Here is a 57,671-nt window from a genome sequence, read left to right as displayed (position 1 = left end):
ATAAATACGAAAGCTGTATCAGTTAACACTTGGGATAAATTCAATACTGTTTCTGAGAGTTCCATTCCAAATCCGTCCACCAACAGTCCTCGGAGCCCCATCAGTAAACCTGTTGCAATTAAGACAGGAATGACAGGAATGAAGATACTGGCAAATGTCTTAGTCAGTTGTTGAATCGTTGTTTTATTGGATTCTCCATTATCTTCTTTTCCTTCTTCCTCTGAACTCTCTGCCACTCCTGCTTTAATTACTTCGTCATATACTTTATTAACAAAACCTGTCCCCAGAATAATCTGATGCTGGCCACTTTTATAAAAATAGCCGCTTATCCCTTCAACGGAGTCCAAAAGCTCCTGATTAAACTTTTGATCGTCATAAAGTTCAACACGCAGTCTCGTTGCACAATGTGACACTTTTCGGATGTTTTCCTTTCCACCTAAGGATTCAATTATGGCGGTTGTCACTTTTTTAGCATCTTTAGCCATTTTAATACCTCCCAAAAATGATGACAATTAAAAACGGAAACGTTTCCATAATTAAGAAAAAAATTTTTATAATACCAATTGGTTCATTAGTCAACAAAGTGGAAACGTTTCCTCTTTGTTGTAAAAAAATAAAACGCCTCTAGAAAACGCTTTATTTTTCATAATACTAACTCTTTTTTTTAACGATGTCAACCCTGCTTTTCTGATCTCGTACTGTTTCCTTCGAAAAAAGTGACCGGCAAGACAATTTTTTGTTCAGTTTCCTTGCCTTTAATTATTTTTATTAGCGCTTGGACCGCCTGTGCAGCCATGTCAGGAACCGGTTGTTTAATAGTGGAAAATGTTAACTCCTCATCCTTACTCGATGTTATCCCGTCATAACCAATTACCTGCACATCTTGAGGTACGTTCTTTCCTAATTCTTTTAGGGTTCGAATAATAATTTTCGCCCACTTATCGTTCATGGCAAATATACCGTCTACTTTCGGATGGTCTTCCAGAAATCTCAAAACAGTCTTATATATATCTTTAACAGGCTCCTCAACGACGAGTGTATGATAGTTACACCTATGAAGTTCCGCTTCTTTTTTAAAACCGGCTACTCGTTTAACAGATTCGTTTTTTATCGCTGACACACTTCCTAAATAAGCCAGCTCACAGCTGCCCCTTTTAACAAGCTCTTTTACGGCTACTTTCCCTCCTGTTTCATTATCGCTCGTCACATAGACTACATCTTGGGTAAAATGCCGGTCAATGCTGACAATAGGGAGATGGCTTGATATATACTGGTCCAGATCGTGAGTATACGTAATCGTAATTAATCCGTCAATTTTATTTTTTTCAAGCATAGAAATATAATTAATTTCCTTCTCTGCCTCGTTCTGTGAATTGCACACAATCAACTTATAGCCGTTGGCGGCCAATTCTTTTTCCGTATGGTAGGCAAATTTTGAGAAAAAAGGATGCCATAAAGTAGGAATAATTAGTGCCACCGAATGAGTCTGCTGCATTTTAAAACTTCGGGCTACTTCATTTGGTTTATAGTTCAAAGCTTTTATTGCCTTTTCAACTTTCACACGGGTAGAATCCTTCACCGGCCCACTCTTATTAATAACCCTCGACACAGTACCTAGTCCTACACCCGCTTCCTTGGCAACATCCTTAATACTGACCATTGTCTCACCTGCTTTTTCATTCATATTCATACTGTTATTTCTACTTCACCACGTTGTTATTATTATACTATAAATAATTTGGTTTAGGTGCCTCCCTCCTATGCTTTAATCATTACCTTAGTAACTTTCGCTATTCCCAGCTCAGGGGAGCAGGTTCCTGAGAGTTTAACAGCGGCTCCCGTCCAGCTGTTTCTATTAATCATAAAACAGTATTCATTTCACTGCCAAAAATTAAAGGATTTTTCGACAAGTAACACGTACTTCAAATTAACGATTATGTGAACATTCCTGTCCCGTGCCGTTCCCCTCCCCTCCCGCTTCTTATAATCCTATAGCATTTAAACTATAATAAAAGTAGACAGTAAGTTGCGCATCATTTTTCTGAGGAGGCTGGCAGCGGTGATTATAATTAGAGATGTAACTAAAACATATACAAATGGCGACGTAACTACAGATGCTTTGAAAAATATTAATCTGACGATTGAAGACGGGGAATTTATCGTTATATTAGGCCCATCCGGGAGCGGCAAAAGCACCCTGCTAAATGTGATCAGCGGCCTGGATACGGTGACATCCGGTGAGATCACGTTTAACAGCACCGCCCTCACCTCCCTGTCCGAGTCTGAAATGACCGCTTTCAGAAGGGAGCATCTCGGCTTTATTTTTCAGCAGTATAATCTTCTGCAAAATCTTAATGTGCTTGATAATATTCAGATCGGTGCGGATATTGGCAAAGATCCGCTGGATGGTCAGGAGCTGCTCAAAGCGGTCGGGCTTCAAGAGGCCGGAAACAAGTATCCCCATCAGCTTTCCGGGGGCGAGCAGCAGCGCGTATCCATCGCCAGAAGCCTGGCCAAAAACCCGGATATCATCTTCTGTGATGAACCGACAGGCTCCCTTGATGAACATAATTCCAAAAACGTGCTGGCCATGCTTCAGGAACTGAATAATAACTACCATAAAACGATCGTACTGATTACCCACAACGCGGGAATCGCAGAAATGGCCGACAAAGTTATCAAGATGAATTCAGGAGAGATTACTGAATTTATTATGAACAAGGAGAAAAAATCTGCCCGGGAGATCAGCTGGGGCTAGGGGGTGGAGACTATGCTTTTCAAAAATGTCCTAAAAACACTCGGGAAAAAGTGGCTCCAGCTTATAGCGATCGGGATTATTATTATTCTCAGCTCGATGATCTTTACGATGATGTTTTACGGGGTGAGCGGCATCGAAGGTCCGACTGAAGATTATCTTGATGACTACAGACAGGAAGATTTTTCAGTCGATATGGTTCAGGTAATCAGCCCGGACGAAGACCTTCCGGCCGGCATCTCTGAACTTGCGGCTGAAGGAATCTATACACTTTCCGGCATTAAAGAAGAAAGCCCCGAACTCTTTGACGAACTTTTAGACACTCGGGCTGCCGCCATACAGGACGCCTTTCCAAGGGCAGAGCTTGAACTCCGGCCAACGAAAACAGCGGAAGAAACAATTGCCGGCGAACTACGGAAAACGTTGGTTTTGAAAGATGCGGGCGCCATTAATCAGACGTATGTGGAAGAAGGCCGGATGCCCGAGTTAGATGATGAGATTGGTATCGCCAGGATATATGCCGAAAAAAACGGCCTTCAACTGGGCGACCGCCTGACTGTCCAAGGGAAAGACTATACAATCACTGGGTTTGTCTTATTTCCGGATTATACGCTGTTAATGTTTGAAAACATGTTAAATATAGATCCGGGCCTGCAGACGACTGTGCTTATGACTGATTCGGCCTACGAATCTTTCAGCGCCCAGGAAACGTTCCGGTACGCCGGGGCCGTGGAAGGCGGTGACACAATTGACACCACATTTGACCGCGAGAACCTTCCTTTTGTGACGCAAGTTCTGGATACCGCCAACAACATGAGGAGCGGCGGGATATACCTAGAGCTGTCCTCAAGTAAAACGACCGCCTTAGGATTAAGCATTTTTATCGCTGCGATTGCAGTTATTATCGTTTCGATTATGATTTATAACATTTTGCAGGCAGAACGGGGCCAAATCGGCATTTTAAAAGCACTCGGCTACAGCAGACGCCAAATTGCTTCACCTTACCTTCTTTCTATTATGGTGATGGCCTTTATCATGCTTGCCGCCGGGTATGTCTTCGGCCTGTTTCTGGCAGAACCTCTTAGAGACTTGTACCTTGAATTTTATCTGCTTCCGTCTGTGGAAATCAGCCAGCAGTTGATCGTGTTCGCCATTGCGATTGTCGTTCCGTTTGCCTTTTTCACGGCAGTGTCCGGCCTGATTATTTCCAAAATACTCAGCGACGGGCCGCTTGTATTGCTGCACCCGCCGCAAAATTCGTCAGTCAACAGACTCACAAGACTAGTGGGAAGGCTATTAAAAAATGCCAATGCGCAGACGAAGTTTAAATACCTGCAGGCAGTCAAAAGCACCGGCAGCTTTCTGATTTTTTTTACAGGCATCATGTTCTCCACGATCCTGATTATTTTCGCTCTTATGATGAGCGGGATGGTAGACAGGTTAACGGTTGATGTATACGAACAATCCGACTTCCAGTACCAGGCGTTCATCAACCCGGAGGATGAGCCGACAGAGCTGCGGGATGAGGACGACATCTTCCTGCAGTATCCTTACGCCCAGCTTGGAGGTGAAGCGGTCACGTTACACGGGATTGAAACAGATAACCGTCTGTATCATCTTTTCGACGCCTCCGGCATTGAACTCACCAGTCTTCTCGATGAGGGCGCTGTCATCACCAGGTCTCTTAGCATTAAGCAGAATATCAGCGCCGGCGACCGGATTTCTGTCCAACTGATCCAGGATGATATTGAACTCACCGTCCAAGCCGTTGCAGATGAATACGCGAGTGATACGATTTATGTTGATATCGAAAAATTAAGTCTGCTTCTGACTGATGGTGAAAGGGCGGATCTGTACACGGGGATTTATGCCTTGGAGGAGCCGGATGACGAGGCCTATGCCGCTGTTATCAGTAAACAGAGCATGATAGACACGGCCCAGTCCATTGATGGTTTTATTTCGCTCGTGACCACTATTATGATTGTGGGAGCCGGTGTTATCTCAGGGAGCATCCTCTTCGTCCTGACGTCTTTTACCGTTGAGAAAAACTATTATACCATTTCGCTTCTTAAAGTGATGGGCTACAGCCGCCGCGAGGTTAATTCAATGGTTCTGAACAGCTATTTTGTCTACGCCGTCCTCTCTTATCTTGTCAGCCTGCCGATCGCCATCCTGTCTATGGACGTTATGATGACTTTCTTTGCAGAAGAATACGGGGTAATTATCCCGCTTGATTTCCAGCTATCCTATGTCATCTGGAGTTTCCTGATGATTATCATCTTCTTCTTTGCAAGCACCTGGATTTCCCGGCGAAAAATCGCGAAAGTCCCTCTGCAGGAAGTGTTGAAAACGTATCAGGAGTAGGCGTTTCCTGACTTCATTAGGATTTACAAGCTTAGCCACAATAATTGGTCAAAAACGCAGCCAATAAGGTAATTAGAGGTTCATACAAAAGCCTCCCGCATCACTGCGGGAGGCTTTTTAAGATCACTTATTCAGAAGTCCCTGGACATCTTCCTCCATCTTTTTTGGGGAGGTCTGGGGCGAGTAGCGCTTGACCACGTTTCCTTCCTTGTCCACAAGAAACTTTGTGAAATTCCACTTAATTTCGGAGCTGAGGACCCCCTTTTGGGAGGCTTTAAGATGTTTGTAAAGCGGATGGGCATCCTCACCGTTCACCTTTATTTTTGCAAACAGTGGAAAAGTTACCCCGAAATTCCGTTCGCATGCAGCCGTCATGTCGTCATCAGACAGCGGCTCCTGGTTCATAAACTGGTTGCATGGAAAACCAAGAACAGCAAGCCCTTCATCTTTATATGTCTGATGAAGCCGCTCAAGATCTTTAAACTGTCCTGAAAGCCCGCACTTAGTGGCGGTATTTACAATGACTATCGGCTGGCCCTTATAATTTTCGAGAGAGACTTCCGTCCCGTCCGGCTTTTTAACTGAGAAATCATGTACCGTTGCAGTCATTCAGATCTCCTCCTTGGATTTATGATTTCTTTTATCATAATCCCCGAACGGCGCGGTTAAAAGAAATTTGCTCAAGCCCTTACGAAATTCAAAACTTCGTCAGGAGAGTTTCTGGATATTTATGATAAAGTGGAATAGTAGTTAAATACATAATCTATTAGGTAATATTACCACCGGGAAAATACTGAATTGTGGGGAGGACAGAAGATGGAAAACCAATTTTTTGTTGGCTGGGGCACCCTTGCACTGATTAATGCCGGACTTGCACAAGGGAAGAATCGAACAGGGTTAAACTGGTTTATACTGTCACTTTTACTGGGCCCATTGGCCACACTCATTTTGTTATTTGCTGAAAAAAGGAAAATGCAGTAAAGATATTATAAGCAAGAGGTTCAGTAGCCTGCCTGGTTCAGGTTTATGTCCATTTTAGTGGCGGGGTGGCGTTTTTAGCAGTTATAGCAGTCAAAACAGTTAAAAGTAAGTATCCGCCCGTAAAACGGGCGGTTTTAATTTCGCCCTATAAGGGCACTCTACCAACTTAGCCTCTAAAGAGGCCTCTTAATTGACCGCCAACCGTTTATCTCTCTCTATTTTTTGAATGGATCTACATATTCTCGCTTACTCATGTTGTCTCGCAAACGGTCTTTTGCTTCTTGCTCTCGAATGTACTTTGCCACCGTTTTTTGATTCAGACCTACTGTACTTACGTAATATCCTTTTGCCCAAAACGTTCTGTTTCCATGATTGTATTTCAGGTTGGCATGCCTATCATGGATCATTAACGAGCTTTTTCCTTTTAAGTAACCCATAAAATACGATACAGACATCTTGGGTGGAATTCTTACTAACATGTGAATGTGATCCGGCATTGCATGAGCTTCTATTATTTCGACGTCCTTCATCTTACATAATCGTCTTAATATCGCACCTACATCTCTTCTTAATTTCCCGTATATTATTTTCCTTCTAAATTTTGGGATAAACACAATATGATGATACTTACAATTCCATCTGGTGTGTGATAGACTATTGTCGCTCGGCATGACGAGCATCTCTCCTCTCATTATTAGAAGTTGGTTTGGCGGCCATCTTCTATTATAACGAGAGGAGTTTTTTCTGTTACCACCCTTAAAGGTTAATTTTCACACAGGCAGAGCCTGTGGTTTAAAAAGACGTAATCATTAAAAGCCCGAGGATTTGTTCCCCGGGCTCTTTCTGTACCCCAAACCTAACCTGTCAGTTGAGGCTGATACGCTTTTTATGACGACGGCATGCCGTGGACGGATTTGATCTCGAGGTATTCCTCGATCCCGAAGTCGCCCCACTCCCGGCCGATGCCGGATTGCTTGAAACCGCCAAACGGTCCGTTGAAATCAGTTTTTTCACCATTGACTTTAATGCGGCCGGCCCGGATGTTCGATGCCACATACTTGATTGTTTCCGGATCTTTTCCGATTACATATCCTGCCAATCCGTATACGGTATCGTTTGCCATTTCAATCGCTTCATCCACACCATCGTAAGTTATAATGGTCGTGACCGGACCGAAGATTTCCTCCTGGGCAATCACCGAATCGTTAGACACATCAGTAAAAATCGTCGGCTTCGCGTAATAACCTGTTTCCAGTCCTTCCGGCTTCCCGGGTCCCCCAGTGAGAAGGGTAGCTTCTTTTTCACCTTTTTTAATATAAGACTGAACGGTCTCCCATTGGTCCTCTGAGACAAGCGGCCCCACAGCAATGCCTTCTTTCCGCGGATCGCCAACAGGAAAGTTTGAAAGCTGGTCAAGGAGACTTTCTTCAAATGAATGTTTCATTGACTGAGGAATAAACACCCTCGTTCCTGCAGAGCACACCTGGCCCGTGTTATTCATAATATTGGATAGCGCTGTTTTGGCTGCCTCTTCGACGTCTGCATCATCCAGGACAATGATAGGCGATTTCCCGCCCAGTTCCAGTGCCACTTTCTTAATTGTTTCCGCAGCGTTTTTCATTATTTTTTCACCAACAGTTCCTGAACCCGTAAAGGAGACGAAATCAATTCCAGGGTGGGAACTGATTCCATTTCCTATCACTGATCCCGAGCCGTTCACGAGGTTGAACGCCCCTTTAGGCACACCTGCTTCATCAATGATCTCAGCCAAAATCATCGCCGCAAAAGGGGTCTTAGAGGCCGGTTTCAGGATAATCGGACTTCCTGCCGCTATCGCACTGGCTATTTTAGTTGAAGCCTGGTTGGTCGGGAAATTCCACGGTGTAATCAGGCCGCTCACTCCGATCGATTCTTTTAGAAGCGTATGGCCGCCCCTGTCTTCTGAAAACGAAAAGTCAGCGAGCGAATCAGCCGCCTGCTGAAAGTGCCCCAGCCCCATCGGATAATGTACTTCCTCCGACACGGTAAGCGGCGCACCGAGTTCATCTGTCATGACGCTGATCAGCTCATCTTTCCTTTTCTCATAACCTTCCGCGATATTTTTGAGCAATTGGATCCGTTCTTCTTTCGTCGATCGGGAGAAAGAAGGGAACGCGGCACGTGCAGCCTTAACGGCTTTATCCAAATCTTCTACTGTCCCTGAACTGATCTTCCCCATCACTTCTTCGGTGGCCGGATTAATAACGTCAATCGTCTCAGAACCGTTCGACTCCACCCATTCACCATTAATGTAATGTTTCGTCTCGTTTCGCACAGGACATCTCTCCTTTTCATTTATGGTGTCATTCTCTTATTTTTCCAAAAAATGTGTGTACAGCACTCCTTTTCCCGGCGAACCTCAGGGTGAAACCATTTGAGAGGTGTGAAGATGTATGGCGCATGTCATTTAATTGACCGTGTTTGACCGAACTCAATTTTCTTCCCTACCCTGACCTTTCGTTTTACTTGAGTAAAATGCGCCACTTACTAAAAATATACCACTTAAATAAAATACTGAATAAATTCCCCCGATGGTTCCTGCTAATCCAAATAAAACGGGAGCAAACACCTGAGAAGCCCGATTAACAGAAAGACGTAATCCGAGAACCTCTGCTTTTCTTGCTTCCGGAGCGGCATTATAAGCAATACTCATCGACAAGGGCTGACCACAGCCTAAGCCAGCTCCCATCATCACTGCCAGTAAAATAAACAAATAGAAATGACCAAGGATCGGGTATAACGCGAAAGATGCTCCTCCCATTAATAATGAGAAAACGATTATCCTGTCCCGTCCTAATTTATCTAACAAAAATGGCAGCGAAAACCTGACTAATACCAAGGCTAATCCTTTTATTGATATAATCCATCCTATCTCCGAAGTGGAATACCCTTGGCCTGAGGCAAATATAGGAAAATAAGCTATAAAAATATCTCTTGAATATAACACCAGAGCACTTGTGATCAAGGCTCGCCTTACTTTCTTCTCAGTTAATAAATTAAACGTGCCTTCTTTTTTATTATCAGTTTTTGGTTTCCCTTTATTTTGGCTGAATCCTTTAGGCAAAAACATCCCAATAATCAAGGCCAGGACACCAAAGAATAATGTATAAGTGTATATAACCTGAAATTGATAGAATTCACCTAAATAGCCTCCAGTCACAGGACCTATAAACCAGCCTAATGAGACTCCTGTACTTAAATAACTAAAATGTTTATCTCGTGTAGCTGGAGTAGAATGAGAGCCCACAAGATTCTGTAAGCCGACGTTTATAAATATTTGAGAGACCCCTACGATTGTTTGGGAGATAAATAAAGCCCATATAGAAGGAATAAAAGCCGGAACAGCTATTCCAATAGTCAAACCTATTATCCCAAACACAACTGGAAGGTTACTTCTAATTTTGTCTACCATCTTCCCAATATGAATTGCCAGTATCATAGGAAAAAAAGCAAACGCAGATATCAGTAATCCAACGGTTAATTCTGAAGCCCCTAACTCAGTAGCATAGAGCGGAAGCATTGGGCGTGTAATGGTGAGAACCAGCTGATAAGTCAGTGCTGTCAAAAAAACGATAACTATAGTCAATTTTTACATCCCTTTACTTAGTTACTTAGTACATTCACTTAGGTCCTCGCCATTGTAAGAATTAATATGTATATCCAAGCTTATCATTACAGTTTTACCATACTTTTATTTTCAAGGGATTAAAAAAGGATTTTTGTAATTTAATCTTTAGGTAAAGGAAAAATTCCGTAGATTATAATTATTCAAATTCGCTGATTGGATGGGTGAAATCGCTGATAGAAATGAATTTTCGCCGATAGAACCTCGTTTTTCGCTGATTGAATTTGATTTCCGCTGATAGAGTAAAAATATCCGCTAATTGAAGTGACTTTATAATAAAAATAACTAATTATAACGTAGGATCCAAACCAATTTACTCCTTTAGAGCTTCCGTTAGTGAAAAGTTTCAAAGTAATATGCCCCATATAACAGCCACCCAATAAAAGAAGCTCATACATAAGAAAACAAATGCAAATGTTGTGAGTGCTTTAGGTAATTTCCCATAAAAATAAATCAGGGAGAGTCCAATTATGATATGAATAGCCGCAACCACTATTAGGTCCATTAATTTCACCTCAAATGTTTCAATAGGTTTGAATGGAAATTACTTTTTCACTAATGCTGTCTATAAATTTAATAAAGTCTATTAGAATAACTTTCTTCGAGCTTTTTCTGAATAGAGTCGACACTGGTACCAGGAAGTTTAGCATGTTCAAATAACATCTTTGAAGCAGATGGCAGTAAGGTTTTCTCAGTCCAAGTGTCAGGATCCCAAAATCCTGAACGTATAAAAGCTTTTGCACAATGAATAAAGCACTCTTCAACCTCTACCCCAATACCTAAAAGTGGCTTTTTTCCTTTAATCGCCATCTTATTAAGTAAATCATCATCAGTGACTAATGCTGCTTTCCCGTTTACTCTTAATGTCTCACCCAATCCTGGTATAAAAAAGAGAAGACCTATTTTTGGATTTGATAATATATTTCGCAATGAATCTATCCTTCTATTCCCTGGTCTTTCAGGGATTATTAAATGTTTTTCATTTATCACTTGGACAAATCCTGCGTGATCACCTCTTGGAGAGACATCACAAAATCCAAATTTATCAGCAGTTGACATAACCAAAAAAGGGGAGTTAGAAATAAATTCTATACAATTGTGGTCAAGGTATGAAATGACTTTTTTATTTACTAACTCACTTGGAACCCCAATAAGCTGGCGTAATTGTTCCTCTGTTTCAATTTTGTTTTTAAATTCTCTCATAATGCCCCCTCTAAAATTCATTTATTACCTCATATAATATCACTTCTGCTCCCATTAACCTCCCCATTACTGGAAAAGAGGAGCGACATCTTCTTGAGCTATCCCGTGCCCTTCACTTAACATAATTCTCCTATTGTAGACAACTAAAAAAAGCTGCAAATGCAGCTTTCTGGATTTTCAACTATCGTCACTATGTAAGTTGTTTAGAGTGGTTAAAAGGTTAGAGAAGAGTGAAATGGAATGACCGCCGCTAACATAATAAGCGTTCCTATAATTCGATAATTTTCCTGAAGTTTATTTAATCCAATGAACAGTAACATAACCCCTAGAAAAAATGACATATACGGCAACATATTCACTGCTGCATTAAAAGATAGAAGGTACAAGATGACAACAATTGAAGCTGAAATTTTTTCCCCAATCTTAAAGATTTTAATACCATTCTCCCCCTCCTGCTTATATTAAAAATAATAAATGAGTTATCCTTTTCGCAGTTGAATTACCGTTCCCCGGTGGAAAGATGGCAAGCTCAGTGATAAACTTCCCATGACTCTTTACTTTTCAATCCGCTGTTTCCCTTTTTCAGTGACGGCAATTTTTCTTGTCATTTTCTTAATTTGATCTACTGGTTTAAAACGTAATGCTGACCAATCGTCATCGATAGCCACTTGGCGAACTGGCTCATAGTCCTCATCAGATAATAAAGCAGCCACCGTCTCACGGCTGCAATCTGACCCTTTATACTTCTTCGATGATTTTTTAGGATAACACAGCCATAATAATCCACCTTCTTCAAAACACGCCAAGGCTTGCTTCGCGCAGGTTTGGATTTCTTTATTAGACGCTCCGAATACTTGGACAAATGGATACGAGGCTAATTTGATCTCTTTATGTACGTCGGCTTCAAAAGCTTCTATCACTTCTCCGTATTCTTTAGGCGCATTTAGAATCAATATTGGCTGGCTCTCATCTTTTAACTGCAGCTTCTTTATTATAGGATGTTGCTCTGACACTAGTTACCCCTCCCTTATCTCACTCCCGCAATATATTTATTTTAACAGAAATTTGTAAATTAATTTTATATTTGTCCTCTTAGCAGAAGAATCTGATGTATCCTGCTCATAAATAGTCCCTTATTCAAGGAAACTTAATATATTACTTCCACGAAGGAACTGCTGGTTCTCCTCTCCACCCAGCCATACTACAGTTTATCAAGCTCCTTGACGGTCTCCCAGAGGTAGACCTTTAACTGAAAAAAAAGATTTCATTAACAAATTCTATTTCATGATATGATTAAAAAAATGATATAAGCGAGGGTGTACTATGACTAAACATCGGATCTATACAATGAGTTTCGGAAGTGTCTATCCCCATTATATTAACAAAGCGGAGAGAAAAGGATGTACGAAAACAGAAGTCGATGAAATTATCCGCTGGCTGACAGGGTATAGCCAGGAAGAGTTAGAAGAGCAACTGGAAAAGCAGACAGACTTTGAGACCTTCTTTGCTGAAGCACCCCGTCTGAATCCTTCGAGGGCTTTGATAAAAGGTGTGATTTGCGGTGTCAGAGTGGAAGACATTGAAGAACAAACGATGCAGGAAATCCGCTATTTGGATAAGCTGATCGATGAGTTAGCAAAGGGAAAAGCGATGGAGAAGATTTTGCGGAAATAGTGATTAAATCGACTATATATTTAGTCTGTCCATAAGGGGATGTGGCCCAGCTCAATCCACTTCCCCGGCAAATTAGATGGTCGGGAGTATGCTGAGCCATTCGCCTGTCTGCATTATCGAATCGTCGTGATTGTACCTGTCAGCACGTTCCTTTAAATATTTTAAACCACCTGACACCGTAAATTAGGATTATTTAATTTTTCCAACCTTAATTAATCGGGCTTTTATTGAGCCGTTTGTTCTTTTGTGCAGCTCTGCCAGTTCATTAATGTTTTTACCGTTATCAAAAGCATCTACCAGCAACGCTTCCTCTTGTTCATCCCATCCTTTACCTGCATTTTCAGGCAGCCTTTTCTGCCGTTTGTCACTTTTATCTAGTTTCTCTAAGGCTTCCAACGCTAAAAATAGGGCTCTGACCGTATGTGGGTCTTGGAATGTGGTATATGCAGAAATTATTTCTCCTGTCTGCGGGTCAATACCCTCTGATAAAAGAGTGATAATGTCGATTGCTTTTTTAATTTCCATTCATACTTACTTCCCTTCTCATCAAAAAGTCACGTCCGAGAGGTTCCCTATCCTTATCTCATTTACGCAGAATCCAGCGGCACTCTTTGTGTTAAAAGGCTAGTGTACCGGTTTTACTGAGACGAGTGCCGTTATATATTTAAATGAGCCAGTATTTTTATAAAAGTTAAATGATTCCTTTTAGTGGATCCTGGACATGATGTTTTTATTAAAAAAAGTCGCGGGAGATCAGGAGACCAAGTTCATATTGATTATAGACAAGTTAAGAGGCTATGGAGCAATTGTGTTAAAGAAGTAGTAATTAAAGTGGGTAATGTGGAGGCAGTTTTACCAAGAGCATTGATACATTAAATAGTGGGTTTCAAAATTGAAGTTTTTCAGAAGATACTCTAATAATGATTTCGTTTCTTCGATCTCCATATAATAGAAGTCATCATACTCGCAGGAGCCAAAGAAACTTCCAAATCTTGTTGGTAATAAGTCTTGTGGGTTTTTCTTGTTTGATAAAACGATTAAACACAAGTTCAAAAGGTCTTCCAGGTTTTGCTTTGTAACAAGCTCAGTAAAACAAGGGTCATCTTTTCCGTTACGGAGGTTTTCAACAAACCAATGGTGAATCTGATTGGCCTTTCGCCAATAGGCTACAACTTCCATCAGGCTGATCGATGACATGCCAAATTTTTCAGAGTGGATAATGTGTGATTTTACTTTTAGGAACAGCTCATTTTGCTTTTCTTCTAATTCTCTTAAATGAACGTTCGCTGAATGGACGTCCTCATAATCCATACCTTCAATTTTTGGCATTGAAATTAAATACATATCTAATCCCATTCGCACCTCTCCTCTATCTCTTTATTTGCTATTAACAAGCAAAATTATTCTACCATAGCTAATTCCCCCCTCATCATCTGAATTGTTACAAATATAAGAATGTTTCAACCAGGGGAGTTCTTTCTGTCGCCCCCTAGTACATCTTTCTATACAATTTAGTTTTAAAAAACATACCTTGTCAGAAAGAAAATGTTCTCCTCTTTTCTAAAAGAAACGTCCCTGTAGTTAAGGCCACAACCTTTCTTTCCCATCCCGTTCCTGTACTCCTATATCTTACGCGTATGTGATTCCGGTCTTCACTGGCCTGCCAGAATTCAACCTCTTCCGGCTTCAGCGTGTACAATGTCCAAGAGGCAGACACCTTTTCAGGATCATCATTTATGACTCGTGATGACAATTCAAAAGCTTGCTGAAATTCCTCTTTATTTTCCATTACGTCGCTTTGTTTATCCATTAATGCAATGACCCGGGCTGCTTTACCGCGATTTAAAAAATCGTCTGCGCTCAGTTTTTCATCACTGGCTTCAACGCTCCCCCTTACTCTGATCTGTCTGCCGATTTCCGACCAGTAAAACGTTAATGCTGCATGGTTATTATCATAAAGCTGTCGGCCTTTCCGGCTGTTAGAACTGGATGCAAAATACCAGTGCCTCTCATCAATATCCTTTAATATAAGGACTCGTCCATCCGGTAACCTGTCACGGTCACACGTGGATAACGTCATGGCATGAGGCTCATGAACCTTATAGTCCAGGGCAATACTAAACCATTCAAGAAAAAGCGTGTGGGGATGGTCCGGCACCTCTGTAGTATTAAACGGTGGAAATGGACCTGACAATGTGCGGCTTCCCCTGATTTTTTCACGGATCTCTTCATTCATATTACCCTCTCCTTTTAACTATTTACCTAAAAATAGTTTTATTATTTATGTATTATACATAATAAAGTGAACTTTTCAATTAAAAACAGTTTACTTTAAGCAAATCACATTATATGATTAACCTATCGAAGACAGAAAGGATGATCACAATGATCATTAACTTCAATACAGACCAGTCAGTGAATCTCCAAATCGCCGGAGGAAAAGGATTGAACCTGGTCCAGATGACACAGGCCGGCCTTACAGTGCCGGACGGCTATATCGTCACCACGGAATTATACGATACGTTTATTGATGAAAATCAACTGGCAGAGCACATTTCATCCCAGCTTGATGGGCTGTCAGCTTCCGATATGACGGCGTTGGGACACGCCTCCCGGTCCATTCAACAGAGGATACAGAATGCGTCTCTACCTGAAGCCATAAGTTCGCAAATTGTAAAGGCTTACAAGCAGCTAAACACGCTTTACGTGGCTGTGAGATCCTCAGCTACAGCCGAAGACCTGCCTGACATGTCTTTTGCCGGACAGCATGACAGCTATTTGAATGTCAAAGGTGAAACGGAGCTCATCCAGGCTGTTAAAGACTGCTGGGCCTCACTTTGGAACGCCCGCGCTATTTCATACAGATTAAGACACCATATCCCCCAGGATTTCAAAACGTTATCCCTGGCTGTAGTGGTTCAGACAATGGCAGAGAGTGACACATCCGGTGTGATGTTTACCGTGAATCCGTTAAATAACCGTCGCGACGAGATTTTTATTAATGCATCCTGGGGGATGGGAGAAGCTGTGGTGTCAGGGATCGTCTCTCCCGACCAGTTCATCCTGAATAAAGAGACAGGCAAAACGGTCTCGTCAACGATTGCCACTAAAGACGTGCAAATCATTCGGACTGAGGAAGGCAATCAGCAGACAGCTGTTCCTGATCACATAAAAACAAAGCCGAGTCTTTCACCCGATCAATTAAAGCAGTTATATAATCTTGCTCTTGCCGTTGACCGCTACTATAACCAGCCAATGGATACAGAATGGGTACTCGGGGACGGAATGGTTTACATCGTACAGGCCCGCCCGGTGACAGGGCTCCATCCGATGCCTGAGGTGAATGATCCGCCTCAAGAGCACGGCCTCCGCCTATATTTATCATTCACCCGTGTCTCACAGGGCATCAGCGTGCCCTTCACCCCTCTTGGCATTGACGTTCAGCGTCTGGAAATGTGGGGTGCCCTTAAGGCTTTAGGAATTCAATCAGACAAGTCCCCGAAATGGTTCAAAACAGCAGCCGGCCGGATTTACTGGGACTTTACTGAATTGATGCGAAACCCTAAACGTGTGAAAAAAATGGCCGACAGCTTTGCCCTGAAGGACCCTGTAGCAGGAAAAGTGTTAATGGAGTTTATGGAACGTAATAAAGAAGAGCTTACATCGAAAAAAAGCAAATTAAAATATCCACCTAAACTTTTTGCACTGGGCGGTCGAATAGGTATGAGAGTTATAGGAGCCATTGCAAACCCTGGTAAAGCAGAAACCCGTTCAAAAGCCATTGCCCAAAAGAATTTAAACCATATGAAGAGAAAAGCCCGGAAAGCCGGAACGATTGAGGAAAAAATCGACGCAGTGGATACGATTATGGAAAATGGCATGCGTGTGATTTTACATCAGTGTGCCTATATGGTGCCGGGCTTAATGGCTGAGAACCGGGCAAGAAGACGGCTGACCAAATGGCTTGGTGATGACAGCCTGTTAAACCCTGTTATTCACGCCCTGCCCAACAGCCCTACAACGAGAATGGGACATGAGCTGGTGCAGATCACCTGTAATTATAAAAAGACCGGTAAACAACCTGGTAGTCAAGATCCTGAGATTCAGACATTTCTGAAGACATTCGGCCACCGTTCCAATGTGGAACTGGACGTGGGTATTCCAAACTGGCAGGAAAAACCGGACTATATTATGAACTTAATCAGCTCCTACATGGAACAGGATACAGAACGGCTATATGAAAAACTAAAAAAGCAGGAAAATGAAGCCGAAAAGGCAGTCAGACTTATCCGCTCTAAAGTGGACGATGTGAAAGGAAAACGTTCAGGCAGGAAGATTGAAAAGGATTGCCGTTACATCCGCTCCCTTCTCGGTCTCCGGGAACTGCCGAAATTTGATTTAATCCGATCCTTTGCATTAGTTAGGGAACTGCTGCAGAAAGCAGGAGACGAACTGGTGAGCCAGGGCAGAATTAAAACGAAGAATGATGTCTTTTTTCTGCAGCGTTCAGAAATATTAAGTCCGGCAGACTCACTTATGGAGACCGTGGAAGCCAGGAAAAAAACTTACGCTGAGCAAAAGGAAATAAAAACTGTTCCCCGCTTTATAACAAATACGGGTGAATGTTTATATGGAAGTACTGAATCCACCTCTTCAGATAACGGATTGAACGGCGTGCCCATCGCTTCAGGGGAATTTACCGGAATCGTCCGTGTTATTCATGATCCGGCGGGAGCCAAGCTAAAAGACGGTGAAATTCTTGTGACTCACAGCACGGACCCAAGCTGGACACCTCTATTCCTCAGTGCCGGCGGGCTTATTATGGAAACCGGCGGGACAGGATCACACGGCGGTATCGTGGCTAGAGAGTACGGTATTCCTGCTGTGGCAGGCATTGAACGTGTCAGTGAAAAACTGAAAACGGGCGATAAAGTAACAGTGAACGGTCATTCCGGTGATGTGATTATCCTTGACCAAGCCCATAATGGATAGAAGAATCCGCTTAGCCTTTGCCGGCATTCTCTTGGGCAAGCTGCTAATATGATGATGACGGTCCTTGCTTCCATACTACCTGTTATCACAGCTGAAATAGGCGGACAGCATGTGTATGCCTGGGTATTCAGCAGTTTTCTGATTATCTCCACGGTCACCATTCCGTTGTTCGCCAAACTGTCTGATGCTTACGGCATAGGCCTGATCAGGCTTTAGTCATTCAGACATTGACACTCATCAGACAGGATGGCTCTTACCTGTTATAATGAGGGTGTACTAATCAGCCGTAATTAGTAAATGTTAGGAGGTGACGCATCATGACAAAGCAAACGGTCCGCCGAAAATCACCGAAGCGTGAAGAACTGCTTGAAACAGCCGAGCACTTATTAATTGAAAAAGGCATCCATAATCTGACGGTAGACGAAATCGTACGTGAAGCTAATGCCAGTAAAACCACCTTTTATAAGCATTTTACCGATAAGAAGGATATTGTTAAACACGTGGTGGAACGGGTGTTTAACATTTCTCTCCAGAGAATAGAAAAAACAGTAAGAGAGGCAAAAGAAACAAAACTGACTCAGGAAGCTTTTCTCCAAGTATTTGACCTGAAGGCTTATGACGAGCTGTTTAAATCTGATTTTTTAAAGGAACTGAACCAAAGCTACCCAGACCTCGTAACCCTCTATAACGATTGGGTTATGACCAGGCGTCTTCCCCTCTTTCGGGAGCTCATGCGCCTCGCTAAAGTTGATGGTATTATCCGCATGGATATTGACTCTGACGTGCTTATCCATTATACCTTCTCAGTAAGACACGCCATTAAAGAGGTATTCCAGTATCAGCCTGAGATCATGAAACAGTATGATTTAAAGGAATTCGCCGATAAATTCTTTGATATATACCTGAACGGCATCCTTGAGAAACAGGAGACCTAGGATTAACCAGGAGGATCCAGATTTACCTTATATCTCTGACCTGCTTTATTTGCTGTTAAATACACTCGTAGCTTTTTTAATTTTTGAATTCAGACTGTCTAACTTATGACCAGCCGCATTCATCTTTTATTAACACAGGACACTTTTTAAAGATATGGAAGGTATAGGGGGCATCATGCAAGACAAGACTAAGAAGAAAAGGAGTATTTTTAAGTGAAGCACGTGAATGTCTTGTTTATTAAGTTTGTTGCCAGCCTTTTTATCTTTGGAATCAGCTTGGGTTTGCTGTTTAATGCCCAATTTGTGGAAGTCGTTTCCTTCAGCTTACTAGTAACCATCATTTCTTATTTTCTTGGTGATCAGATCATTCTTCCGCGCCTTGGGAAAAGGAACACCGTTGTCGTAGATTTTTTCCTGGTTTATTTAATTGTCTGGATTTTTGGCGCGATTTTCTTTCACAGCTATTTAATGATTGGTTGGGGAAGCATTATATCGGCGTCACTTTTTGCAGGTTCAGAAGTATTTGTTCATTTTTATATTGTAAAGAATATAAAGCAAACTGTTCAGGAAAAACAACGCAGCTTTAATCAAAGTTTTGCTTTTGAAATTGCTGAAGATCAAGGTCCACATCCGACCCAAAATAAAGATGAGTAAAAAACGTATAATAAAAGACGAAGGCACAACAAGCAGAGTTCATCTTCTTGTTGTGCCTTTATTTATTCTGAATAGTTTACTTAGAAACGCAGGATTAATGAAAGTCAGTCATAAATGAACACCATTTTTTAAAGTTAAATAGTATTTAAGTTAAAATATCACTAATACAACAGGTAATTTTAAAGCCCCTAACTCAGTAGCTTATAGTGGAAGCATTGGCGTGTAATGGTGAGAACCAGCCGAAAGGTTAGCGCTGTCAGAAACAATAACTATATCTTGCAGATTTAATTATTCAAATTCGCAGATAGAAATGAATTTTCGCTAATAGAACATCGTTTTTCGCTGATTGAAATGAATTTTCGCCGATTGATCCTGTTTTTCGCTGATAGAGTTAAAAATTCGCTGATAGAAATGGATTCTATAATAATTACGCCTATTTTTACGTATGGGCTAAACCAATTACTCCTTTACAGAGCTGCCATTAATGAAAAGTTTCAAAATATCCTCCCTATTACAGCCCCTCCCAATATAAGAAGCGCACACAAAAGAAAATATATGCAAATAAAGTGAGTGCTTTAGGGCATTTACCATAAAAATAAATTAGGAATAGCACCTTCCCTATTAATACAAGAAGAATATTAAAACAGACGTCAGCACGCCTACCCAGACAGACAGTAAAATGCAGTATCCCATAATGTGGCGGATGCTTAACCCGACGATACTTAGAATCGGCAACGCCCAGAACGGCTGGATTAAATTGGTCCAGGCATCCCCCCACCCGACGGCCATGGCTGTTTTGGCGGGATCGACTCCAAGCTCGATCGCAGCCGGAATTTGAAGAGGTCCTTGAAGCGCCCACTGTCCCCCGCCGGAAGGAGCGAGAATGTTTACAAATCCTGCAGCCCAGTAGGAGAACACAGTAAATGTGCCTGCTGACGCTGCCGAAACCATCCCGTCAATAATTAACTGTCCAAGGCCTGAGCTTCCGAGAAGACCAATGATCCCTGCGTAGAACGGAAACTGCAAAATAATCGGTGAGATGGATGTGGCTGCTTCTTTAAAGGCACCGGCAAACTGGCCAAGTGACTGGTGGAAGAAAAGGCCCGCAGATAAAAACAGCAAATTAATAATATTTAAATCTAAATCTCCCCCATTGAAAAAATAGGAGAGAATGAATACTAAACCAATTGCGCCGCTGACGAAACCTAATACAGGGGTCGTTTCAAGTTTTTTAGCCGGCGTTGATCCGCCGCTATCCGTTTTGGCTTTTTTACCCGAAAAAACAGACTTTCCTTCCCTGAAAGGAATGATGGCTGATTTGTCTTTCGGCGCCATTAACACGATGAACACAGGTATCGTAATAACAAGCGCGATTAAAATGAGAACCGTCGACGGATGGAAAATCGTCTGTGAGGTGGGGATGACACCCATCAGATCTTCGAGAAAATGGCCCTCCGTCGCTACTGTCAGGCCAATCGAACTGGACAGCCCCGCAGTGTAAAGGACGGTCGGCGCGTAAGCAGATGCCACGAGCAACGGAAAATGCGCCTCCTTGTTCCGCTTCCCCACTTCCCGGGCTAAGATGGCTCCAACTACCACCGCTAACCCCCAGTTAATAAAGTAGGCAAAAGAAGTAATGAGAAAAACAAGGACATACGGCATTTTCTTACCATGGGACAAACCCGCGAGTTTCTCCAGCCCTTTGCTGATAAACGGAACAGCGGCAAGAACCATCCCGGTCATTAACAGCATAACCATCTGCATCGTAAAGGCTAAATACGTCCAGAACCCTTCTCCCCACGACTCGATAAGCGCCATAGGCGTGGAGATATTCATCAGCCACCCTGCAAAAAAGACGATCAGTGTCATAATGACAGCGATGACAAAGGCATCAGGCAGATACCTCTCAACCATCCGTGAAAAACGGCTGGCGATCGATGCTAACATTAATAATCCCCCCCTTTTCTTGTCTTACCAAACTATATACAAGCAGAAGGGGGATTATGAGCTTAAGTAATGCCGAGCCTGTTGAGAAAATATAGTATGCGAAAGCAAAAAAGAGTTTGTTATTTCCTTTAAATAGGTTTAAATCCTGTACAGACTGTATTTCGATACATAAGATGGTATAGGTCATTTATGAGAAGAGGTGAGATAGTTGGGAATAAGACGAATGAGTTTTCTTTATGCAGCAGCTCTAGGAGATAACACTGTGGAAATTTATGATATTTCCTTTCCTGAAGCACCTGTTCGGGTCGGAGAATTTAATTCAGATAATTTAGAGAGCCCTAGTGCTTTGGCTATTACAGGGACTACTCTTTATGTTGCAAATGTCGCGGGTAACATTGTAGAAATCTATGATATTTCAACTCCTGCACAACCTTTACGGGTCGGAGAGTTTAATGGAGAAAATTTATCAAGTCCTTTTGGTTTGGGTATTACAAGAACTACTCTTTATGTTGCAAACGTCGAGAGTAATACTGTGGAAATCTATGATATTTCAACTCCTGAACAACCTTTACGGGTCGGAGAGTTTAATGGAGAAAATTTAGATGAGCCTTATGGTTTAGCTATTACAGGAACTACTCTTTATGTAGCAAATTTTGGCGATAACACTGTGAAAATCTTTGATATTTCCACTCCTGAACAACCTCTACAAGTCGGTCAAATTAATACAGGTAATTTAAATGGTCCTGTTGGTTTGGCTATTACAGGGACTACACTTTATGTTGCAAATGTATTAGATAACACTGTGGAGATTTATGATATTTCCACTCCTAGAGTACCTGTTTGGGAAGGGAAATTTAATGCAGGTAATTTAAATGGTTCTAACGGATTGGCTATTAGAGGGACCATTCTTTATGTATCAAATGCATTCGATAACACTGTAGAAATCTATGATATTTCAACTCCTGCACAACCTCTGCGGATTGATCAATTTAATACAGGTAATTTCCCCACTGGTCTGGCTATTTTTACGATATAGATTTAAGAAGGTTGACAATTAGTGCTAAATATCCAGAGTAAAATTGGTAAAAACAAATTGATGGAAAGTGCTTCGGTTCTCCCGCAGCCGCATCCACCGAAACATCCAAAGTGTGATAAAACAGATTAAATCAAATTTAAAAATTGTCCGGGACGCTGTTTAGAACCCCGGACAACCATTGCAAAGCTTCACTTATGTGTTTAACAAACCTACCACGGAAGGGAACTGTCCTTCAATTGACTTTCCCACATGTTCTGTAACTGCTGCACTGTCTCTTTATCCATCGATCCCTGGCTCGCGGCAAAATTCTCTTCTAACTGCTGAACACTCTTAGCTCCCGGGATTACAGTGGCTACTTCTTCATAAGCTAAAATAAATTGCAGCGCGCTTTTTACGAGAGACTGATTAGGATTAACATATTGCTTCGTCTCTTCCAGCATGTGCGTTCGTCGTTGTATGATTTCAGGTGTCCAGCGGCTTCTGATGTCGTCAAAGGTACTTTGGGCATTATATTTTCCTGATAACCACCCGGAATCGAGAGGGACTTTAATGATAAGCCCAATCCCTTTCTCTTGAGCTGCCTGGAAAGCTCTCGCAGGGTCCTGGTGAAAAATATTGAACATGACTTCAATCACTTGACTGTCCGTTTTATTAATCACCTCAAACATCTCGTCACTCGAATCGACAGACGCACCGTAAGCACCGATCTTTCCTTGGCGCTTTAATTTCTCCAGTTCTTCGAAATGCTGACTCTCGCCATTCAGGTATTCAAATGGCGGGTTATGCAACAGGAGACAATCAAGATAATCGGTTTTGAGCCGCTTAAGGCTTTCTTCAACAGAGTCTGCTAGTTTGTTTGAATCGAAGTCAATCTCTCCATTGGCATGATGGCCAAATTTACTGCTAATAATCACCTGGTCTCTCTTATCTTTTAGCGCTTTTCCGAGAATACTCTCGCTCTTTCCTAATGCATAATTCGGAGCTGTATCGAAGAAATTGCAGCCTAATTCGATCGCTTTATTAACAATCTCTATCCCTTCTCGTTCAGTCATCTCACCCCCATTATTTTGATTGCCGAGCTGCCATGCCCCTAATCCAATTTCTGATACGAACTTCCCTGTGTTTCCAAACGGCCGTTTTTCCATGTTTCTTCCCCCTCATTTGATTTATATTTTTACGAAAGCGGTTTCGTAAAAGCCAATAGTTAAAGGACTGATTTCTTTGGGAACGTCTTCTCTTTTATTTTATCATAAAACTATTAATCTATTAAATCAAAAATGGCTGGTTCCTTCTCTGGACCGCCTGGAATGCACTTTATGCATTAAGGATCAGGCACTAATCTGGGAACAACTTCAGTACGACTTGTACAGGGCTACCGACTTTTATTCTTTCTCCATTCTATCGCTTTCGCAATTGGCGCTCCAAACTTATGTGACTGAAGAAATGCATAAGCTTACTAAACGTAAATAATAATCCCCAAACGGAGAGTGTTCATATTGAATGCCCTCTTTTATATTTAGAGATAGCTCCACCATTTCAACGAATCCATTGCAATGAAAAAATCTTAATTAACATTATACTTTTTATAACTATCATTTATAATGAAGTGTGCAGATTTTGTTGGGAAAGGGAGTATTATAGTTGAAGAGAAGTTTATTATCACTGGCATTCATGAGTAGCATCATTGTCACAGCAGCTTGTGGAGAAAATAATGAAGAGCAAGGAGAGGGAAATCCTTCAAACGATGATGAGACGTTTGAAGTTGCGGTCATTCCCTCCCAGTCTATTGGCGAGATGGAGGAAGGACTATCCAGTCTTGAGGACCATCTTAGCAAACAGTTGTCTACCCCTGTGGAAGTCACTCATTATCCGAACTACAATGCTGTCGTGGAGGCCATAAATTACAGTCATGTTGATTTAGCCTATTTTGGTCCTGTGACCTATTTAATTGCTTATGAGCAAAGTGGTGCAGAAGCCGTTGTCACACAATCGATCGATGGGAATCCTTATTATTACTCGTATATCGTGACCCAGCCCGATGCCCCGTGGGATTCGTTGGATGAATTATTAAAAAATGTGGATGAAGTCGATTTTGCCTTTGGCAGTCAGTCTTCTACGTCTGGTTTTACCATTCCGGGTTATGAATTAATGGAGCGAAATGTTTATGAAAATGAAGGGTCTTACGAATTTAGCAGTGTCCGATTTACAGGTTCTCATGATATTACGGCCAATGCGGTCGCAAATGGTGACGTAGATGCTGGAGCAATTGATAGTGCCATCTTTCAAGCGCTGATTAATGAAGGGGCTATTGAGGAAGATGATTATAAAATTATTTGGGAGTCCCAGCAACTATACCAATACCCTTGGGCTGTCCCTCATGATACAGAGGATGACAGAAAGGATCAGATTCGAGAAGCATTTTTAATGATAGAAGATGAGGAAATCCTGTCTATTTTTGGTGGCGCGGACGAATTTGTTGAAGCGAGTCATGAAGAATATGACAGTATCTTAGAAGCGGCGAGAACGATGGGGCTTTTAGATCCGGAAGAAGACGAAGATAATTAAGGTGGGCAGTTGTGATGGTTTGGTTTCGTAAAAGGCTGATTGTTTATGTTCTTTTCATTGCTTTAGCCGTATTGTTAAGCGCATTGAAAGTAGAGTTATCGTTCGTTGCTCTCTTCCAGTTGGAAAACACGTGGGATTTTATTCAGCGAAACTTTTGGCCGCTGAGGTGGGAACTTCTCCCGTATTTACTGCAACAATCTCTCATTACATTATCGGTCGCATTTTTAGGTACATTGGCCGCCCTCTGCGTGGCATTGCCTATTAGTTTTCTTGCGGCATCGACCACCTCTGCATCGAAGGCAGGCTATTATGCGGTTCGGTCTAGTTTAAGTCTCGTTCGTTCCGTACCTGAAATTGTGTTTGGACTAATTTTTGTTGTATCTTTAGGATTAGGCCCGTTTGCGGCTTTACTGGCGGTATTTCTTCATAATGTTGGAGTGTTAGGTAAGTTAATATCCGAGCTTATTGAAGCAGCTGAACCCGGACCACAAGAAGCGATGAAATCCGTTGGGTCTTCAAGAAGAATAGGACAGATTTTTTCAATCATCCCGCAAATTTGGCCGAATGTTCTCTCGCATTATTTTTACAGATTTGAAGTAGCCATTCGCACCTCGCTGGTCCTTGGTATGATTGGTGGTGGCGGATTAGGGCAAAGTTTAATGAACTATTATAACAGTCTTGCCTACGAAGCGATGGCGACGGCGATCATTATCATCATGATTCTTGTTATTGTCGTTGACATTATGGGAGGAATTGTCCGTAAGAGGGTGATTTAGAAGAGGAGTGATACGTATGATCTCATTGGAAAACGTCACGGTTACCTATGAGAAAGAAACAGAGCCGGCTCTTTCTGACCTTACGTTAAGGATTGAAGAAGGCGAGTTTATATGTGTCCTGGGTCGAAGCGGAGCGGGTAAATCAACATTCATTAGAACCATTAATGGTTTGCAGGCGCTGACAAAGGGTGCCGTATATGTTTCTGGAAAAGAAGTAGGACAGCTTTCTGAGAAAGAGACGCGCAGACTGCGGACAGGGATGGGCATGATTTTCCAGCATTTTTATTTAATTCCACGACTGACAGTGAAGCAGAATGTTTTGACCGGACGTTTAGGTCAAAAGAAGGCTTATCAGAATTTATTAGGCCTCTTCTCAGAACAAGAAATAAAACAGGCTGACTATTACCTTCAAGAGCTGGGTCTGACTTCGTTTGCGGATCGGAGAGTAGAGCATTTAAGTGGCGGGCAGAAGCAGCGAGTTGGTATTGCGAGGGCTATGATGCAAGAACCTTATATTCTGCTTGGAGATGAGCCTGTCGCAAGCCTGGATCCGAGCATTTCCGACAGCATTTTCCGGCTAGTAAGAACACTTCATGAACAGAGACATTTAACAACGATTATCAATGTTCATGACGTGGACTTAGCAAAGAAGTATGCCACTCGGATCCTTGCTTTAAAGAAAGGCGAACTAATTTTTGATGGACAGCCAAGTGAACTGTCAGATGAGGTATACAGTCTTATTTACGAAGAAGAATCTTTGAACAATAGAGCATTTTAGAAACTCTATAGGAAGCTGAAAATACAGGAACCACCCCTGTGCTTAGCTGGTTACGTGTGATTCTTCTTATCTACCTTTCTATTTGTTCTATAGAAACACCTGGGATGGATATTTGTCCTCCCATTGTCGATTCATAAGTTATTAAGCCAGTTGAAAGCCCCATGATGGTAATTCTATCATCTTCTAGAATTCTGGAATCGACTACAGAAGCATCAAATTCCGCAAAAAGGATGGTATCGTAATTATCATTAACGGCCAGCCTTATTTGGGTGATTCCCTCACCTTCTATCACCTGGACAACCTTCCCGTCGAATTTAACTTTCTCAAATAAATAGTCATCAGGATTCCTGGCGAGTTGGTCATATGTAATTCCTGTGTCGTACCCTCGCTTTTCTTCCTCTTCTGCTAACCTCTCTGCTTCGGCTTTAGCCTTTTCTTCCTCTTCTGCCTTCGCTTTTTCTTCCTCTTCTTTTTTAGCTTTAGCAGCAGCTTCTTCCTCTTCTTTCTTAATTCTTGCTTCTTCTTCTTTTTTCTTTAGTTCATCTTCTATTTCTTTACGCTCTGCTTCTTTTAATTGAAAAAATGGCTCAGCTTCTGTTACTTTAGCAGCCAACTCTTCGTTTTCTTTTTCAAGTGCTTTAATTTCTGCTTCAAGTTTACTGTATTCTTCTTCAATTTGTTTGACTTGATCATTTGTCTCTGAAAGTTTCTCGCTTAACTTAATTTTGTCCTCATCCAATGCCTCTACCTGATCTTGAGAAGGCCCGATCGTGCTTCCAATAATTAAAGCAATGAATGCAACTAATATATACCTCCACCTAAGTTTCACAAATTCTAAAACCTTTTTCATAACTAAATCTTCCTCTCGATGTTATTTTTTTATTTAAGCATAATCTAAATAATTCTATTTTCATAGAAAAAATTACAAAATAACCTAATAATTTATGACTTTTGATTTAGTTATGGGGTTTTTGGAAATTTGGATTAACGTAATTGGAGGATTTCTAGTTTAACTGCTTGGAGATTAGAACATCGATATTGGTTTCTTCGGGTCCTAGCCACTTCAATATGTATAGACTTGATTAGAGCAATTCCCCTTTAAAGATCTTCCTTTTGTCTGAAAGGGTATGCTTAAATGAATAATCTTTCAAAATCAAAAGAACCGCTTCCGTGGTAGCCAACCACAAAAAAGGCCCCAATGGTTTGCCTGTTTGATCTCCCCTGTCCTCGCCTATTCTATCTCCTCATTTTTCATTTCATCACTCTCTTTCAAAAAACCAGCAGCCTGCTGTCAATAGACCTTAGGCTGCTGGCTCTTGTATAAACAATTTTTTGTTTTAGCGACCAAACAAAGGAGATTTTCTATTGACTCTTCGTTTTTTCCCAATCAGCAGCAAATTTATCTATACCTTGATCCGTTAACGGATGCTTAGTCAGCTGCTCAATAACACTGTAAGGAACGGTCGCAATATGAGCACCTTCCATAGCCACACGGGTCACATGATCCGGGTGCCGAACCGAGGCTGCAATAATTTGTGATTCTAAATTATGAACACGGAATAGTTCAGCAATCTTGCTTACTAATTGGACGCCATCTTGAGAAATATCATCCAAACGCCCCAAGAATGGCGAAACATAGGTGGCGCCTGCACGGGCAGCCAAGAGTGCTTGGTTTACGGTAAAAATAAGCGTCACATTGGTTTTAACACCTTTGTCTGCGAGATAACGACAAGCCTCTAAACCAGCTAATGTCATTGGGAGTTTAATTGTAACTCTCTTATCCCCGCCGTTAATTTTAATCAACTCGTCAGCTTGAGCGATCATCTCCTCAGCTGTAAGCGCATCTGGTGTTACTTCAGCCGATACGGATTCTACATTTGGAACTGCTTTGCAAATTTCTGCAATTCTGTCTTCGAATTTTACACCTTCTTTAGCTACTAAAGAAGGATTGGTGGTGACCCCAGCTAAAATACCAATTTTATTTGCTTTTTTGATGTCCTCAAGATTTGCAGTATCAATAAAAAATTTCATAGTTTCCTCCATCATTTTTATTATTTATAAAAATTGCTTTGATTATTTCCAGCCACTTCTATTCAGATTTCTCTTATTTTAAATGTGTTCAGACTTTATTAACTTTTTCACTTTGGACACGACATTGTCTACAGTAAAACCGTATGCCTCCAATACCTTGGATGCTGCACCGGAAGCACCGAAACGATTAATTCCTAACACCTCTCCATAGTCTCCTGTATATCGTTCCCATCCTAAGGATGATCCCATTTCGATTGCTAACCGAGCCTTCACATTCGATGGAAGGATGGACTTCTTATATTCCATTGATTGCGATTCAAACAGATGCCAAGATGGAAAACTAATGACGGATACAGAGATATTTTCCTTAGCCAGTTCACGCTGTGCTTCTAAAGCCAATTGCACTTCTGAACCGGAGGCCAACAACAGCGCTTGTGGTTCACCAGTTTCTGCTTTTGAAACCACATATGCCCCTTTTCTGACACCCTCATATGCATGCTCTTTTGTTCCAGCAATGGTCGGGAGATTCTGGCGGGACAAGATCAAAGCTGTCGGAGTGTCGGCAGATTCCATTGCTAGTCTCCAAGCGGCTACCGTTTCATTTCCATCTGCCGGACGAATAACACTCATATTTGGCAAACCTCTTAAAGAAGCAAGTTGTTCAATCGGCTGGTGCGTTGGACCATCTTCACCTACCGCGACACTGTCATGTGTAAAAACATAGGTCACTGGCAAGTTCATCAAGGCTGCTAAACGAATAGCAGGACGAAGGTAGTCAGAGAATACAAAAAATGTCCCGCCGAAAGCCTTAATACCGCCATGTAGAGCCATTCCATTTAGAGCAGCTCCCATCGCAAACTCACGTACACCAAACCAGATGTTACGTCCAGAATAATCACTTGGAAAAAAGTCGCCCGCATCTTTAATCGTTGTTTTGTTTGAACCTGCTAAATCAGCTGATCCACCAAATAATTGGGGGACTGATTTTGCAATAGCATTTATTGTTTCGCCTGAAGAGGCTCGCGATGCCAGGCTTGTCCCGGTTTCATAGGATGGCAGCTCATCTGCCCATCTTTCTGGAAGTTCACTATTAATCGAATAGTCCAGCTGTTTGGCTAATTCTGGGTATTCTTCTTTATAAGCAGCATATAAATGATTCCAATCTTTCTCTTTCCTTAGCCCTGCTTCCACTACAAGTGACTTGAAGTGGCTATATACGTCGTCAGGAACAAAGAATTCTTCTTCAAATGGCCATTTATATGCTTCCTTTGTTAATTTTGTTTCTTCTTTTCCTAATGGTGCACCGTGTACGCCAGATGTACCAGAAAGGTTAGGTGAGCCATAACCAATCGTTGTTTTTACTTCAATCAGTGTGGGTTGATCTTGATTATTCTTTGCTTCTTCAATCGCTTCATTAATTTCATCTGAATTATTACCGTCTTCTACCCGAATGACTTGCCATCCATAGGCTTTAAAACGATTTTCTACACTTTCCGAGAAGGAACGGTTGAGGTCACCATCAAGTGAGATATCGTTAGAATCGTAAAATACGACAAGCCGCCCTAATTTTAGATGTCCTGCCAGTGAAGCAGCTTCAGCAGATACGCCTTCCATTAAGTCTCCATCTCCGCAAATGCTATAAGTAAAATGATTAATGAGTTCATAACCAACTTTATTATAGGTTGCGGCCAGATGACGTTCGGCCATAGCCATTCCCACTGCCATTGCAATTCCTTGTCCTAAAGGACCTGTCGTTGCTTCCACACCTGCTGTGTGCCCAAATTCGGGATGACCTGGTGTTTGACTATCCCATTGCCGGAAGTTTTTTATCTCTTCCATGGAAAGATCGTAACCAGATAAATGTAAAAGACTATACAATAGCATCGACCCGTGCCCAGCTGACAATACAAACCGGTCTCTATTGAACCATGCCGGGTTGGCTGGATTATGATTCATATGTTTAGTCCACAATTCATAAGCCATAGGAGCAGCACCCATTGGTAAACCGGGATGTCCTGAGTTGGCCTTTTCAATAGCATCTATTGATAGTGTACGAATAGTATTGATCGACAACAGATCAATTTGTTTATTTAGTTTAGTTTGCACTTCCAACACTCCAAATTTTAAATTTTCATAAGTACTCAATAATAACGAACCAATTTATCATGACAAAAGTGGTAAAAGGGAAACACAAATGACTTCCCTTTTACCTGCATTATCAATATGATTATCCGGAAAATCGCCCCATCACTAGTACTGAAATTATCGTTCTTTTAACTCATCTAATAATTCTTCAAGTTTAGGATCGCCAATATAATTGTCAATCGTAATAATTTCATGGTTTTCAAAGGACAGTCTTGCTCTGTCCAATAAATTTTTATGAACGACAATAATATCTGAATCTTCAGGGACATCTTCAATTCTGTAATGTTTTACTTCAATACCTTCAATATTTGCCTTTTGAAGTTTTTTCCTGAAGGTTGTGGCACCTAATGCACTGCTTCCGGCCCCAGCATCACAAGCAAAAGATATTTTATTAACTGCTTTTCTGTCGGCTGCAGCAGGGGAATCATTAAGAACTTGTTTTCCTTCTGATTTCATAGTTTTAGATTTTTCCATCGACTTGTTTAAAGCATCTTCATCATCATCTGATTTTCGGTCTAACTTCAGGATTAGAGATGTAACAAGGAATGACACTATAGTTGCGACAACGACACCTGCGATAATGCCTACAAAATTTCCTCTAGGAGTTAATGCTAAATAAGCAAATATCGAACCTGGACTCGGGCCAGCAACAAGTCCTGCATCAAAAAGCTGGAAAGTTGCGATCCCTGACATTGCACCAGCAATCATTCCAAGAATTGTAAGGGGTTTCATTAACACGTAAGGGAAGTATAACTCATGAATCCCGCCAAGGAAGTGAATAATAATCGCACCTGGTGCCGTTCTTCTTGCAATTTTGTTACCAAAGAAAGTATAAGCTAGAAGCAATCCTAAACCTGGTCCAGGGTTAGAGGCTACAGTGAAATAAATTGATTTACCTGCTTCAAGCGTTTGCTGCATACCCAGCGGATAATAGATCCCTTGGTCAATCACATTATTTAAAAACAAAACTTTTGCTGGTTCATTAATAAGGGACAGCAACGGTAAGAAACCGGTAGCAACCAGCGCTTCAATTGCAACTGTCACAGCTTCGTTAGCTGCTTGAATGATTGGGCCTATAACCGTATAAGAAAGAAGTAATAAAAAGAATCCTAAGATACCGATAGAAAAATTGTTAACAACCATTTCAAATCCAGCGCGGATTTTGTTTTCCAGCAACTTATCAAATCTCTTTATAATCCAACCGCCTAAAGGTCCAATTACCATCGCACCGAGGAACATTGGGATATCAGAACCAATGATTAAGCCGATCGCACCAATGGAACCCATAACAGCTCCTCTTTGGCCACCAACCATTCTACCGCCTGTGTAAGCTAAGAGCAGGGGTAATAAGTAAGTGATCGTTGGACCAACCAATTCGGCCAGGTATTCATTCGGGATCCACCCCGTAGGAATAAACAGAGCGGTAAGAAGGCCCCATGCAATAAATGCTCCTATATTAGGCAGCACCATGTTTGTCAAGAATCCACCCATTGCTTGAATCTTAGCACGTAATGATGACTTTGAACCGGACGTCTCCTGCATTGGAGTTTCCATAGAATTTCCACCTTTCATTAAATGTAAGATAATAACGCCACAAAAATTTTAAAAGTTAATCTGAAGCTGCCTGAAGAACTCCCCCTTAGATCACTTACAAAAAATTACTCAACACTCTTAATCAGGCTTAGGATTTCATTCTTGCTATCAGCATTCTCTAAGCTGTTTTTAACGTCATCATCAGCTAAGACCGATGATAGGTCTGAAATGAGATCCAGATGACCGGAACTGTCAGTAGCTGCCAGTACCATAACAATACGGACTTCCTTATCCTCCGGGTAAAAGACTGGTTGCTCTAATTTCAGCAGAGAAACGCCATTTTTGTTCACTCCGCCATTATTTTGAGCATGCGGCATAGCAACCCCAGGGACAATGACGATATAAGGCCCGTATTCGTGAATATTACTAATCATATCCTCGATATAACTTTCATTAATGTTTCCTTGATTCAACAAAGGTTGAGCAGCTATCTTAATAGATTCTTCCCATGATGAAACTGAATCCATTAGCTCGATTGTATTTTCTAAATAATTACTTAACATTCATTAACATCCCTTTCTTTAACGAGTTATTAGTGCAATTAAATCACTGTAATTTTGCGTCTTTAAATGGTAATAGTTAGCTTTTACAGAATTTAAAATTGTATGATCATTAATCTGGGTAAAGTGTGTGATTGCGTTTTCAATGCCGTGCTCTCGAATATAGTTTTGCAAAGTGACAGACTCGTCATCGTCAGAGTTATCAAATAAGAACGCAGCAGCAATCGCTGCACTAAGGTGTTTGATGGGTAACCCCAGCTCGAATAGTTCTCGTGCAGGTTTTACTAATCGTTCATTGGCCCCTAGTTTTCTAACAGGGGATCTTCCAACTCGAAAAATATTATCGCTAATATTTTTGTTTTTAAATCGAATTAATGTCTTGTCAATATAGTCATCCAACTCATCTTCTTGGACATTAAATTTCTTGATAAAGTACTGGGCTGTTTCATTCAAGGTCCCTCTGACAAATTGTTCTATTTCCGGCTTTTCTAATGCACTTTGAATTGTCGGCTCATTGAAAAGAAACGCAATGTAGGCAGTTGTTGCATGGCCCATGTTGACCATATAGAGTTTTCTTTCAATAAATGGCTTTAAATCATCCACGTATGTCGCACCTGTAATAGGCGGAAGCTCGTGATTAGCCATTTCTTTTTTATTAATTACCCACTCATAAATAGGTTCGACTAAAGCAATTTCATCCTCTCCGCTTTCCTTTGATAAAGCAAGACGGTCTATTGAAGAGTTTGGAAAACCAACAAACCTCAAGATTGTTTCCATCTTCTCAGCTGAGACTTGCTTTTCTACTTCAGCTTGTAAGGTTGAAGACGCATTAATAGCATTTTCATTCGCTATAATGTCCAGCTTATTTTCATTCCTTTTGACCCGATTTAAAAGCCCTTTTGAAATAATAGGTGCAATACGGGACAAATTATCAATCCCAATAGAGGTCGTAATAATATCTGCCTGTGCGATTCTTTCAATGACTTCTTCTTCTTGAGTTAAACTGTTTAAGGCTGAAACCGGAGACACCACTTCGACTGTCTGGCCTTCCTCTAAAGTTTCTACAAGGTATCTATTCGTTTGGTTAAACCGGTCGATTGCTTTTTGGTTCACATCAACAAAACATAGTTCATAACCTGTCTTGTTCAGCAAATAACCGATAAAACCCTTTCCAATGTTCCCCGCCCCAAAATGCAATGCTCGCATCCTTTCTCCTCCTTTCAATCAATTACTAAACTGAATGACAGCCACCGTTTACTCGATATACTCCAACAATTAATCACTACTCTAAGTTAGCGTGATATTCCCAAAGACTAGGCATATCGATATTTTGTTCGCGAATCAGCATTAAGGCTAATGAATCACCTAATAACAGTAAACTTTGCTCAAACAAACTCGTCATTGGCTGGACAGACGGAATTTCATTAGGTAACTGCAGTTTGGTACTAACCGGGATCCTTACAAAATGGTCCGAATATTCCTTCATTGAACAGTCAGGATTAGCCCCAATATGAGCCACTCTGGCATTATATTTCTTTGCTTTTTTTGCAATAATTAATGGGAAAGCAGACTCTCCGCTGCCTGAACCTACTATTAATAAATCTTTTTCTGTAATTGCCGGTTCTGTAATTTGCCCTACCACATAAGTTTTGATACCGAGGTGTGCCAATCGCTTGGCTACCGCTTCTAAGGAAAGCAGCACTCTGCCTACACCTACAAAAAATACTTTGTCTGCTTGTTTAATCTCAGCTAATAACTTCTCTACGCTTTCACTATTAATCTGACCCAATGTATTTGAAATTTCTTCTTTTATTTCATTTTGAACGTCGTTGTAATTCATTATTTTACAGCCTCCCCTTTGGATATCCCTTCGGAAATTCGTTCTTCCATGATTTGTTTGTTTTCAGCTAAGCTTCTATTTTTAATAAATAAACTTGTGCTTCCTGCGACTAAAATATCCGCACCAGCCTCTACTAACCCAGGAATAGTTTCTAAGGAAACTCTGCCATCTACCTCTATTCTTGTATTTAAGCCTTTCTCTTCGATCAATTGTTTCAGGTCCTTTACTTTCTGAGCAGCATATGAAACCTGCTTCTCATTTTTATCAGTTGCAAACCCAGGATTGATTAACATTAATAACACCGTGTCACATTGAGGTAATATATATTCCAAATCGGATAATGGGGTTGAAGGAGTCAAGGCAACACCTACTTTTGTTCCACTTTTTCTAATTAAATTCACATACCGGTCAATATGAACGCTGCTTTCTAAATGGAAGGAAATTTGTTCGACACCAATATTGATCATCTCTTGAATAAAAAACTCATTATCATTGGCCATGATGTGAACATCGAAATCTATATCCGTAATTTTTCTCAATTGTTTAACTGTATCAATCCCTAAAGGCATACTCGGACTAAAAGCACCGTCAATGATATCAATGTGAAGAGTATCTATTCCTTCTTTTTCAATCTCCTTTACACTTTTTTCTAAATTACATAAATCTGAACTCATAATTGATGGAGCAATAGTTATTTTTCTTTTTTGCATGTTAATGCCTCCCTGTGCTTATTTAAGAAAGATTCAAACAATTCTACGTAAAAATAAAAGTACAATAGCGGTTATTAGCTGTTTTTTGAGCGTTATATTCTTTTAGGGCATTTAGTCTTTTTTGCGAAAATAGTAATTAATACTTCCTCCCCCATATAACTCTTTTGTACAAAGTGACAGGCTTTGCTCGGACTAAAATGCCGTTAATGCCCTCTCTGGGTAAAGTCTCTAACCCCCCTCATACACACTTTGTTCCAGATTACATTAAACTGCACACATCTAATTGATTGAGCGACAGCCGCCTCCTTTTCCTGCACGTTAATGCGCCTTTATGCTGTTTTCTTAATTATATAGCGTTTTCATGCATATGTAAATAGATTTCTGCATGTTTTTTATTAAAAGTTTGCATGTTTATAATTGTTTTTGTCTTTTTCTGCTAATTTATGATAGTATTAAAAAAAGCAGACAATTATTTGGGAGGAGAAGTCCTTGCTAAAACAAGAACGCCAACAGACCATATTAAAAATTTTAAATGAAGAACAAAAAGTGATTGCCAGTGATTTAAGCCACAGGCTTTCCGTTTCAGAAGACACCATACGCAGAGACTTAAAAGAACTGGATAATAAGGGGTTAATTCGGAGAGTTCACAGCGGAGCTTTGAGAATAGGTCCACCAGTAGTTGACTTCTCTACAAGGCAGCACGTAAAAAGTGAAATTAAAATGGACCTGGCTAAAAAAGCGTTAACACTAGTTAAAGAAAACATGGTCTTATTAATAGATGGTGGAACGACAAATTTACACTTCGTGAATCAACTGCCTTTATCTTTAAAAGCAACAGTTATAACAAACAGTCCGCCAATTGCCATGGCTTTAAACAACCATACCGATATCGAAGTGATCATGATCGGCGGAACGTTATTTAAAGAATCCATGGTAAATTTAGGAATTGATACGGTAGAATTTTTAAATAATATAAGGGCTGACTTGTACGTAATGGGTATTCATAAAATTGATCCTAGTATTGGCATTAGCCTTCCGAGCTTAGCGGAAGCTGCTGTTAAAAGAAAAATGGCCTCTATATCAAATGAGGTACTTGGTATGGTCACATCTGATAAATTAAATACTTTTTCAAATCACATCGTTTCCCCTTCAAACGTGTTAACTTATTTAATTACAGAACATATTCAGCCAGAAATTATAAGAGCTTATGAAAGCCAACAAATCACTGTAATTACTGAATAATCTATTTAGAGAAATAATTAATAACAGAAATAACCGCAGCCCGGTATTCAACCAGACGGCGGTTATTTTGTTTCTTTTAATAACGTTCTGACATTAATTGTCTGAAAAAATGTTCTCAACGTAAAGAATTTGCAATTACTCTTGGTGGAGTAATAGGGATTATAGATAAGAACGTTTGAAAAATGCTATAACGGTTCTTTCACCGGTGTTTCTTCCCCCTATTTGTTTAACCGCCGGAAATCCAGCTCCGGAACTCGGTTGATTTACAAAGCAGCTTTTATAATCTTTAACATCCCTCTCATTGCTGCCGTGTGCCCCGCTCCGTTTATTTGATTCGTGGTCCCAGTAAAGTATAAATCTGTCTCAGGGTGATACCAGGCAAACGATCCGGTTTGGCCCCAGAAACCCACAATTTCACTTATCGGTTTGAACGGAGAGATGAATCGTGGAGTAAACAATTTTTCCAGCCCTAAACCATAGAAAAATAGACTCGGCGGAGGTAAAATGAGATTCCACTTTTTGAGGTGTTCGATATTCTCTTCAGGAAAAAACTGGCCCTTAAAAAAGTTTTTTATAAAAAGCATGGATTCCTCCGCGGTTGACACAATCCCGCCTTCAGCTGTGATGGATGCCATGTAATTCGGGACCCACAATTCTTTCGATTTATAGTAAAACGGCACGGGGGCAGTGTCAGAAGTGTCTTTATAGGCGTATGTGTGCTCCAATTGAAGCTCATCAAAAAGATACTCCTTAAAAACGTCACCAATTTGCTTTTCAGTAATGACTTCAATGATTCTCCCCAGCAGCTGGTAGTTCGTATCGGAATACGCTGCTTTTCCATTTTTCCCGGGAGGAAATTTAGGGGTAAGCTCTTTAACATAAGTAACTGTTTCTTCCAGTTCCATGGAGATATCCTTTCCTTCTAGCAGTTTGGAAGCAAAGGTGCTGCCGTCAGGTTGTTTGTGAAAAAAATAGTCTGGGAGTCCAGATGTATTGGAAATCAGATGTTTAACAGTGATAGCCTGAGAATAGTCAACTTCCTTTAATACGTGCAGCCCCTTCATGTATTCTTCAGGCAAATACCGTTCAATAGGATCATCGAGCTGCAATCTTCCTTCCTCAATAAGCCGCATCACAACTGATGTCACATACAGTTTAGTCACACTTGCAATAAAATACCGGCTATCCTTCTGCATAACGCCGGCTGCCCCCGTCCATGAGAAACTGTTGTCCCCCTTTTCGACGCACAGCACCGCGCTGTACACACCCTTTTTATTAGCAATACCATTTAACACATTATTAAGTAATGCCTCATTAATTGCGGCCACTCCTGTCAACCTCCTAGTGGGACTATTTTGTTTTAAAAAAGGCAGGGATCCCCCTCATATATTTATTTTTATAGTTCGGCAGGTAAGCTTGTTTCCCCTGCATATTTAAAAGCATACCCTTTTAATATTTAGGCTCTGTTAAAGTAAATGTTGATTTTAAGTAAAAGAACCTTTTATATACAAATTCTGATAATGATTTAATTGAAAATTCCACTGATAACCTCCTGCTTATGCTTATCCAAAAATATGCATCATCTCATACGATGTATTAAAGCGATTAAAAAGGAGGTGATTACTATGGGAATAAGAACGCCAAACACGACTCTTACAACGGGAACTCTATTTCGAAACGAAGAGACCGATTTGGTCTTTATTTCACTCTTTAATCAAGACCCTGCACAGACGCATACCGTAACCGTTTCGGTGTTAGATTGGCAAAATACGTGTGACCCAACGGAGTTCAATAAATTTGCTTATCTATGCGGAGAATTATTTATTCCGCCAAGTGGAAATGGTTCTTCCGCAGGTACACTTCAAAACAACAATAACGGAGACTATACGCCTCCAGTGGATGATCCGCCAATTACAACACCGTTTACATTCGCCATCCCGCCGCTCAGTCATCTTGTGATTCATGCAACACCATCCGACCCGATTGCCCCTGCCCCGCCTGCTCCATTGTATGAAGTAAGGGTAAGGGTGCCAGTTGTCCCAACCGACCCTATTATCCCTCCCAACCCTATTTTCCCGGTTGTTGTGAATACATGGGGGATTAGTTTTGCCGGGGTCATTCAAACAGGGAATACTGTTTTGCAGCATCAGCTTGTACAGTCCTTTGATATTACGTAACGGTTGCTTCTTAGCAACCGTTTTTTCTGATTTTAAGTACCTTCTATAACAACTTAGATACTGAATTGTGGCAGAGGTAAACTCTTCTAACCCTTTTTCCTTCGCATATGTTTTAAACGCTCTCTAAACATCTGTAACGAGCACATTTTCAGATAATAGTTTAAGACCGATCATCCTATCAACTTTCCTTAATACCTCGATTAAAGACAATTAGATGAAGATATAATTAAAAACCAACAATTAAATTTACCAGAGCCAATAGTTAAAAGGCTGCGCCTATCATCATTTTCGTAATTAAACAAAATTTTCAAATTTTTTGGTGGATTTCATTGAATTAAAGAATATTTTATGTAATACTGAACCTGATTGGTAAATATTTCTTAAAAAGGAGTGATAAGGGCATGATTAAGAAATGGCTAATAGGAATCACTAGTGTGGCGTTTGTGAGTTTAGGAGGCATGGCTGCCGTAACGGCTGACCATGAGGAAGGAACGATCAACTGCAGCAATTTTGAAACGGGTGAAGAAGTTTATGAGTTTTGGACTTCTCACGGCTATCACTCTGAGAATGACCCTGAAAGATTGGACGGAGACAGTGATGGTGTCCCTTGTGAGAGTTTAACCTCAAGCATGGAAAGTGAATTTTTAGCCTATGAAGCTGATCAACAGTCAACTTCTGAGGAAGAGACAACTGAAGAGGAAGCTACGGAGGAAGAAGCTACTGAAGAGGAAGCCACCGAAGAAGACGCTACTGATGAAGAGGCCATTGAAGAAGCAGCTACTGAAGAAGCAGCTACTGAAGAAGAGGCTGATGAAGATAGCGCCAATGAATCAGCGGCTGATTCAGAAGAAAGCTCAGATGAAGGAGATGCTCTTCCTGCCACGGCTACTTCATATCCGATGATGATCTTACTTAGTCTATTAACTGCAGGCGCTAGTGCGTTCATACTTATCCGCCGCAAAGTTGCGCAAGCTTAATTGTCATTATAGTAAGAATGAACTCTTATATTCTCTAACACTTTTAAAAGACGTATTGAATAGACACTATTCAATACGTCTTTTCATTTCCTCATACTATTTTCTAATGAATGAACTCACTTCCTTGGGGAAGGCACTTGGATTTCTCACCTTCGACCTTTGCAAATTAATGGACCCTTCCCTCTCCACAGTTACTCCAATATCGGCGGGCTGATGGCAACGAAGTTAGGGTCAGCCCCCACCCCCGATGTCTCAATCACCTTATTGTCAGCCGTGCTTATGACTGTAACAGAATTGGCATTTGCATTCGTAATATATACACGCGTTCCATCAGGTGTGACTGCCGCGCCTATTGGCCCGTCTAAAACTGGTATCGTATCTACAGGCTGATTGTTTACCGTATCGATCACCGTTACCGTATCGTCTCTGAAATTTGTAACATATGCCCTCGTACCATCAGTTGTCATCGCAATCTGCCTTGGATCAAATCCCACCGGTATTGGCGGGCCTGTCACCGTATTGTCGTCAAGCTGGATCACCGATACAGTTTCATCCCCACTGTTTATGACGTAAGCCCGAGTGCCATCAGGAGTGATGGCTATACCTGCCGGGAAGGTGCCAACCGTCACACTGTCAACGACCGTATTTGTTTCGGTGTCGATCACGGAAACAAAATCGTCGCCAAAATGTGACACATATACGCGTGTGCCATCCGGAGTGACGGCTATACTATTTGGACCATCCCTGACCGGTATTTTATCACTTACCGTATTTTCTTCTGTATCAATCACAGCCACCGCATCTTCCCCAATCAATACGGCGTATGCTCGTGTGCCGTCAGGTGTAATCACCAGCTCGCCGGGAAAAAAGCCGATTGGTATGGTGTCAATGACGGTGTTTGTTGCGGTACTGATCACATTGACCGTGCCATTTACAATTGTGGTCACAAACACCCTTAAGCCATCCGGTGTGACCGCTGCACCATATGGACCATCGTCAACTTCAATGATGCCAATGAGCGCATTATTTGCGGTATTAAACACGTACACATTACCGCTGCCAAGGTTTGTGACATACGCCCGGGCCGTTACTCCAGTTAATCCCATCATATTCATCTCCTTTTTTATCCTTACTTTAAGAGATGATGAAACCCGCGTTTTTGAACCAGGCAAATGTTGAGGGTCACTGACCAAACGACTTCGGCTTCATATACTATCCTTACTCAGCATTTGAGAGGTAGGTGATACCCGCATGGAGAAAAGGCCGCTGATCGGCATTATGGTTAGGAAGAGAAAACAGCGGAGAAAGATAGTGAAGATATATCACCACTGTAAAGGGGATTTAACTATCCAGCTTTTCGCATTCACTCCGAAGGATATCGATTGGGAAAATAAGAGGATTGACGGCGGCTGCTTTAAAAACGGCCAATGGGTAACAGAAACCTTTCGTTTCCCGGATGTCGTATATAACCGCTGTTACCTGAAACAGGGGAAAACCCTTCAGCGTTTGGAAACATACATTGGGGAAAATAAATGCTTTAACTCCATTACGTATTTTAATAAATGGGAGGTTTATAAGCTGCTTTCCGGAACAAGCCTAAAAAAATACCTGCCGGACACCCTTTTATATGATCCGCAAGCATTAATGAAACAGCTGAAGAAAAACAGGCAGCTGATCTTAAAGCCGTGTTACGGGTTCCAGGGAAAACGTCTTTATTTACTGGAGCTCACGGAAGACAACCAATTTAAGATCTATCAGGACATGTTAAAACCAAGGTACATCCTTCGTGATGAGCAGTCATTTTTAGCCAAAATAGCTGAACTCACCAGCGGCAGGAAATATCTAATGCAGAAAAAAATAAATCTGGCAAAGGTTGAGGGGAAGCTTGCGGATATAAGACTACTCGTGCAGAAGAATAGACATGGTGTATGGAGTGTAACAAACGGCATCAGCAGAATCGCTTATTACAGCTTTTTTATTACGAACTGCAGTGAAAAAATAATGGAGATGGACACTGTTCTCAGCACCTTGTTTTGTGACGAGGCTGGGAAGAAATCCGCCACTGAGGATATTCACCGGATAGGCGTTGCGGCAAGCAAGGCCCTTGAGTCGGAGACAGGGCTGCTTGGTGAAACAGCCATTGACCTGGCAATAGATGAAGACGGCCGCATCTGGATCATTGAAATAAACGGAAAAATCCAAAAATCAATGTATCATCACATTGAAGATAAAGTAAGTGTTGATATAGACTCTGTGTATAAAAAGCCATTGGAATACGCTTATTACTTGTCTCAGCAATAAACCAACCGTTTTAATGTCTTCCCTGCCCCAGGGTTGCGGTGCCTGACTTCCGATGCAAATCACTGGGGGGGCAGGCACTGCAAACATTTCCGAAAGATGAATTAGGCCCTAAAACGTCCTTTTATCCATTCTTAATTGCGATGTGGGAATTGACAATATTGATTGAATCCCATTCTCCGAAAGAAAAAAGCGTTATCAGGTATTTTTTGGAAATACTTCAGATTAGTTTTGAGCCGAATTCAGCCTTTTTAATAATATATTTCTACAATGCTACCATACTACCTGTGTGGCCTCCCTGTACTTTTTAAAGGCTCTTATTTCACAGGTTATAAAGGATATTCTTTTTATCTAGAAAAGGAAATTTAATGGAACAAGGATTATGCCTGGGAACAACAACAGCAATATTAAGACAACAACGTGAGCGATTAAGAATGGCCATATACCTTTTACAATATCGACCATGCCAATCTTTCCGACCCCACATGCGACGTTCAATACGGTTCCAACCGGCGGTGTCAGGAGTCCAATACTGTTAGCCAAGATAAAGATAACTCCGAAATAAACCGGATTAATACCCGCTTCAAGCACGACAGGCATTAACAATGGTGTTAAGATCAGAATCATCGGCGTGACATCCATAACCGTCCCGACAACAATCACGATAACAATAATCAATGTAAGCAATAAAAGCGGGTTTTGAATAAACGGTCCCAAAAATTCAGTAATTACCCTCGGGATGTTTGCCACTGTAATTAACCACGCACAGTACAGGGCTGCCGCCGCAAGGAACAAGACAATACTGGTCATTTTGGCAGCTACAAGGAATGCCGAATATAGATGTTTCAGTTTCAGCTCCTTGTAGATGAAAAATCCAACGAAAAAAGCATAAGCAACTGCAATGACAGCCGCCTCTGTAGGTGTAAATATTCCACCTCTTAACCCTACCACGATAATGACAGGGAGAAACAGTGCCCATAATGCATGACGGGATGATATAATCATCTCTTTCAAAGGTTTTTTCTCAAATGTCTGCACAGTTGTATCTTTTCTCATAATCAGCCACCAGGTGATGGTTAACATGACCGCCATCATGATCCCTGGGACAATCCCCGCGATAAATAACTGTGAAATGGAAACGCCGCCCGTAACTCCGAATAAAATCATAGAAACGCTCGGTGGAATCATCGGTGCGATTATACCTCCCGCTGCGATTAAACCTGATGACTTGTTTCGATCGTATCCTGCTTTCACCATCATAGGAATCAGGATGGCACCGAGAGCAGCAACGTCTGCAACGGCAGATCCCGACAGCCCTGCAAACAACAAACATGCCAGGATTGCTACATAACCCATGCCCCCTCTCACATGCCCGAACAATGTCATGCTGAAGTCAATAATTCTTTGTGATAACCCACCTTTGTTCATTAATTCCCCTGCCAGGATAAAAAAGGGAACTGCCATTAGTGGAAAGTTATTGACTCCGTTCAGAAGATTTTGCGACAGTAATTGAGTGCTGAACAAATCCATATAAATCATTAATGAAATACCGCTTAACAATAAGGAAAATGCAATAGGTACCCCGATTAATATAAAAAACATCAAAGCAACCAGAAAAATCACGAGAGTCATCTTTATCCCACCCTTAGTGTCTAATCATCACTTAAATCACGGGCTATCACTTTATCTAAATCTTCTTTTTTAATCAGAATTTTGTACAAATTGTATAAAATGAGGGTCCCCATTCCCAAACTGCCGGCGACCCCTGCGGAATGTACAATCCACATTGGCACTCCTGCAGCCGGTGAATATGAATTTATATTCGTAATTGCAGTTTTTAAACTTCCATCAAAGATCATTAAAATCACAAACAGCATCAGGAAACTGCTTAAGATATAAACGACTTTTTTCGTCTTTTGATTAAATTTCTTAAATAACACATCGACGTTTAAATGAGCATTCTCTTTAAACGCAAGTACAGCACCTAAAAAGATCAGCCATATTAATAAATACCTCGCCACTTCAGAGGACCACGTGATCCCGGAACTGAATAAATAACGCAGTACCACGTTTAAAAAAACCAGCACAAACATTACAAGTGCAATGCATGCAATCGTGACTTTGATGATTGTCTCCAAATAGCCAAACATTTTAATTACATTTTTCATGTAATCCTCTCCAGTAGGGACAAGCAGATTAACTCTATAGTTAAGATCCAGAGGACAGTTAAACTGCCCTCCATCTGATCTGCTCACCGTTCAAATTCTTAATTTGCAACCGCTTCAAGTACCTCGTCGATAAGGTCTGGCCCAATTTCATCTCTGTACTGCTCATAAATCGGTGAAAGTGCATCAACAAAACCTTGTCGAGCTTCAGGCGTCAACTCTGTCATCGTCATATATTCGGCCATGATTTCGTGAGACTCAATGTTGTCCTCTTTTGCTAATTCCCTCTGATAGTCTCTTGCCTCATCTGAAGCTTCTTGCAGCGCAGCCTGTTCTTCATCTGTCAAATCATCCCAAAAGCTCTTACTGATCAAGAGAACTGTTGGACTGTAGATGTGCCCTGTGTCTGTAAAATATTCCTGTACCTCATGGAATTGATTATATCTCATGTTTGGATACGTACCTTCCTGACCATCTACGACTCCTGATTCCAAGGCTGAGAAGAGTTCAGTGAAGGCCATTGGTGTCGGGTTAGCTCCGAGCTGCTCCCAGGCGTCCAAATGAAGTGGCACCTCCATCAGTCGAATATCAAGTCCTTCGACATCTTCAACGCTGGTGACTTCTCTAACATTATTTGTGAGATAACGGAAGCCATTATCCCAATAACCTAGTCCGACCATATCGATCTCTTCCAAATCTTCCAGTAATCCCTCACCAACCGGCCCGTCAAGGACATCAAAAGCAACATCATCACTTTCAAACAGAAACGGGAGATCAAATACCGCAAAACGTGAGGACAACGAAGAAATCGGGCCTGTGGAAATACTGGCCGCTTCCAAAGTGCCTGCACGTAATCCATCCATCATTTCCATATCTCCGCCAAGCACACCATCCGTGTAATTCTCAACTACTACGGATCCACCTGTTTTCTCTTCTACAAGTTCACCGAAATAGTCAATTCCTACGCTCAACGGTTGTCCTGCTGCTGCCGTGCTTGCAAACTTAATCACTTTGGCATCTGGATTGGCTTCTGCTGCAGGCTCGTTATTGTCATTATTTTGACCGGCATTATTGTTCGCATCATTTTCTCCTGTATTGTTTACTGATTCGCCGGACGCATTCCCTTCTCCACTGTAATCTCCACAAGCCGCCAATAACACAGTTGTTGTTAACACCAAAGCAACAATCCAATTCCTCTTTACAGACCATTTCATTCTCGCCACGCTCCTTTATAATTTTTGCTCATAAAAACCATCAGCCAACTTTTGTAAAAACGTTTTTACAAAAAGCAAAACATGTCCATTAATTAACGTAAGAAAGCGCATACATCATGATGATCAGGGTAAGAGATTGAAGTACCCTTTCGAGTAACTGACAATCCAGCATAAAGCATCCCATCTTTTATAGATTCGTCAATTGAGTTTCCCTTTACCAAACTTGCGCAAAATACACCATTGAAACAATCGCCGGCTCCAGACGTATCAACAGCTTTCACACGAGGAGCCTCAAAATGTGAGGAGCTGTCTTTATTCGCGTACAAAACACCATCGGAGCCCATGGTCACAATCACATTCTTTACACCTTTATGAATCAGTTTTAAGGCAGCTGTTTTGATATCTTCCTTACTTGTGAAATGGCTAACGCCCGTTAAAATACTAAGCTCATTAAGATTAGGTGTCAGAAAATCAATAACAGGATAAAGGTGAGGATCGATTGGAAAAGCTGGTGCCGGATTGACGACAACCAATCCCTCTTGATCCTTCATACATTCAATCGATCTAACTGCCGTTTCCATGGGGATTTCGAATTGAATTAATAATAAGTCAACCTTCTTCAACGCATACAAGCTCTCTTCGACATCCTCTGGCGTTAACCGGTAATTTGCTTCAGGTGAAACAACGATGCTGTTTTCACCATGCTTATCCACAAGAATCTGAGCCATGCCAGTATTTACATCAGGCTTTTGCTGAATATAATCTGGACATATACCACAATCAGAAAAGTGAGTCTTCAGTCGATGACCTCTGTCGTCCATTCCGATTGCCCCTATGAAGGTTAATTCCTGCACTACCTCCTCAACACCTTGAAAAAACAAATTGGCCGCTAATATCTGGTTGGCTCCTTTTCCTCCGTGACTGTAGGTCACATTTGAACCAATCACCGTTTCGCCTGGCTTTGGTAACTCATCTACTTCTGTTATCATATCTAAATTGTAACTTCCTGCCACAACCATACGAGGCTTATTCAATGTCCTCACCGGCTACCCATTTCACAACATTGATCCAGAATGTATTGTAATACTGCCAGTTAATAAACTCAGGTGGTCCCCAGTGAGGTGCTAGGTCACTAGCAAAGGCCAGCGATCTCCCCTTCCCGAACGCCTTTGTTGAAATAAAGGCATAATCTCCGTGATGGGCCAAGGTTTCCGCATCTGCATCACTAAGAAGTTTGTTATACCCGAGGAAATGCGGCCAATCCCCTTGTATGCCTTTAAATACGGGATGATCAGGCTTGTCAATCTTGATATGAATCCCTTCCGGCGCTTCGTGTCTATCATCGTACGGAAGCATTGTAATGGGAAGAATTTCTTCCACAGCTGTATCTTTATACCTACCTTTGGCATCAATACCTTGGAAAGTAAGGTAACCACCTACCATGACAAAGCCGCCACCCCTGGACACATATTCTTTAATGAGATCGAGTCTGTTTACACTTAATTCGGATTTCGAAAACGTTTTGTTGCTGAGCAACAATGAATTACTGCCAATATCACTTAAAAATACCGCATCATACTGCTCCAATTCATCAAGAGATACCGGAAAATGATCTGGAGCCAAATGTCCCGGTATGTACTCCATCTCAATACCGCAACTTTTCATGGCCTCAGCGAACCAGTGAATCCCCTCCTCATATTCCGTATTCGTAAATGAATCAAATCCTTTCGTATGAATAATATGTTTGACCCAAGATTCCCCACAAAACAAAATCTTCATAAAACTACACCCTCTCTGACATAAATGATAGTGCTGACTGATCTAGCGATGAAAGTATACAGTCGTTTACTTAACTTGATTCATTCCATCACTCCCTTCATTTTTACGCAACGATTTATGAACTGTTTGAATTAAGCGGTTAGTTTATTTTTTTAACGGATCCTCGGTAAATGAGACTGACACCTAAATTCACTTTACGGGATTGCTCCGTTTGAACAAATCCATTTTCGATTTCCTCAATGAGCATCTCCGTGGCCCGAACACCCATTACGCTGGTTGGACGATCCACAACTGTAATGCCCGGCTGGTTGAACGCTGCCAAATCATGGTCATCAAAACCGACTAACGAGATATCTTTCCCTACTTCAAGGCCCTGTTCCCGTATGGCCTTAATAGCACCAATACAGATAAGGTTGTTACACGCAACAATGGCCGTTGGAGGGTCTTCCTGCTTTAACAATTCTTTTGTATGAGAATAGCCATCTTCCTCAAACCAGTTACCCATTTTGATATAGGAATCTTTCGTTTCAATTTGATTATCCTTCATGGCACACAGAAAGCCTTCAAAGCGATCCACGCCGTCGTTATAGTCCATTAATCCATTAATAATGGCAATATCCCTGTGACCATTTTCAATTAAATGATTCGTCAGCTGATAGGTTCCGGAGAAGTTGTCAATCACCACTCCTTGCTTTCCTGTGTCTTCAAAGTAGCGGTCCACAAGCACCGTAGGTTTTTTTATTTTTTGGTAAAACGCTTTATCAACATGGGATCCAATTAAAATGATCCCATCAATGTATTTTGTAAGAATAGTATTGTAATAATTGTTTTCTTCCTTTGCATCGTCGTTTGTAATGAGTATGAGGGTCACATAACCCTTTTTCTTAGCGATTTCTTCAGCACCTTTCACGACTGCTGCATAGAACGGGTTCATGATTTCCGGTATCACTACACCAAGAATATTACTTTTCTTTTTTACCATGGATACCGCGAGATTATTCGGTACATAGTTCATAGATTTAATGACTTCCATTACTTTTTTCCGAGTGTCGGGATCAACTCGATCCTTTCCATTCAAGACTCTGGAAACCGTTGACACGGATACTTCAGCATTTTTTGCCACATCTTTTATCGTGATCCCCATTGTTATCACCTATTTAATATGAATTTTGTAAAAACGTTTTTACAAATATGAAAAAAAAGTCGAAATACAGTGAATAAAATCGTTTTTACAAGAATAATGATACCATAAATATTCAGAAAAGTGTAACAATTATTTGTTAGAAATATTTGCCTCTCTGCTGCATGAATTGAAAATCATCTTAAGAACAATGCCCCATAAAGTAAAGACAAGCCGATGACAAAGGCGGGATGCATCTTCACTCTCTCCAACAATACAAAACTTCCAGCCAGCAGGAATGATGCATGCTGCCAGCCGATGGAGGCATAAGCATTTTCCACGAATTGCCCTGCTAATAAAGCCATAAGTACGAATACAGAAGGTTTTACGATAGCAGACACTTTTTTCACTTTAGGAGAATCTTTGTATTTTTCAATGACTTTCAGCAAAAAAATCATGACCATAAGCGAAGGGGCAACTGTTGCAAAAAGAGCAATAATCGAGCCGGCAATCCCCGCCACTTCGTATCCGATAATGCCCGCCATTTTCGTAGCAATCGGACCAGGCAGTGCATTCCCTATGGCCAAAAGCTCCCCGAATTCTTCAATGGACATCCAGCCATATCTTGTCACTACTTCATGTTCAATTAATGGAATGGTGGCAGGCCCACCACCGTATCCGACGATTCCCGGAATGAAAAAAGCCAGGAACACCTCCCAGTACATACTCATATCCGTCCCACCTTGTACTCATTATTTTTTCATCAGCGCAAACAGAATCAGTGTTCCAATAATGACTGCAGGATGGATATTCATCACTACGATCACTAGTAGGCTGATCAAAATCAGAATAATTGTTTGCAGCACCCCGTTGGATAACGTCGATTGCCTGAAAAAAGAATATGCCAACATGACGAGCATGACACCTACTACGGGAATAACCGCTTTTGTCATGCCATTAACCCATGCAATATCCTGGGCGTTGGAAAGGGTTGTGACCAAAATAATCATAATAAAGACCGTTGGCATGACTGTCGCAAAGAGCGCAACCAATAACCCTGAAGTTCCATAAACCCTGTAGCCAATGTATCCCGCCATCTTTGTAATAATTGGTCCTGGAAGGGTATTTCCCAAAGCCAGTAAATCACTGAATTCCTCATCATTCATCCATTTGTATGTGATCACCGCTTCCCTTCTAACCAAAGGGATAGATGCCGGCCCTCCGCCGTACCCCAATATACCAGCCCGAAAAAATCCGGCAAAAAGTTGCCACAATACGCTGTCCTTCACTTTAATCCCTCTCTCCAATGGCAAAATTCAATGATTTCCTTTCCAATAAGTGAGAAAAAATGATACTGTTAAATTAATCAAATGGTCATCACTAATTCAGAGGTGTGGTAAAAAAATGAACTTAAATGACAATGACCTTAAAATGTTAAATATATTAAGCGAAAACGGCCGGATTTCGTACGTTGACCTTGCAGAAGAAATCGGCCTTTCCCGGGTCGCAATAAGAGAACGTATTAAACAGATGGAAGAAGCCGGTATCATAGAAAAATTCAGCGTGGTTATTAATTCCGAGAAAGTCGGTAAAACGGTCTCCGCCTTTTTTGAGGTAGATTGCGAACCTACTTCACTTGTGGACGTGGCTGAAAAACTGGCTGAAAACTCAAAAGTGGCAAGCTGCTATCAAATGACTGGCCCCAGCACACTTCATATGCATGTTCTAGTGAGCGATTTCAACGAACTCGAACATTTCATCAACTTTGAGTTATACGAACTCGAAGGCATTACGCGGGTGGAAAGTCATATACTGTTGCGACGATTTAAAAGCAGAACAGGCCTGAAGCTGTAAATACCCATCAGTATATTCCGGCAACGCCGTCCGTACGAGGGTCCGTGCCTCCGATGAGCAAGCCGGTTTCAGAATCCCGCCAAATAATTTGCCCTCTACCAAACTCGTCATGATTATTCATCCGTATAATTTCATGGCCCCGTCTTTCCAGTTCATATGACAGATCAACAGGAAATGTCGGGTCCACTTTCACCGTCTTTCCTCCCTCCCAGAGCCAGCGGGGAGCGTCAAGGGCAGACTGCGGGTTCAGCTTATAATCAATACTGTTCATGATGACTTGCAAATGTCCTTGAGGTTGCATAAAGCCCCCCATGACACCGAAAGGCCCCACAGCTTGAGCATTCTTCGTGACAAATCCCGGGATGATGGTGTGATATGTTTTTTTGCGAGGCTTCAGTACATTGGCATCTTGTTCACGGAGGGAGAAGTTATTCCCTCTATTTTGCATGCTGATGCCAGTCCCCGGGATCACAACCCCTGACCCGAATCCCATGTAATTGCTTTGAATGAACGAGACCATGTTTCCTTCCTGATCCGCCGTTGCCAAATAGACAGTTCCACCCTTTTTTGGGTTGCCATGTTTCGGTTCCTTGGCCTGATCTGAGATCACACTCCGACGTTCATCGGCATATTTTTCGGCCAACAATTCCTTTACTGAAACCTTCATTTCATCTTCTTGTGTCACATAGTGTAAGCCGTCTGAAAATGACATTTTCATCGCTTCAATTTGTTTATGATACGCTTCAACAGTCCCTATGTCCCTTTCAGAAAATGGAAACCCTTTCATAATATTCAAAGCCATTAACGAGATGATCCCTTGACCGTTAGGCGGAATTTCCCAAATATCATATCCCCGGTAGTTCACACTGATCGGATCAACCCACTCCGGCTCAAACGCCGCCAAATCCTCTCTGGAGAGAAAACCGCCATGACTTTGAACCGTATTCGCAATACGGGATGCCAAATCTCCCCTGTAAAATGATTCGGCATTCGTCCGTCCGATCTCTTCGAGGGTCTTAGCATGATCAGGCGACCCCCACAGATCCCCAGCTTCCGGCGCTTTCCCTTCAGGAGCAAATACCTTGAACCATTCCTCAAAGACGGATTTCGGCTCAAGTATTTGATACTCGTTATATGCTTTTTCCCAAAAGCGCGCCAAAGTCGGTGTAACTGCGAATCCCTCCCTGGCGTAACGAACGGCCGGCTCCAGTACCTCCGACAAGGATAACTTCCCAAATTGTTTAATCAGCTCTGCCCACGCTTTGGGCGCACCTGGTACAGTGATGGGCACTGCCCCGTATTTAGGCATCTCCTCAAACCCCAGATCCAGTACTTTTTCTCTTGTAAGAGTCTCCGGTGCGTAGCCGCTTGCATTTAAACCATGCAAGTGATCTTTTGTCCAGACCAACGCAAACGCATCTGAGCCAATCCCATTTGAAGTTGGTTCCACCACTGTCAAGCACGCGGCCGTTGCCACAGCCCCATCGATGGCATTACCACCTTTTTTCATCGTCTCAATACCGGCTTGAACCGCTAACGGTTGAGAAGTAGCAACCATTCCATTTTTTGCAAAAGCTGCATTGCGCATTGATGAATAAGGATACGTCTGAGCAGATGTAAAGTTCATCTTTTTCCCTCCAAATATATGTTGATTTACTCTTACGGAGCTACGTTCCAACCTTTTATTTTTAATTTATAAGATTTTTCTATTAATCAAATATTATCACAAATAGTCTTCTAAAATCCATATTTATTTTCATAAAGATTATTATTATACTTATTTAGTTTCATTATTGTTATATTTAGGAATATATGATTACTATTTGTATTAACCCAAAAAACTTCTAAACAAAAGGGCTATCATCGGAGATCTTTTATCCATATGTGCACTTCCACCGCTCTGGTGTGCAGCCCCTCGCCCGTCGCTCTGCTCCTTCCCCAAGCATCCGAAAAACAAACAACAAGCCCCCGTCTTTCCCTAGGGTAATGAAAAGACGGGGGCTTGAATAAGTTACCGGATTATTTTCCGGTGATACTCGGTAAAAAAGTAGTCAAGGGAGTAACTTTACTATTGAGTCTTATCTTTTTCATTGGAGCTTTAGCAATGTTTTTCGGATAATATAAGATTAAAATAGCCATATATAGAATATAATGCCATCGGTGTAGTTCCCGGGGCGTCACAGTGACAGTCGATTAATTAAGAGAGGCGCATTTGTTCACGTTTTAGTTTTATATTACTTTAGTGTTATAAGTTTTTATATCACCCCTATACGATAATTGATTCTTTTCTAAACTAATTATCCACATAAAGTGAGAGTATTAGAGTATTAGAAATGGCTGCACTCATAGGAGTACAACCGTTTATTGTATGGAATAATTTCTTGGATTTAACGTTATGCTATTGCGCTTTCTGCAGGGGGGACACTTTTACTGCATTATTCCCGTATGTTAATCTTCTCCATAGCCATTCCATCGGTCCAAACTGGAACCGCTTCATCCAAAAATAACTGTAGATGATTTGCAGGGAGTAGATCCCTAATGTAATTAAAATGCCTTCGAAAGGACCAATACTTCCGAATAAGCCAAGCCCGTAGCCGTAGAAAATAGTCGTGCAAAGGAGTGTCTGTATGAGATAGTTGGTCAGAGCCATCTGATCGACAGGCTGCAAAAATGTCGTTGCTTTTGCCAGACGTTCCTTGTTTTGGAGCAGTAACAAAATACTCATAACATAGAAAATACTAAGCGAAGGTCCACTGAGGAAAAGCCCTCCATACTTGACAAAATACCATGGAGAATTACCACCATCAATAAAAAGCTTTCCTAAGCTTGCAAGGATTAAGCCAAGCATACCCACCATTAACATTCTTTTTGCAATCCGACGGATTCTGTCCAGATTTCCTGCCGTATTCGTAAAAATTCCAGTTTTCCAAAAATACATTCCAAAGAAAAACATGGTTAGAATAACGCCGAAAAGAAAAATATTCCCGACAGCAATGATCGAAATGTCATTAATACGTTGCTGTAAAATTTCAACGAATGTACCTTGACTATACACCTCTGCGATCCGATTAACTTCGTTTTCCATCAGTGCCTGTTGCTCTGGAGTGGTCTCTATTTGGGCAAAGTACATCACAGAAGCCATAAGCATAAAGAAAGTGACAATAATACTCCAAGTAATGAAAGCTGCCCTTTTTAAAGAACGGGGCGATTTACCTTTCATGAAAAGCAAAATAAAGCCAAGAAGGGCATAGAACGTCAAAATATCCCCATACCAGAAAAAGAAAATATGAATAAGACCAAACATGAGGAGTATGAGAAGACGACGTTTAAAAAACTTCTTTACTGAATCCCTTTTTCTTCTCCACGTTCCATAAACAAGAGAAACCCAATACCGAATAACATTGAAAACATAGAAACGAATTTGACTTCTGCAAAAATAAAGATGAACCATGTACTTATGTTGTCGAGCAGATTGCCACTAAAAGAGCTCCCGACCATTTCCGCTTGAATGGCGGGTGTGGAAAAAAATCTCATGTTAACAAGTAAAATTCCAAAAAGTGCGAAAGCCCTAATAATATCAAGCGTTACAATTCGCTCATTTGCTGCAGTAGGAACAAAATGATGCTGTTTCGATTGCTGCATATTATTCCCCCCTCGAAATACATTTCAAGACAATTTTACCATGATTGGGTAAGGGCAAAAGGAGGAAATAAGTCATTTGTATGACAGAACATTAACTGTAAAAAGCCTGATACAACGCTTTTGGGAGCATTAACGTATTTGAAAACGAGGAAGATAAAATGGATGAGTTATATAAAGAATCTACTTGTTCCACAACACCAGTCTTTAAGGTTTTATTAACTAACCACATACGAAATATTATTTCGATTTCGCTATTCTACTGTCAGGGGCAGGCACTGTGAACATTCCCGACAAACGGGTAAGTCATCAAAACATCCCTTTATCCATTCCTATTTCCGATTATGGAATTAACGATATGGATTGAATCCCATTCGCCGAAAGAAAAAAGCGTTATCGGATATTTTTTTGGAAACAGTTCAGACTTAATTTGATCTGCCTTCATCCCTTTTTCATAAAGGTTTAATATATTTCCTTGAAGATCCTGTAAATAATCCAGCTTTTCTTTTAAAGCATCCCGGCCATTACCCAACCAACCCGCATGGCTGCAAAATACCTCATCAAAATCATACGTTAATATCTTTTCCAGCGAACTGATCATCACCGGCATGCTCTCTTCCTTAAGAACGACTTTTGTCTTCGTCTGACAATAAAGGTCTCCTGTAAAAAGCTGACCTGTTTCCTGGTTTAGATAGGCAAGATGATCGGCTGCATGACCAGGCGTTTTAACAGCACGCCATACGGCATTGTCTGAATGAAACGTCTCATTAGCCGGCTCCGCACGGAAGGGCTTCCGTTTTCCCCAGAACAGTTTCCTGTAGAGCGGATAATCCGCCTTTGTTTCGCAGTAAGGGATCATCATCCTGTCCATATAGACAGGCAGCTGATAGTCATTCTGTAAATACGCTGCGCACCCTGTATGGTCTTCATGATAGTGCGTGATAAGAACTTTCTTTATATCAAGTTTATTAAAAAAAGGCCTGAACAAATGCTGCAATGAGTTAGCGCCTGTATCAATTAAAATACCATCGGTGTAGAAGCTGTAGACATTAAGCTTTACATTTTGAAAAGCTACAGTGCCGCCACCTATCTGAACCCCATTTACCGTATCCTTAGCAAAACTCTTTTTCAATAACATAGCCTCTCCCCCGCGGTAGTTACTTTTTACAATAATACCACAGAATGAATGATTGTTCATTCAATTGCATTTTAGAAGTCTCTGTACCCTGGTTCCCGGTACGTATATTTAATACGTCTTAGCAAGCTGTTCACTGGCCCGCATCAAAGTCGCATGAGGATGGTCAAAAAGCTGATCATCATTCTTTTCATCCAGATGGCCTTAGTTCCTTTAGGAATTTTCTTGCAAAACATGAAGTCAAGCAAGTGGCCGTGTATCCAGATATGTGGAAGAAAAAAAGATACCCATCTATTATCCATTATTAATGATAGATAGATATCTTTCAGCATCTTCAATTATCCAAACGTTTTTGTATTTTGTTCCAATGTCTTTTTACTTGGTTTTCCATTAAATTAATAGTAGTTGTTTCTCTCTCAAACACTCTTTGAGCATTTGCTACATAAGTTAAGAAATTGCCATGCCCCTTTGAATACTTACCTAAATGAGTATATTGACAATATAAACTTTTTCTTTGAGCCTTTTGTTTATATTTAGTAGTTAGCCTATTACAAATCCTCACTTTCTTATATGCCCTGCTATAAAATTTAAATAAGCTTTTTTCTCTTATGCGAACATTTATTCCGTCAAAGCTAAACCCAAGATAGTCTAATTTAGCTAATTTATCATTTTCATTATAAATTTTTTTGTTTCTATAAAATAGCCTTTCTGTTTTTTCTTCTTGAATTTGTAATCTAGGAATTTTATTTTTTAGATCTCCAATAAATTTATGATGGGCTTCATAATTCCCTTTTGTATCAAACTCATCAATGGGTATAACTACAATTAAATCATCACTATACCTTCTATACATTCCATTAAATTTCTTAACATATTCATTTAATTCCCGATCAAATTCTATGAGATAGATATTAGAACACACAGAGCTTATTCCTGCACCTTGAGGTATACCATAACCTTTTTTATTTTTTTGGACATTGTCCTTTTTAAATGTTCTATATTCATTTTTTGTAAAATACCTTGGTAAACTGCAGATTTCTTCTTTCGAATATTTTTTCCTAAGTTCTTCTTCAATTTTTATTTTGTCTATCCAACTAAATTTAGTAATATTTTTAAATACACTATAAAAATCAGGAGGTAAAGAGTCTATCTTTAATGTGTTCTTTATTTGTTCTTTTAAATAGTGATGATCCAAATTATTAAAAAAATTTGTAAAGTCCGCAACAAATATGTATGCCTGTTTCTGTTGTGCAATAAAGTCGATTACTTCTTTAGCAAAGTGAATATTATTTTTCCCCTTGAAATTATTCCTATATGCTGTAGCGACATTATGAATGTTGTACTCCTTTGCAATAGAGTTATAATAACCATTTAAAATATCACCATAATATTTGTATATAAAACTATCAAGATGTGATGCGTAAAAAATCTCTCTTTCCTTAGATTTCCTCTTTTTTTGTCTTTTGTTATATTTCCGAAATGTAATCTTGAAATGAATAAATGGGAAAAAACCATGCTGGGCTACCCAAGATGGTTCAGTGATCAAATGTTTAACTTTTTGGAATGGTCTTCTATAATCAAAATGTTTATATTTTTTTAATCTATATTTTTTCTCGTTTAAATTTGAAGAGCTTACAAGAGTATATAATCGTGGCCTATTATTCTGATTCATAATATCAGTCACCCCTTGTAAGCATACGTTAATTCACCCAGAGAGATAGCACTCTCTAAGAAGACCACTTATTTCACTTGAGTATTATACTTTAGGAAGTATATTAGAGCATTGGATTACTACACTAGGAGGTGATGAATTCCTCATGCAGCTCTGCTTAACATTATTCGTGATGATGCTGATCGTGAATGTGGTAAACTGGACGATAACGCTTGACAGAAATTCACCAATTTCCCTCATATCCGTTTATATGAGACAACTGCAGCATACCATAAAATGATATATTTTCCAATTTATTAGTTTTTTTAATTTTTACTACTGAAATTTAAATGGAGGATTATATTCTTTTAAATAAAAACCGTTTGTCAGTCTAGCAACATGAACAGGTGGTCTTCTGTTAGAATCATCTTCAAAGTAATAGACAGGTTTATTATTTAAAAATCTGTTCCAAACTTCTTTTTTGCTAGTTTAATTCACTTTATCGCTACCTCAAGCAATAATAATTGTTTCAGCACTTTAGACAGCTTTTCCAATATAATTTTGTTTCCCAATTAATTATTAGATTCGGGGCGTCACTGTCACTTTTCTAAGTCTTTTTTATTTACCCTTTGAGGTATTTTAATCCTTCATTAGCTATCTTCTTACCTAATTCTTTATTTTTAACACCAACAGTAATTCCACCAACAACTGCTACTGTTCCTAATGCACCAAATGCTAACTTAGACAACCAAGCTCTTTGTTTTTCAGTTTCTCTTTCCACTCTATCTAAAATATCTGTAATTTCCTGTGTAATTAATTTTAATATCTCAATATCTTCTTCTTTTTCATATCTTTTATTTAATGCATCAATTCTTTTGTTAAATGTCTCCATTGTCTCTTTACCTAGATGTTGTGAAACTAAATTAATTAATGTATTAAATATATTAGGAAGATTATTTGACACAAATTTATAGAACTCCTGAATTAAGGCTTGATCTAATTCGTTCTCTTCGAACTTCGTTGTTATTAACTCTAATACTTCTGGCACTTTTTTTATATCCTTTTCTGTTAAATTACTTAAATCGTCTATACCTTGTTCTTCTAAAATATCTACTAGCTGCTTCTCCACTATTCATCCCTCCATTTAAGTACTAATAGTTATCATACTATTTTAATAATTAATGAGTATTGCATTAGGAAAGAGCCAGTTATGCGGACTTTTAAGCCACCAATTGCGGACAATAGAGCCACTCAGTGCGGAACTAAGAGCCAAGATA

At 40.8% G+C, this 57,671-nt stretch carries 54 protein-coding genes (1 of these 54 running past the window's edge); 17 read left to right on the top strand and 37 right to left on the bottom strand.

Going from position 1 to position 57,671, the window contains the following annotated elements; translation table 11 throughout:
* Both BMW59_RS15585 and BMW59_RS15580 read right to left on the bottom strand, forming a co-directional pair.
* Positions 1-485: the start of a PTS transporter subunit EIIC gene (locus tag BMW59_RS15585; RefSeq protein WP_093054178.1), read on the bottom strand. The gene continues 898 nt to the left of window position 1, outside the view; the window shows 485 of its 1,383 coding nt (coding positions 1-485); its start codon is at positions 483-485; the stop codon falls past the left edge of the window.
* A 188-nt stretch (positions 486-673) separates the two neighbouring features.
* Positions 674-1,684 carry a LacI family DNA-binding transcriptional regulator gene (locus BMW59_RS15580; protein ID WP_245733158.1) on the bottom strand — a complete coding sequence of 337 codons (1,011 nt, stop codon included), beginning with the start codon at positions 1,682-1,684 and terminating at the stop codon, positions 674-676.
* A gap of 375 nt (positions 1,685-2,059) precedes the next feature.
* Here BMW59_RS15580 and BMW59_RS15575 point away from each other — a divergent pair, with 375 nt between their 5' ends.
* Together BMW59_RS15575 and BMW59_RS15570 are read left to right on the top strand one after the other, a co-directional pair.
* The gene (locus tag BMW59_RS15575) at positions 2,060-2,758 is read left to right on the top strand and encodes an ABC transporter ATP-binding protein (protein WP_342740325.1); all 699 of its coding nucleotides are present in this window, start codon (positions 2,060-2,062) and stop codon (positions 2,756-2,758) included.
* 12 nt (positions 2,759-2,770) lie between these two features.
* Positions 2,771-5,119 (top strand): ABC transporter permease, encoded by a 2,349-nt coding sequence (locus BMW59_RS15570; protein ID WP_093054174.1) that lies wholly within the window; start codon positions 2,771-2,773, stop codon positions 5,117-5,119.
* A 123-nt stretch (positions 5,120-5,242) separates the two neighbouring features.
* Here the strand turns inward: BMW59_RS15570 and BMW59_RS15565 are convergent, their stop codons facing one another.
* Positions 5,243-5,728, bottom strand: a complete 486-nt coding sequence (locus tag BMW59_RS15565) for a glutathione peroxidase (protein WP_093054172.1) — start codon at positions 5,726-5,728, stop codon at positions 5,243-5,245.
* A 207-nt stretch (positions 5,729-5,935) separates the two neighbouring features.
* On the opposite strand from BMW59_RS15565, the gene BMW59_RS21850 reads away from it, so the two are divergent.
* Positions 5,936-6,100, top strand: coding sequence for a hypothetical protein (locus tag BMW59_RS21850; protein ID WP_177174380.1), 165 nt, complete (start codon positions 5,936-5,938; stop codon positions 6,098-6,100).
* Positions 6,101-6,315: 215 nt separating this feature from the next.
* Here the strand turns inward: BMW59_RS21850 and tnpA are convergent, their stop codons facing one another.
* The 5 genes from tnpA to BMW59_RS15540 form a co-directional block, all read right to left on the bottom strand.
* Positions 6,316-6,771, bottom strand: coding sequence for an IS200/IS605 family transposase (gene tnpA, locus BMW59_RS15560; protein WP_093054170.1), 456 nt, complete (start codon positions 6,769-6,771; stop codon positions 6,316-6,318).
* Between the two features lie 215 nt (positions 6,772-6,986).
* On the bottom strand, positions 6,987-8,414 hold the full coding sequence (locus BMW59_RS15555) for an aldehyde dehydrogenase family protein (RefSeq protein WP_093054168.1): 1,428 nt from the start codon (positions 8,412-8,414) through the stop codon (positions 6,987-6,989).
* Between the two features lie 156 nt (positions 8,415-8,570).
* A complete protein-coding gene (locus tag BMW59_RS15550; protein ID WP_281244279.1) occupies positions 8,571-9,704 on the bottom strand; it encodes an MFS transporter in 1,134 nt (377 codons plus the stop codon).
* A gap of 633 nt (positions 9,705-10,337) precedes the next feature.
* Complete coding sequence (locus tag BMW59_RS15545; RefSeq protein WP_093054164.1) at positions 10,338-10,967, bottom strand: pyridoxamine 5'-phosphate oxidase family protein; 630 nt, start codon at positions 10,965-10,967, stop codon at positions 10,338-10,340.
* A 554-nt stretch (positions 10,968-11,521) separates the two neighbouring features.
* Positions 11,522-11,980 carry a DUF3052 domain-containing protein gene (locus BMW59_RS15540; protein ID WP_093054162.1) on the bottom strand — a complete coding sequence of 153 codons (459 nt, stop codon included), beginning with the start codon at positions 11,978-11,980 and terminating at the stop codon, positions 11,522-11,524.
* Between the two features lie 310 nt (positions 11,981-12,290).
* Here BMW59_RS15540 and BMW59_RS15535 point away from each other — a divergent pair, with 310 nt between their 5' ends.
* Positions 12,291-12,641, top strand: a complete 351-nt coding sequence (locus tag BMW59_RS15535; RefSeq protein WP_093054160.1) for a DUF2200 domain-containing protein — start codon at positions 12,291-12,293, stop codon at positions 12,639-12,641.
* A gap of 189 nt (positions 12,642-12,830) precedes the next feature.
* On the opposite strand, the gene BMW59_RS15530 is transcribed toward BMW59_RS15535, so the two are convergent.
* From BMW59_RS15530 to BMW59_RS15520, 3 genes are all read right to left on the bottom strand, one after another.
* Positions 12,831-13,166, bottom strand: coding sequence for a hypothetical protein (locus BMW59_RS15530; protein ID WP_093054158.1), 336 nt, complete (start codon positions 13,164-13,166; stop codon positions 12,831-12,833).
* A gap of 327 nt (positions 13,167-13,493) precedes the next feature.
* Positions 13,494-13,997 (bottom strand): hypothetical protein, encoded by a 504-nt coding sequence (locus BMW59_RS15525; protein ID WP_093054156.1) that lies wholly within the window; start codon positions 13,995-13,997, stop codon positions 13,494-13,496.
* Positions 13,998-14,175: 178 nt separating this feature from the next.
* A complete protein-coding gene (locus BMW59_RS15520; RefSeq protein WP_093054154.1) occupies positions 14,176-14,877 on the bottom strand; it encodes a pyridoxine/pyridoxamine 5'-phosphate oxidase in 702 nt (233 codons plus the stop codon).
* 149 nt (positions 14,878-15,026) lie between these two features.
* Here BMW59_RS15520 and BMW59_RS15515 point away from each other — a divergent pair, with 149 nt between their 5' ends.
* From BMW59_RS15515 to BMW59_RS15505, 4 genes are all read left to right on the top strand, one after another.
* Positions 15,027-17,633: a PEP/pyruvate-binding domain-containing protein gene (locus tag BMW59_RS15515; protein ID WP_093054152.1), complete on the top strand. Its 2,607-nt coding sequence runs from the start codon at positions 15,027-15,029 to the stop codon at positions 17,631-17,633.
* A gap of 48 nt (positions 17,634-17,681) precedes the next feature.
* Positions 17,682-17,849 (top strand): MFS transporter, encoded by a 168-nt coding sequence (locus tag BMW59_RS21430; protein ID WP_143051248.1) that lies wholly within the window; start codon positions 17,682-17,684, stop codon positions 17,847-17,849.
* 101 nt (positions 17,850-17,950) lie between these two features.
* Entirely contained in the window at positions 17,951-18,568 is a 618-nt protein-coding gene (locus BMW59_RS15510; protein WP_093054150.1) for a TetR/AcrR family transcriptional regulator, read from the top strand.
* 213 nt (positions 18,569-18,781) lie between these two features.
* Entirely contained in the window at positions 18,782-19,222 is a 441-nt protein-coding gene (locus tag BMW59_RS15505; protein ID WP_093054148.1) for a YndM family protein, read from the top strand.
* Positions 19,223-19,843: 621 nt separating this feature from the next.
* Here the strand turns inward: BMW59_RS15505 and BMW59_RS15500 are convergent.
* Positions 19,844-21,169 (bottom strand): short-chain fatty acid transporter, encoded by a 1,326-nt coding sequence (locus BMW59_RS15500; RefSeq protein WP_093054146.1) that lies wholly within the window; start codon positions 21,167-21,169, stop codon positions 19,844-19,846.
* Between the two features lie 262 nt (positions 21,170-21,431).
* On the opposite strand from BMW59_RS15500, the gene BMW59_RS15495 reads away from it, so the two are divergent.
* The gene (locus BMW59_RS15495; RefSeq protein WP_245733156.1) at positions 21,432-22,205 is read left to right on the top strand and encodes an LVIVD repeat-containing protein; all 774 of its coding nucleotides are present in this window, start codon (positions 21,432-21,434) and stop codon (positions 22,203-22,205) included.
* A 209-nt stretch (positions 22,206-22,414) separates the two neighbouring features.
* On the opposite strand, the gene BMW59_RS15490 is transcribed toward BMW59_RS15495, so the two are convergent.
* Positions 22,415-23,350, bottom strand: a complete 936-nt coding sequence (locus tag BMW59_RS15490; protein WP_093054144.1) for an aldo/keto reductase — start codon at positions 23,348-23,350, stop codon at positions 22,415-22,417.
* A gap of 496 nt (positions 23,351-23,846) precedes the next feature.
* Between BMW59_RS15490 and phnD the strand changes: the two genes are divergently transcribed.
* Genes phnD through phnC form a run of 3 tightly spaced genes read left to right on the top strand, consistent with a single transcriptional unit; the run spans position 23,847 to position 26,324 of the window.
* Entirely contained in the window at positions 23,847-24,770 is a 924-nt protein-coding gene (phnD, locus tag BMW59_RS15485) for a phosphate/phosphite/phosphonate ABC transporter substrate-binding protein (protein WP_281244278.1), read from the top strand.
* 14 nt (positions 24,771-24,784) lie between these two features.
* Positions 24,785-25,546 (top strand): phosphonate ABC transporter, permease protein PhnE, encoded by a 762-nt coding sequence (gene phnE / locus BMW59_RS15480; protein ID WP_093054142.1) that lies wholly within the window; start codon positions 24,785-24,787, stop codon positions 25,544-25,546.
* A 16-nt stretch (positions 25,547-25,562) separates the two neighbouring features.
* Positions 25,563-26,324, top strand: a complete 762-nt coding sequence (gene phnC, locus BMW59_RS15475; RefSeq protein ID WP_093054140.1) for a phosphonate ABC transporter ATP-binding protein — start codon at positions 25,563-25,565, stop codon at positions 26,322-26,324.
* 70 nt (positions 26,325-26,394) lie between these two features.
* On the opposite strand, the gene BMW59_RS15470 is transcribed toward phnC, so the two are convergent.
* From BMW59_RS15470 to BMW59_RS15435, 8 genes are all read right to left on the bottom strand, one after another.
* Positions 26,395-27,174: a coiled-coil domain-containing protein gene (locus BMW59_RS15470; protein WP_093054138.1), complete on the bottom strand. Its 780-nt coding sequence runs from the start codon at positions 27,172-27,174 to the stop codon at positions 26,395-26,397.
* Between the two features lie 512 nt (positions 27,175-27,686).
* Positions 27,687-28,355, bottom strand: a complete 669-nt coding sequence (gene fsa, locus BMW59_RS15465; protein ID WP_093054136.1) for a fructose-6-phosphate aldolase — start codon at positions 28,353-28,355, stop codon at positions 27,687-27,689.
* Between the two features lie 78 nt (positions 28,356-28,433).
* A complete protein-coding gene (tkt, locus tag BMW59_RS15460) occupies positions 28,434-30,461 on the bottom strand; it encodes a transketolase (protein ID WP_093054133.1) in 2,028 nt (675 codons plus the stop codon).
* 156 nt (positions 30,462-30,617) lie between these two features.
* Positions 30,618-32,042 (bottom strand): PTS mannitol transporter subunit IIBC, encoded by a 1,425-nt coding sequence (locus tag BMW59_RS15455; protein ID WP_093054288.1) that lies wholly within the window; start codon positions 32,040-32,042, stop codon positions 30,618-30,620.
* 116 nt (positions 32,043-32,158) lie between these two features.
* Positions 32,159-32,596 carry a PTS sugar transporter subunit IIA gene (locus BMW59_RS15450; protein ID WP_093054131.1) on the bottom strand — a complete coding sequence of 146 codons (438 nt, stop codon included), beginning with the start codon at positions 32,594-32,596 and terminating at the stop codon, positions 32,159-32,161.
* Between the two features lie 18 nt (positions 32,597-32,614).
* Positions 32,615-33,799, bottom strand: a complete 1,185-nt coding sequence (locus tag BMW59_RS15445) for a mannitol-1-phosphate 5-dehydrogenase (protein WP_093054129.1) — start codon at positions 33,797-33,799, stop codon at positions 32,615-32,617.
* Positions 33,800-33,875: 76 nt separating this feature from the next.
* Positions 33,876-34,433, bottom strand: coding sequence for a 6-phospho-3-hexuloisomerase (hxlB, locus tag BMW59_RS15440; protein WP_093054127.1), 558 nt, complete (start codon positions 34,431-34,433; stop codon positions 33,876-33,878).
* Positions 34,433-35,143, bottom strand: coding sequence for a ribulose-phosphate 3-epimerase (locus tag BMW59_RS15435; RefSeq protein WP_093054126.1), 711 nt, complete (start codon positions 35,141-35,143; stop codon positions 34,433-34,435). Before BMW59_RS15435 ends, hxlB begins: the two co-directional genes overlap by 1 nt.
* Positions 35,144-35,632: 489 nt before the next feature.
* Here BMW59_RS15435 and BMW59_RS15430 point away from each other — a divergent pair, with 489 nt between their 5' ends.
* Positions 35,633-36,385, top strand: a complete 753-nt coding sequence (locus BMW59_RS15430) for a DeoR/GlpR family DNA-binding transcription regulator (protein WP_093054124.1) — start codon at positions 35,633-35,635, stop codon at positions 36,383-36,385.
* Between the two features lie 263 nt (positions 36,386-36,648).
* On the opposite strand, the gene BMW59_RS15425 is transcribed toward BMW59_RS15430, so the two are convergent.
* Positions 36,649-37,713 (bottom strand): serine hydrolase domain-containing protein, encoded by a 1,065-nt coding sequence (locus tag BMW59_RS15425; RefSeq protein ID WP_218141995.1) that lies wholly within the window; start codon positions 37,711-37,713, stop codon positions 36,649-36,651.
* Between the two features lie 297 nt (positions 37,714-38,010).
* Between BMW59_RS15425 and BMW59_RS15420 the strand changes: the two genes are divergently transcribed.
* Together BMW59_RS15420 and BMW59_RS15415 are read left to right on the top strand one after the other, a co-directional pair.
* Positions 38,011-38,562 (top strand): hypothetical protein, encoded by a 552-nt coding sequence (locus BMW59_RS15420; RefSeq protein ID WP_093054122.1) that lies wholly within the window; start codon positions 38,011-38,013, stop codon positions 38,560-38,562.
* 401 nt (positions 38,563-38,963) lie between these two features.
* Positions 38,964-39,539: an excalibur calcium-binding domain-containing protein gene (locus tag BMW59_RS15415; protein ID WP_093054120.1), complete on the top strand. Its 576-nt coding sequence runs from the start codon at positions 38,964-38,966 to the stop codon at positions 39,537-39,539.
* A 191-nt stretch (positions 39,540-39,730) separates the two neighbouring features.
* Here BMW59_RS15415 and BMW59_RS15410 read toward each other — a convergent pair whose 3' ends face one another.
* Positions 39,731-40,645 carry a beta-propeller fold lactonase family protein gene (locus BMW59_RS15410; RefSeq protein ID WP_177174378.1) on the bottom strand — a complete coding sequence of 305 codons (915 nt, stop codon included), beginning with the start codon at positions 40,643-40,645 and terminating at the stop codon, positions 39,731-39,733.
* A gap of 145 nt (positions 40,646-40,790) precedes the next feature.
* Here BMW59_RS15410 and BMW59_RS15405 point away from each other — a divergent pair, with 145 nt between their 5' ends.
* Positions 40,791-41,840, top strand: a complete 1,050-nt coding sequence (locus BMW59_RS15405; protein WP_093054116.1) for a YheC/YheD family endospore coat-associated protein — start codon at positions 40,791-40,793, stop codon at positions 41,838-41,840.
* Positions 41,841-42,188: 348 nt separating this feature from the next.
* Here the strand turns inward: BMW59_RS15405 and BMW59_RS15400 are convergent, their stop codons facing one another.
* From BMW59_RS15400 to BMW59_RS15365, 8 genes are all read right to left on the bottom strand, one after another.
* Positions 42,189-43,469, bottom strand: coding sequence for a TRAP transporter large permease (locus BMW59_RS15400; protein ID WP_093054114.1), 1,281 nt, complete (start codon positions 43,467-43,469; stop codon positions 42,189-42,191).
* Between the two features lie 20 nt (positions 43,470-43,489).
* Positions 43,490-44,092, bottom strand: coding sequence for a TRAP transporter small permease (locus tag BMW59_RS15395; protein WP_177174377.1), 603 nt, complete (start codon positions 44,090-44,092; stop codon positions 43,490-43,492).
* A gap of 11 nt (positions 44,093-44,103) precedes the next feature.
* The gene (locus tag BMW59_RS15390) at positions 44,104-45,216 is read right to left on the bottom strand and encodes a DctP family TRAP transporter solute-binding subunit (RefSeq protein WP_093054110.1); all 1,113 of its coding nucleotides are present in this window, start codon (positions 45,214-45,216) and stop codon (positions 44,104-44,106) included.
* Between the two features lie 92 nt (positions 45,217-45,308).
* On the bottom strand, positions 45,309-46,235 hold the full coding sequence (locus tag BMW59_RS15385; RefSeq protein WP_177174376.1) for a ribokinase: 927 nt from the start codon (positions 46,233-46,235) through the stop codon (positions 45,309-45,311).
* Positions 46,236-46,242: 7 nt separating this feature from the next.
* On the bottom strand, positions 46,243-46,995 hold the full coding sequence (locus BMW59_RS15380; RefSeq protein WP_093054105.1) for a glutamine amidotransferase: 753 nt from the start codon (positions 46,993-46,995) through the stop codon (positions 46,243-46,245).
* Between the two features lie 139 nt (positions 46,996-47,134).
* Positions 47,135-48,139: a LacI family DNA-binding transcriptional regulator gene (locus BMW59_RS15375; RefSeq protein WP_093054103.1), complete on the bottom strand. Its 1,005-nt coding sequence runs from the start codon at positions 48,137-48,139 to the stop codon at positions 47,135-47,137.
* Between the two features lie 173 nt (positions 48,140-48,312).
* Positions 48,313-48,846, bottom strand: coding sequence for a chromate transporter (locus BMW59_RS15370; RefSeq protein WP_093054101.1), 534 nt, complete (start codon positions 48,844-48,846; stop codon positions 48,313-48,315).
* Between the two features lie 21 nt (positions 48,847-48,867).
* Positions 48,868-49,389 carry a chromate transporter gene (locus BMW59_RS15365; protein ID WP_093054284.1) on the bottom strand — a complete coding sequence of 174 codons (522 nt, stop codon included), beginning with the start codon at positions 49,387-49,389 and terminating at the stop codon, positions 48,868-48,870.
* A 130-nt stretch (positions 49,390-49,519) separates the two neighbouring features.
* Here BMW59_RS15365 and BMW59_RS15360 point away from each other — a divergent pair, with 130 nt between their 5' ends.
* Complete coding sequence (locus BMW59_RS15360) at positions 49,520-49,969, top strand: Lrp/AsnC family transcriptional regulator (RefSeq protein WP_093054099.1); 450 nt, start codon at positions 49,520-49,522, stop codon at positions 49,967-49,969.
* Positions 49,970-49,976: 7 nt separating this feature from the next.
* Here the strand turns inward: BMW59_RS15360 and ggt are convergent, their stop codons facing one another.
* From ggt to BMW59_RS15330, 6 genes are all read right to left on the bottom strand, one after another.
* Positions 49,977-51,596: a gamma-glutamyltransferase gene (ggt, locus tag BMW59_RS15355; protein WP_093054097.1), complete on the bottom strand. Its 1,620-nt coding sequence runs from the start codon at positions 51,594-51,596 to the stop codon at positions 49,977-49,979.
* Between the two features lie 771 nt (positions 51,597-52,367).
* The gene (locus BMW59_RS15350; protein ID WP_177174375.1) at positions 52,368-53,273 is read right to left on the bottom strand and encodes a DUF418 domain-containing protein; all 906 of its coding nucleotides are present in this window, start codon (positions 53,271-53,273) and stop codon (positions 52,368-52,370) included.
* 35 nt (positions 53,274-53,308) lie between these two features.
* Complete coding sequence (locus BMW59_RS21425; protein WP_143051247.1) at positions 53,309-53,611, bottom strand: DUF418 domain-containing protein; 303 nt, start codon at positions 53,609-53,611, stop codon at positions 53,309-53,311.
* Positions 53,612-53,930: 319 nt separating this feature from the next.
* Positions 53,931-54,746 carry an MBL fold metallo-hydrolase gene (locus BMW59_RS15345; protein WP_093054093.1) on the bottom strand — a complete coding sequence of 272 codons (816 nt, stop codon included), beginning with the start codon at positions 54,744-54,746 and terminating at the stop codon, positions 53,931-53,933.
* 331 nt (positions 54,747-55,077) lie between these two features.
* Entirely contained in the window at positions 55,078-56,415 is a 1,338-nt protein-coding gene (locus tag BMW59_RS15335) for an RNA-dependent RNA polymerase family protein (RefSeq protein WP_093054089.1), read from the bottom strand.
* Positions 56,416-57,016: 601 nt separating this feature from the next.
* Positions 57,017-57,523 carry a hypothetical protein gene (locus tag BMW59_RS15330; protein WP_093054087.1) on the bottom strand — a complete coding sequence of 169 codons (507 nt, stop codon included), beginning with the start codon at positions 57,521-57,523 and terminating at the stop codon, positions 57,017-57,019.
* Positions 57,524-57,671 lie beyond the last annotated feature (148 nt).

This window comes from Salipaludibacillus aurantiacus, assembly GCF_900111295.1.
In the GTDB taxonomy this organism is placed as follows: domain Bacteria; phylum Bacillota; class Bacilli; order Bacillales; family Salisediminibacteriaceae; genus Salipaludibacillus; species Salipaludibacillus aurantiacus.
This window is presented reverse-complemented; position numbering and strand designations above follow the sequence as displayed.

Bases quoted from the DNA above. Each gene is read 5' to 3' on its own strand.
- BMW59_RS15580 (WP_245733158.1), bottom strand. From the start codon at position 1,684: ATGAATGAAAAAGCAGGTGAGACAATGGTCAGTATTAAGGATGTTGCC.
- BMW59_RS15570 (WP_093054174.1), top strand. From the start codon at position 2,771: ATGCTTTTCAAAAATGTCCTAAAAACACTCGGGAAAAAGTGGCTCCAG.
- BMW59_RS15565 (WP_093054172.1), bottom strand. From the start codon at position 5,728: ATGACTGCAACGGTACATGATTTCTCAGTTAAAAAGCCGGACGGGACG.
- BMW59_RS21850 (WP_177174380.1), top strand. From the start codon at position 5,936: ATGGAAAACCAATTTTTTGTTGGCTGGGGCACCCTTGCACTGATTAAT.
- tnpA (WP_093054170.1), bottom strand. From the start codon at position 6,771: ATGCCGAGCGACAATAGTCTATCACACACCAGATGGAATTGTAAGTAT.
- BMW59_RS15545 (WP_093054164.1), bottom strand. From the start codon at position 10,967: ATGAGAGAATTTAAAAACAAAATTGAAACAGAGGAACAATTACGCCAG.
- BMW59_RS15535 (WP_093054160.1), top strand. From the start codon at position 12,291: ATGACTAAACATCGGATCTATACAATGAGTTTCGGAAGTGTCTATCCC.
- BMW59_RS15530 (WP_093054158.1), bottom strand. From the start codon at position 13,166: ATGGAAATTAAAAAAGCAATCGACATTATCACTCTTTTATCAGAGGGT.
- BMW59_RS15525 (WP_093054156.1), bottom strand. From the start codon at position 13,997: ATGGGATTAGATATGTATTTAATTTCAATGCCAAAAATTGAAGGTATG.
- BMW59_RS15520 (WP_093054154.1), bottom strand. From the start codon at position 14,877: ATGAATGAAGAGATCCGTGAAAAAATCAGGGGAAGCCGCACATTGTCA.
- BMW59_RS15515 (WP_093054152.1), top strand. From the start codon at position 15,027: ATGATCATTAACTTCAATACAGACCAGTCAGTGAATCTCCAAATCGCC.
- BMW59_RS21430 (WP_143051248.1), top strand. From the start codon at position 17,682: ATGATGATGACGGTCCTTGCTTCCATACTACCTGTTATCACAGCTGAA.
- BMW59_RS15510 (WP_093054150.1), top strand. From the start codon at position 17,951: ATGACAAAGCAAACGGTCCGCCGAAAATCACCGAAGCGTGAAGAACTG.
- BMW59_RS15500 (WP_093054146.1), bottom strand. From the start codon at position 21,169: ATGTTAGCATCGATCGCCAGCCGTTTTTCACGGATGGTTGAGAGGTAT.
- BMW59_RS15490 (WP_093054144.1), bottom strand. From the start codon at position 23,350: ATGGAAAAACGGCCGTTTGGAAACACAGGGAAGTTCGTATCAGAAATT.
- phnE (WP_093054142.1), top strand. From the start codon at position 24,785: ATGGTTTGGTTTCGTAAAAGGCTGATTGTTTATGTTCTTTTCATTGCT.
- phnC (WP_093054140.1), top strand. From the start codon at position 25,563: ATGATCTCATTGGAAAACGTCACGGTTACCTATGAGAAAGAAACAGAG.
- BMW59_RS15470 (WP_093054138.1), bottom strand. From the start codon at position 27,174: ATGAAAAAGGTTTTAGAATTTGTGAAACTTAGGTGGAGGTATATATTA.
- fsa (WP_093054136.1), bottom strand. From the start codon at position 28,355: ATGAAATTTTTTATTGATACTGCAAATCTTGAGGACATCAAAAAAGCA.
- BMW59_RS15455 (WP_093054288.1), bottom strand. From the start codon at position 32,042: ATGCAGGAGACGTCCGGTTCAAAGTCATCATTACGTGCTAAGATTCAA.
- BMW59_RS15450 (WP_093054131.1), bottom strand. From the start codon at position 32,596: ATGTTAAGTAATTATTTAGAAAATACAATCGAGCTAATGGATTCAGTT.
- BMW59_RS15445 (WP_093054129.1), bottom strand. From the start codon at position 33,799: ATGCGAGCATTGCATTTTGGGGCGGGGAACATTGGAAAGGGTTTTATC.
- hxlB (WP_093054127.1), bottom strand. From the start codon at position 34,433: ATGAATTACAACGACGTTCAAAATGAAATAAAAGAAGAAATTTCAAAT.
- BMW59_RS15435 (WP_093054126.1), bottom strand. From the start codon at position 35,143: ATGCAAAAAAGAAAAATAACTATTGCTCCATCAATTATGAGTTCAGAT.
- BMW59_RS15420 (WP_093054122.1), top strand. From the start codon at position 38,011: ATGGGAATAAGAACGCCAAACACGACTCTTACAACGGGAACTCTATTT.
- BMW59_RS15415 (WP_093054120.1), top strand. From the start codon at position 38,964: ATGATTAAGAAATGGCTAATAGGAATCACTAGTGTGGCGTTTGTGAGT.
- BMW59_RS15410 (WP_177174378.1), bottom strand. From the start codon at position 40,645: ATGGGATTAACTGGAGTAACGGCCCGGGCGTATGTCACAAACCTTGGC.
- BMW59_RS15405 (WP_093054116.1), top strand. From the start codon at position 40,791: ATGGAGAAAAGGCCGCTGATCGGCATTATGGTTAGGAAGAGAAAACAG.
- BMW59_RS15400 (WP_093054114.1), bottom strand. From the start codon at position 43,469: ATGACTCTCGTGATTTTTCTGGTTGCTTTGATGTTTTTTATATTAATC.
- BMW59_RS15390 (WP_093054110.1), bottom strand. From the start codon at position 45,216: ATGAAATGGTCTGTAAAGAGGAATTGGATTGTTGCTTTGGTGTTAACA.
- BMW59_RS15385 (WP_177174376.1), bottom strand. From the start codon at position 46,235: ATGGTTGTGGCAGGAAGTTACAATTTAGATATGATAACAGAAGTAGAT.
- BMW59_RS15380 (WP_093054105.1), bottom strand. From the start codon at position 46,995: ATGAAGATTTTGTTTTGTGGGGAATCTTGGGTCAAACATATTATTCAT.
- BMW59_RS15375 (WP_093054103.1), bottom strand. From the start codon at position 48,139: ATGGGGATCACGATAAAAGATGTGGCAAAAAATGCTGAAGTATCCGTG.
- BMW59_RS15370 (WP_093054101.1), bottom strand. From the start codon at position 48,846: ATGAGTATGTACTGGGAGGTGTTCCTGGCTTTTTTCATTCCGGGAATC.
- BMW59_RS15360 (WP_093054099.1), top strand. From the start codon at position 49,520: ATGAACTTAAATGACAATGACCTTAAAATGTTAAATATATTAAGCGAA.
- ggt (WP_093054097.1), bottom strand. From the start codon at position 51,596: ATGAACTTTACATCTGCTCAGACGTATCCTTATTCATCAATGCGCAAT.
- BMW59_RS15350 (WP_177174375.1), bottom strand. From the start codon at position 53,273: ATGTTTGGTCTTATTCATATTTTCTTTTTCTGGTATGGGGATATTTTG.
- BMW59_RS21425 (WP_143051247.1), bottom strand. From the start codon at position 53,611: ATGCAGCAATCGAAACAGCATCATTTTGTTCCTACTGCAGCAAATGAG.
- BMW59_RS15345 (WP_093054093.1), bottom strand. From the start codon at position 54,746: ATGTTATTGAAAAAGAGTTTTGCTAAGGATACGGTAAATGGGGTTCAG.
- BMW59_RS15335 (WP_093054089.1), bottom strand. From the start codon at position 56,415: ATGAATCAGAATAATAGGCCACGATTATATACTCTTGTAAGCTCTTCA.